Source organism: Mesorhizobium newzealandense, assembly GCF_042682145.1.
GTDB classification, from domain to species: domain Bacteria; phylum Pseudomonadota; class Alphaproteobacteria; order Rhizobiales; family Rhizobiaceae; genus Mesorhizobium; species Mesorhizobium newzealandense.
Map to the genome: position 1 here is coordinate 1 of NZ_JBHUGZ010000019.1, position 57,375 is coordinate 57,375.

Here is a 57,375-nt window from a genome sequence, read left to right on the forward strand (position 1 = left end):
CCCTTACCGCGTCAGCCTCTTGTAGGTCATGCGGTGCGGGTTGACGGCATCCGGCCCGAGGCGGCGGATCTTGTCCTGCTCGTAATCCTCGAAATTGCCCTCGAACCATTCGACATGGCTATCGCCCTCGAAGGCGAGGATATGCGTCGCCAGGCGGTCGAGGAACATACGATCGTGCGAGATGATGACCGCGCAGCCACCAAAATTTTCCAGCGCGTCTTCGAGCGCCGCCAGCGTTTCCGTATCGAGATCGTTGGTCGGCTCGTCAAGCAGCAGCACGTTGCCGCCGGTCTTCAGCATCTTGGCCAGGTGCACGCGGTTGCGCTGGCCCCCGGAGAGATTGCCGACCTTCTGCTGCTGGTCGCCGCCACGGAAGTTGAACGAGGCGCAATAGGCACGCGTGTTGGCCTCGAACTTGCCGAGCTTGACCACTTCGGCGCCGCCGGAAATCTCTTCCCAAACCGTCTTTGACGGATCGAGCGCATCGCGGCTCTGGTCGACATAGCCGAGCTTGACCGTTTCGCCGACGCGGACAGAGCCGGCATCCGGCTTTTCCTGGCCGGTGATCATGCGAAACAGCGTCGTCTTGCCGGCGCCGTTCGGACCGATGACGCCGACGATGCCGCCGGGCGGCAGCTTGAATTCCAGGCCGTCGATCAACAGCGTATCGCCAAAGCCCTTCGACAGGCCTTCGGCCTCGATCACCACATTGCCGAGCCGCTCGCCATGCGGAATGACGATCTGTGTGTCGCTCGGACGCCGCTTGTCGGCGGCATCCAGCAGATCCTGGAACGCCTGGATACGCGCCTTGGACTTGGTCTGGCGGGCTTTCGGGCTGGACTGGATCCACTCGCGCTCGCGGCCGATGGCGCGCTGGCGGGCGTCATCCTCTCGGCCTTCCTGCTTGAGCCGCTTGGCCTTGGCTTCGAGGTATTTGGTGTAGTTGCCCTCATAGGGAATGCCGCGGCCGCGGTCGAGTTCGAGGATCCAGCCGGTGACATTGTCGAGGAAGTAGCGATCGTGGGTGATGATCATCACGGCGCCCGGATAGGCGCGCAGATGCTTTTCCAGCCACGCCGTGGTTTCGGCGTCGAGATGGTTGGTCGGTTCGTCGAGCAGCAGCAGGTCAGGCTGGCGCAGCAGAAGCTGGCAAAGCGCCACGCGGCGGCGCTCGCCGCCGGACAGCTTGGTGACCTCGGCTTCCTTGGGCGGGCAGCCCAGCGCTTCCATCGCCATCTCGACCTGTTGTTCGAGATCCCACAGGTTCAGCCGGTCCATCTCGTCCTGGAGTTTGGCCGACTCGTCGGCCGTCTCGTCGGAATAGTTCATCATCAATTCGTTGTAGCGTTCGATGACGGCGGTCTTGGCGGCAACGCCTTCCATGATGTTCTCGAACACGGTCTTGGCCGGATCGAGCGCCGGCTCCTGTGCCAGGTAGCCGACGGTGGCGCCTTCGGCCAGCCACGCCTCGCCGTTCCACTCCTTGTCGAGCCCGGCCATGATCTTGAGGATCGTCGACTTGCCCGAGCCGTTGGGGCCGAGGATGCCGATCTTGGCATCCGGATAGAAGGACAGATGGATGTTCTCGAGCACCTTCTTGGTGCCATAGGCCTTGTTGAGGCCGGCCATGTGATAGATGAACTGGCGTGCCACGCGCGCTTTCCCTGAAAAACTGACTGGCCCAGAGAAACTGACTGGATTTGTCAAATTGAATGGAGGTTGGCCGCTATGTAGGCGATGCGGCGGCGAACGGCAATCGCTTTTGCCTCATCTAGCCGGCCACACGCGGAAGTGTCCGCCAACCGCTGAAGTTTTCCACCGGCCACGGGACGCGATGAAAGCTCCGTTAACCCTTCCGCGTCAAAACAGGTTCGAGGCGGACTCGCTGGTTTGTCGCGATTCCTAAGAGAAGAGATCGGATCGACGGCGTTGCTGAACAGTTTCCTGCTCCTTGCCGAGGCGGTCGTCTACTTCAGCGTCATGGTGACGCTCTTCCGGATCAGGAAGCGCACTGGCCTCGGCGTCTTCGTCTGCGCGCTCGGCGTCATGCACTTTCTCGAGACCTACCTCGCCAGCGTTTTCTACGTCGCCTTGCCGTTCGGCATGGTCTCGCCCGGCTCGGCGGTGCTGTTTTCGGGCAAGCTGGTGATGCTTTTGCTGCTCTACATGAAAGAGGATGCCGCCACCGTCCGCCAGCCGATCTATGGCCTGCTGCTCGGCAACGCGCTGATGATCGGACTGGTGCTGCTGTTGCGCCTGCATGCCATCGCCCCGCTTCCCGACGGCAGGCTCCCCGACATCGGCTTCATCGACCAGATGGGCTGGCTGATGGTGTGGGGCACGACACTGCTGTTCGTCGACGCCATCCTGATCATACTGCTCTATGAAAAGCTCGGGCGTCCTCTGCGCAAGGCACAGTTCGCGCGCGTCCTGATTTCGGTCGCCTGCGTGCTCACCTTCGACCAGGTGGGGTTCTTCACCGCGCTGCATTTCGTCGCCGGCGCGCCGATCGCGGTGTTCTTCGGCGGCTGGTTCGCCAAGATGGCCGCCGCGCTGATCTTCAGCACCATGCTGGTAGCCTATCTCAGATGGTTCGAGGAACGCCAGATCGCGGTGCCGCGCGGACTGACCGACATCTTCGACACGCTGACCTATCGCGAGCGCTACGAAGCGCTGGTCGAACATGTCGGCCGTGACGGCCTGACCGGTCTGCTGCACAGGGGTCGCTTCGACAGCGATGGAGAAGCCGCGGTTCAGGTCAGCCTGCGCACAGCCAGGCCGCTCAGCCTGCTGATCATCGATGTCGACCATTTCAAGTCGATCAATGACCGGTTCGGCCATGCCGAAGGCGACAAGGTGCTGAAAGCGGTTGCAACCCTGCTCGGCGATGCGGCAAGCGCCGAAGACCAGGTGTTCCGGATCGGCGGCGAGGAATTCGCCATTCTCAGTTCGCGCCCGCACTCGGTGGCCAGGCTGTTTGGCGAAAGCATCCGCCACGCCGTCAAGGCCTCCGCCAACACCAGCCGCTTCGAGCTGACCGTCAGCGCCGGCGTGTCCAGCGTCGGCGAAACGACGCGCTGCCTTGCCGATCTGTTCGCGCTTGCCGACCAGCGCCTCTACAAGGCGAAGTCGACCGGGCGCGACCGCGTCGTCGGCGAACCGGGCGGCCACGAAGCCGACACTCCCGTCGCATGGACCCAATCCGCTCAAATCTAGAGCACGATCCCGAAAGTGGAATCCGGTTTCGGATAGAATCGTGCTGCGCAAGCTATGTGCGCTTACGGCGACTTCTTCTGCCGCCGAATGCCGGCCACCGTGGAAACCGCCATCAGCGCGATCGACAGCCATTTCAGCGCGGTGATGATCGGCCCGGCGTCGACGTCGTAGGCGATGAACAGCAGGATGCCCGGCACCAGCAGGCCGCACATGATCAGCATGATGCGGTTGATCTGCCAGGACACTTTTGACGCCAACGCCTCGTCGCCGGGCGCGGAAACCAGCGCCCCCCGCACTGCCTTGCTGGCCACCAGCACAGCCGAAAGGCGCATCGAAACCGGCAGGCCAAGGCCGATGATGAGGAAGGCGTAAGCCGCCAGCAGCAGCGAAAACTTCAGCGCGCTGGTTTCTGCCGGCACCGGGAACAGCACTGCCGCCAGCGGCAGGAAGACGCCGAAAATGCCGAGCGCCGCGATGATGATGAAGATCACCGCATTGACGATCGTGAACATCTGGTAGGTGCCGGCGCCGATCGGTTCGGAGAGCGTTCGCATCCGCGCCCATTCGGCGTCGGTATAGGAAAAGCCCGGCCATTCCATGCGGCCGTCGCTGATCGCGACCATGCCCTTGGCCCAGAAAGCCAGCCGCGCCAGCGCGCTGCTCGTCATGCCATCCATTGCGACCCCCGCCCGAATGATGTGCAACGCAACATAGCACCACGATGCTGCAGAGCGACAGTCCGGTGTCTGCGTTCCGCCAGCGCTTACTGGAATCCGATCGCGTCGACGGTGCCGGTCGGGCAGCCGGCCTTGTTGGTCGGCACCGAAGCCAGCAGCAGGTCCTTGAGCGAGCTGTTGGGGCCGATCGGGCCGGCAAGGCCGAGCGTCAGTTCGCCGATCAGCCGCCTGCCGCTCGACGGATCGATGACGCAGGAGACGCGCACCCGGTCTCCTGCCCCGGCGCCAAAGGCGCCGTCGAAGGCGCCACGGATCTGGTCCGCCGTCAGTTTCCCACCAATGTTCTTGGCAAAGAGATCCCGCACCGGCGAGCCGTTCACCGCACGCATCAGATTGAGCGCGTCGGAGAAATAGTCTTGCTGGCTCTTGCCGTAGCAGGTGCCGTGCTTGATCCACTCATGCCGTTCGAGATGGGAGGCTGTCCCTGGCATCACCTGATCAAGTTCCGTGCGGGTATCGGCCTCCAGGGTGACCGGCGGCAGGTCTTTCCAGTGTGCCGGATTGTCGTTGGCCTTGTCGGCTGCAGTCGCCTGGCAATAGAAATTGCCGTTCGGCTGCGGCCACAGCCCGTGCAAGGTGAAATGCGTGGCGTCGAAATCGCCAGCGCTCTGTGCCTTGCATTCGGTCTTGCTCGACTTGGTCTCGCAGAAGGCCGGCTGCCAGCTCAGCGCGAAGACATATTCAGGCTTGCCCGACGCCGCCGGCTTGCCTTGCCCGCCAGGTGCTGCCGGCACTGTCGCGGCGCTGCTGCCGGAGACATGGCCGCAACTGACTTTCACCCAGCGGCGCTCCGGATCGGCGCCCGGCACCAGGATGAGATAATGCGTCGGCGCATCCTTGTTGCCGGCAAGCAGCTGGTAGCTCTGTCCGGCATCGGTCGAGACATTGCCGGGGTTCTTGCCGTTCTTGATGGCTTGCGTCGCCGGACAGGCCGCATCGGCAACGAAAGTCCCGCTCATCTTGACGTCGGCATGCGCAGCGTTGGCCAGCGACGCCGCCAGCATGGCCAATCCGAAAACAACAGCAATGCGCATAGGGAATCCCCGCTGAAGAAAGTGGCGACAGACTGAAGCTGTCTCCATGTCAGAATTGCGATATTTTGCTGGCCAAACGCAAGAAACATCGTCGCCGAAAATCTGCCGAAGCGGATTGACGCAAAACCGGCACCGGCGCAAACAAAGCTGGCGCCACGGTGGCGGCCAGAGCCTGGAGACCGAGCGCATGTCATTCAGCCAGCAGCGCGTGGTTGCCTCGCCGACCGGTGCCGATCTCAATCTTTTCGTCAGGCAGGCCGATGGCCGGCCACGTGCCGTCGTCCAGATCAACCACGGGCTGGCCGAGCACGCCGCGCGCTATGCCCGCTTTGCCGATTTTCTCGGGCCACGCGGCTTCCATGTCTATGTCCACGACCATCGCGGCCACGGCGCAACCAAGGCCCCCGATGCGCCGCTCGGCAGATTCGCCGACAGGGACGGCTCCGCCAAGGTGATCGCCGATGTCGACGCCATTCATGATCTCATTGCCCGCGAACAGCCGAACCTGCCGGTCATCCTTTTCGGCCATTCGATGGGCGCGTCCGTTGCGCTGAACTTCCTTTTGAGGCACTCGCCACGGGTTCATGGCGCGGCGATCTGGAACGGCAATTTCTCGCAAGGCCTGCTCGGCCAGCTTGCCTTGGGTATCCTTGGCTGGGAAAGGATGCGGCTGGGCTCGGATGTCCCCTCGCGCCTGCTGCCGAAACTTACCTTCCAGGCCTGGGGCAAGGCGGTGCCCAACCACCGCACGCTGTTCGACTGGCTGTCACGCGACGCGGCGGAAGTGGCGAAATACACCGCCGATCCGCTCTGCGGCTGGGATGCCTCGGTGTCGATGTGGCGCGACGTCGTCGGCATGGCGCTGAACGGCGGCAAGGATGCTGGCTTCGCCGGCATCAGGCGCGACCTCCCCGTCAGCATCGTCGGCGGCGAGAAAGACCCCGCATCGGATTGCGGCAAGGGGATCACCCACCTTGCCAATCGCATGCGCAAGATGGGCTTTTCGAATCTCGTTTCAAAGGTTTACGCCGACACCCGCCACGAAAGCCTGAACGAGGTGAACCGCGACATCATCATGGTCGATTTCGCGGCCTGGGCCGAAACCGTGCTGAAGCGATGAAGGCTTGGCCCAGCGCAAGGGCCGTGACAGCAGCGCAAGGTGTTGATAGTGCATGACGCCCCAAAGTGTGCAGCGGTTTTGGGACAACGACATGCACAACAGAAAATCCGCTGCGGTTCCGACCAATTCTGGTGATTTATGGCCGAACCCCCGCTGAAAGGCGTCCGCGTCGTCGAACTCGCCCGCATCCTTGCCGGGCCCTGGGCCGGGCAATTGCTTGCCGATCTCGGCGCCGACGTCATCAAGGTCGAAAGCCCCGATGGTGGCGACGACACCCGCAAATGGGGCCCGCCTTTCGTCATGGGCAAGGACGGCGAGAACCTGTCGGCCGCCTACTACCATTCCTGCAATCGCGGCAAGCGCTCCATCGCCATCGATTTCTCGACGCCGGAGGGCGCCGAGACCGTGCGCCGGCTGGTCGAGAGTTCGGATGTGCTGATCGAGAACTTCAAGCTCGGGGGCCTCAAGAAATACGGCCTCGATTTCGGCAGCCTGAAGAAAATCAACCCCCGCCTCGTCTATTGCTCGATCACCGGCTTCGGCCAGGATGGGCCCTACGCGCCACGCGCCGGCTATGATTTCATCATCCAGGCCATGGCCGGCATGATGTCGATCACCGGCGAGGTCGGACGTGAGCCGCAAAAGGCCGGCGTCGCTATCTCCGATATCTTCACCGGTCTTTATTCGGTCATCGCCATCCAGGCGGCGCTTCGCCATGCCGAACAGACCGGCGAAGGCCAGCACATCGACATGGCACTCTTCGACACCCAGATCTCGGCGCTCGGCAACCAGAACCTGAACTATCTCGTCTCCGGAAAATCGCCGGTGCAGATGGGCAATGCGCATATGAACATCGCGCCTTACGAGGTGGTGCCGGTCAGGGATGGCCACATCATCCTGGCCGTCGGCAATGACGGCCAGTTCGCCAAATTCTGTGCCGCAGTCGGATTGGACGATTTGCCTGCAAATCCCGACTTCGCCACCAATCCTGCCCGGGTCGCCAACCGGGTCAAGCTGCGCGAACACATGATCGAGGCCCTGAAGATTTTTGATCGTGATCCGCTGCTGGCAAGGCTGGAAGCGGCCAGCGTGCCGGCGAGCCCGATCAACACGATCGGCCAGATGTTTGCCGACCCGCAGACCATCGCCCGCGGCATGCGGCTCGACCTCGACGACGGCCATGGCAATCTTCTGCCGTCGGTGCGCGCGCCGATGGTCATGTCCGGCACGCCGCTCGTCTATGAGCGTCCCTCGCCGCGCCTGGGCGAGCACACGCAAGAAATCCTTGCCGAACTGGAGAAGTCTGGACAATGAAGACCGGCGGACAACTGATCGTCGACGCGCTCGAAGCCAACGGCACCGACCGCATCTATTGCGTGCCCGGCGAATCCTACCTGGCGGTGCTCGACGCGCTGCACGATTCAGCGATCCGCACCATCGTCTGCCGCCAGGAAGGTGGCGCCGCCATGATGGCCGATTGCCACGGCCGCCTGACCGGCAAGCCCGGCATCTGCTTCGTCACCCGCGGCCCCGGCGCCACCAACGCCTCGGCCGGCATCCACATCGCCATGCAGGATTCGATACCCGTGATCCTGTTCATCGGCCAGGTCGCCAGTCACGCCAAGGAGCGCGAGGCCTTCCAGGAGGTGGACTACAAGCGGTTTTTCGGCGACATCGCCAAATGGGTGGTCGAGATCGACGATGCCTCGCGCATCCCGGAATTCGTCACCCGCGCCTTCGCTGTGGCGACATCGGGCCGTCCCGGCCCGGTGGTCATCTCGCTGCCGGAAGACATGCTGACCAGTATCGTCGAAGCGCCCGCTGCCTTGCCGCACACAGCGGTTGAAACCCGGCCGGGCGAAGCCGAACTCGACGCGCTGCAGGAATTGCTGGCCAAGGCCAAGCGGCCGTTCGTCATTCTCGGCGGCACGCGCTGGGACGCCGGGGCCGTCGCGCGGATGCGCTCGATCGCCGAGGCGTGGTCGCTGCCGGTCGGCTGTTCCTTCCGCCGCCAGATGCTGTTCGACCACCTGCATCCGAACTATGCCGGCGACGTCGGCATCGGCATCAATCCGAAGCTGGCCACAGTGATCAAGCAGGCCGATCTCGTACTGCTGATCGGCGGCCGCATGGGCGAAATGCCATCGTCCGACTATACGCTCTTGAAAAGCCCCTACCCCAACCAGACGCTGGTCCATATCCACGCCGACGCCGGCGAGCTCGGCCGCGTCTACCGGCCGGCATTGGCGATCAACGCCTCGCCGGCTGCATTTGTCGAAGCTTTCGCCAAGCGCAAGCCGGCCTCAGCGCCGACCTGGGCAGCAGAGACGCCAAATCTGCATGCCGCCTATCTCGACTGGTCGACGCCGCCGGAAAGCGGCCCCGGCCCGGTCCAGATGGGGCTGATCATGAACTATCTCGAAAAGATGTTGCCCGACGACGCCATCCTCACCAACGGCGCCGGCAATTACGCCACCTGGGTGCACCGCTTCCACCGCTTCCGCCGCTTCGCCACGCAGGCAGCACCGACGTCAGGCTCGATGGGCTATGGCACCCCTGCCGCAGTCGCCGCGAAAGAACTCTTTCCGGAGCGCACCGTGGTCGCCTTCGCCGGCGACGGCTGCTTCCTGATGAATGGGCAGGAGTTCGCCACCGCCGTCCAGTATGACCTGCCGATCGTCGTCGTCGTCGTCAACAACGGCATCTACGGCACCATCCGCATGCATCAGGAGCGCGAATATCCTGGCCGCGTCGTCGCCACCGATCTCAAGAACCCCGACTTCGCGGCCTTGGCTCGCGCCTATGGCGGCCACGGCGAGACGGTCGAGAAGACGGCGGATTTCGCCGCGGCCTTCGAGCGTGCCCGCGCCAGCGGCAAGCCGGCGATCGTCGAAATCCGGCTCGACCCGGAAGCAATCACGCCGACCCGGACGATGACCCAGATACGCGACAAGGCATGATCGAACAAAAAAGGGGCGGTCGCCCGCCCCTTTTGTCCGATATGGCTTGCGCTATTTCGCGGTCTCGATCTGGCCGCGGATTTCGCCGTCCTTGTTGGCCGCCGTGTGCACGTTGACATAGTCCTTGCCAGCGATCAGGTCGGCGGCCTGCGCGTCGGTCAGGACAGCCGAACCCTTGATCGGGCTCTTCAACTTGCCTTTGAACGGGATCGCCACTCCGGCGTTTTCACCAATCGCGGCCGGGCCGTGAATGTGTCCGGCGGTGGCTGGCCCGCTCAGCCCGGAATATTTGACGTTCCAGCTGAGCTTCTTGGTAACCGTGTCGAAGGTGAGAGCGGCCGTGCCCTTGCCTTTCGTGGTGACCGGCGGGTTCTGCTGGGCCCCGTCGAGCGTCGCTTTCAGCTTCACCGTCTCGGCCAGGGCCGGCGATGCCATGAGGAAGGACGCCGAGATGGCCAGGGCCGAAAGCATTGGTGCCAAGGAATGGATACGCATGAGACTCTCCGTTTGCTGGATGACATCCTCCACGGCTCCCCGGCGCGCGGATGTATCGACAGAACGCTTACAGGCGTGGATGGCTCCGCGCGAGTAACGCTTCCGTGCAAACTGTCGGACCGCGATGTCCCGGACGTTCGAAGGGCGGCGTCAGACCGCCGCTAGCGCCTGCGTCAGGTCGGCGATCAGATCGTCCGGATGCTCGACACCGATCGACAGCCTGACCGTGGTCTCCAGCACACCGATGCGCTGGCGCACGTCGAAGGGAATGCCCGAATGGGTCATGGCCGCCGGATGGCTGGCCAGCGATTCCGTTCCGCCAAGGCTCACCGCCAGCTTGAAGATTTGCAGGCCGTTGAGAAAGGCGAAGGCCGCCTTCTCGCCACCCCGTATGTCGAAGGAGAATGTCGAGCCGGCGCCCGTGCATTGCGCCCGGTAGGCGCGGCCCCCCGGCGTGTCCTCGCCCAGGAACGGCAGATAATGCACCTTCTCGACCTTGGCATGATCGCGCAGGAATTCGGCGACCATGCGCGCATTGTCGTTGGCCCGCTCCATGCGGATCGACAGCGTCTCCAGCGAGCGGCCCAGCATCCAGCAGGAATGCGGGTCGAGCTGCGTGCCGATCGCGCCACGCAACGCCTTGATCGGCTTGGTGACCGCCTTGCTGCCCATGGCGGCGCCCGCGATCAGGTCGGAATGGCCGCCGACATACTTGGTCAGCGAATAGACGGACACATCGGCGCCATGTTCGATCGGCCTCTGGAATACCGGTCCGAGCAGCGTGTTGTCGCAGACGACAATCGGCGTCGACCCTTGGCCAGCGCCAATCTCGTCGGCGATCCTGCGCATCAGTGCGATGTCGACCAGGCTGTTTGTTGGATTTGACGGCGTCTCGATCAGGATGACCGAGACACGGCCCTTCGCGACTGCGGCGTCGGCTGCCGCGCGGACCGCGGTCTCGTCGACGCCATCCGCGAAGCCGACAGCACCGATGCCGAAGCCGGAAAGGGTGCGCGTCAAAAGCGTCTCGGTACCGCCATAGAGCGGCTGCGAATGCAGGATGACGTCGCCCGGCCGGGCATAGGCGAGCAGTGTCGTCGCGATCGCCGACATGCCGGATGAAAACAGGATGCAGGCATCCGTCCCCTCGTAGATCGCCAGCCGGTCCTCGACGATCTCGCTGTTGGGATGGTTGAAGCGCGAATAGACCAGACCTGACGCAGTGCCGCTCGGCGGCTCCTTGCGGCCGGACGTATAGTCGAAGAAGTCGCGTCCCTCTTCCGCCGACTTGAACACGAAGGTCGAGGTCAGGAACACAGGCGGCTTGACCGCGCCCTCCGAGAGCTGCGGATCAAAGCCATAGCTCAGCATCAGCGTCTCCGGGTGGAGCTTGTGGTTGCCGATATGGGTTTTCGACGGGCGCGGTGCGGGCATGGTTTTTTCCTGCTCTTCGAGGAGTGTTGCACGGCAATTTATGCGATCCTCTTCGGCCAGTCCTTGCTATTTTTGGGCTTGCATGGCTGCATCTTCGCAACAAATTGCCTGGAGTGGCCGAAAGTGCAGCAGAAGATAGCCGATGATTTCGACCGCAGGATTCTGCGTGAACTGCAGGCCGACGCCCGCATCACCAACAACGAGCTTGCCGAGCGCATCGGCCTGTCGCCGTCACCCTGCCTGCGGCGGGTGCGGCGGCTGGAGGAAACCGGCGTTATCAGAGGCTACACCACGCTGGTCGACCCTGCTGCCTTCGGCTGGAGCATGGTCGCCATCGCCACCGTCCGGCTCAGCCGTCAGAACGAGGACGAGATCGTCATGTTCGAGGACGCGATCCGCGGCTGGGAAGAGGTGCTGGAATGCCACCTCGTCACCGGTTCGCGCGACTATGTGCTGAAGGTGGTGACCGGCAGCCTCGAACTGTACGAGCGCTTCATAAAGGAAAAGATCGCGCGGCTGAAATGCGTCGCCTCGATCGAAACCAGCTTCGTCATGAACACCATAAAGGAACGGCGCCTTTGACACATGGCCAAAGGCGCCGCGCTTGAGATCAAGACGTCGCTGACTAGGCTTACTTGACCGCCTTGTCGGTGATGGCGGTGGTGTAGGCGCCGGTCGGCTCCTTGGTGATGATCTTCTGGTCGAGCAGCGCCTTGGCGGTACGCTCGTAGGTCGCCGGGTCGAGCTTGCCGTCGGCATTGTCGACCAGCTTGGCGACTTCGCTCATCATCCGCTTCTGGTGGTTCTCGTCCTGACCGCCACCGTCCATGACGATGCCTGCGGCTTCGTCATTGTTGTCGATGGCATACTTCCAGCCCTTCATCGAAGCGCGCACGAAACGCACCATCTTGTCCTCGAAGGCCGGATCCTTGAGCTTGTCTTCCGACGCATAGAGCCCGTCCTCGAGCAGGTCGTTGCCCATCGCCGAATAGTTGAACACGGTCAGCTGTTCCGGCTTGTAGCCGGCGTCGATCAGTTGCCAGTACTCATTGTAGGTCATGACCGAGATGCAATCCGCCTGCTTCTGGATCAGCGGCTGCACGTCGAAGCTCTGCTTGAGCACGGTGACGCCGTCCGCGCCGCCATCGGTCTTCAGGCCGAGCTTGTTCATCCAGGCGTAGAACGGATATTCGTTGCCGAAGAACCAGACGCCGAGCGTGTGGCCCTTGAAGTCAGCCTCGGTCTTGATCGGGCCGTCCTTCGGGCAGACCAGCTCCATGCCGGCCTTCTTGAACGGCTGGGCGATGTTGACCAGCGGAACGCCCTTTTCGCGGGCCGCCAGCGCGCCGCCCATCCAGTCGACGATGACATCGGCGCCACCGCCGGCGATCACCTGCTCAGGCGCAATGTCGGGACCGCCCGGCTTGATGTCTACGTCGAGACCCTCGGCCTCATAGAAACCCTTGGCCTTGGCGACATAGTAGCCGGCAAACTGGGCCTGCGTGACCCATTTCAGCTGCAACGTCACCTTGTCGGCGGCCATCGCCTGGAACGCGGCAAGCGACATCGCGCCGGCCAGAACAGGAATAACAAGTCTTTTCATCTTTTTACCCTCTGAAGTTAGTACCCTTAAACCCACCGCCCTATCCACCACGGACAGAGGGATGCCAAAACGTGACGGCTCTTTCGACAAGAGCGACCACGCCATAAAAGACCGAACCCGCAAGTGCTGCAACTGCGATTTCGGCCCAGACCATGTCGATGTTCATCCGCCCGACCTCGGTCGAGATGCGGAAGCCCATACCGACCACGGGCGTGCCGAAGAACTCGGCGACGATCGCGCCGATCAGCGCCAGCGTCGAGTTGATCTTCAGCGCGTTGAAGATGAACGGGGCGGCTGCCGGCAGCCGGAGCTTCAGCAGCGTCTGCCAGTAGCCCGACGCATAGGTACGCATCAGGTCGCGCTCCATATGGCCGGAGGCGGCGAGCCCGGCGACCGTGTTCACCAGCATCGGGAAGAAGGTCATGATGATGACGACGGCCGCCTTGGACTGCCAGTCGAAGCCGAACCACATCACCATGATCGGCGCCACGCCGATGATCGGCAGCGCCGAGACCATGTTGCCGATCGGCAGCAGGCCGCGGCGCAGGAACGGCACGCGATCGGCGAGCACGGCGGTGATGAAGCCGGCGCCGCTGCCCACCACATAGCCGAAGATCACCGCCTTGAAGATGGTCTGCCGGACATCGGCGCCGAGCACCGGCAGTGAGCTGGCGATGCGCACTCCGATGGCACTCGGCGGCGGCAAAAGGATGAAGGGAATGCCGGCGCCACGCGTCACCGCTTCCCAGATGATCAGGATCCAGGCGCCGAAGATTGCGGGGATGATCAGGCGCAACGCAGTCCGCGCCCAGCTTGCCATCGGGCGAAGACCTGACAGGACTGCGACGCAGCGCCAGCCGAGCAGCCATGCGGCGGTCAGCAGCAGGAAATATGGCGCCAGTGCCGTGCCTTCGAAGCCGGATATGCCCGATATCAGCAGCCAGGCGACGAGGTGGGCGCCGACAAACAGCACCGCCGCTTCCGCAAGGCGCGGAATCCTGGTCATCGAGACCAGCGCCGCCAGCACGACCAGGCCGAACATCAAGCCCTTCGTTCCGAGATAGGGGTAGTTGAAGCTCGCTGCCGGCTCGGCAAGCGCTGCCGCTTCCGGCTTCGACATCGCGCCGAGCGCCACCGCGATCAGGCACAGCAAGATGGCCAGCACCGCTTGCCAGGAGGGTTTCAGCCAGTTCATGCCGGCCTCCCGCCCATGGCGCGGTCGACGATGCGCCCGGCAATGCCGACCACCATGACCAGAAGTGCTGCCACCACCGAACCGGCGACCAGCGCCGACCAAATGTCGATCGACTGACTGTAATAGGCGCCTGCCAAAAGCTTGGCGCCGATGCCGGCGACCGCACCTGTCGGCAGTTCGCCGACGATGGCGCCGACGAGGCTTGCCGCCACCGCCACCTTCATCGAGGTGAACAGGAACGGCACCGAGGCCGGCACGCGCAATTTCCAGAAGGTTTGCGAGGCGCTGGCATTGTAGGTGTGCATCAGGTCGAGATGCATGATCTCGGGCGAGCGCAGGCCCTTCACCATGCCGACCGTCACCGGGAAGAACGACAGATAGGTCGAGATCATCGCCTTCGGGATCAGGCCGGTGATGCCGATTGCCGCCAGCACGACGATGATCATCGGCGCCACCGCCAGGATGGGAATGGTCTGCGAGGCGATGATCCACGGCATCAGGCTGCGGTCGAGCGTTGCCACATGCACGATGCCGACAGCGATGATGATGCCGAGCGTAGTGCCGAAAGCGAAGCCAAGCAGCGTCGATGACAGCGTCACCCAGGCGTTGTAGACCAGGCTGCGGTTCGAGGTGATGGGGCGCAGAAACGTGTTTTCGAAGAAGTTCACCGCCACCTGATGCGGCGCCGGCAGCGTCGGCTTCGGCTGCGACAGCGTCTTGCCGATGAATTCACTCAAAGCGGGCGTTTCCCCGGCGCGGCGGTCGAGATCGCGCTGGAACGGCGTGTTAAGGATGACGGCGAAAACATACCAGAGCACGACCACGCCGACGAGGATCGATGTCACCGGAACGAGCTTGTCGCGGAAGCTATCCATCTAGCGGCCCTCCTCTCCTCTCCCCGTCGGGGAGAGGAGGAAGCTCGTCTGCTCTTCCCTCAATCTTCATAGCTGTGCCCTGCGTGCAGACCATCGCGGACGCGCGCGGCGATCGCCAGGAATTCCGGCGTCTCGCGGATGTGGAGCGGCCGCTCCTTCGGCAGCGTCGATTCGATGACATCGCTGACGCGGCCCGGGCGCGGCGACATGACGACGATGCGCGTCGACAGATAGACGGCTTCGGGAATGGAGTGGGTGACGAAGCAGATGGTCTTGTTGGTGCGCCCCCACAGTTCCAGCAATTGCTTGTTGAGGTGGTCGCGCACGATCTCGTCCAGCGCGCCGAACGGCTCGTCCATCAACAGAAGGTCGGCGTCGAAGGCCAGCGCACGCGCAATCGAGGCGCGCTGCTGCATGCCGCCCGACAGCTGCCAGGGATATTTCTTCTCGAAGCCTGAGAGGTTGACGAGGTCGAGCGTGCGCTTGATGCGCTCATCCTGTTCCGCCCTGGACAGGCCCATGATCTCCAGCGGCAGCCCGACATTGCGCTCGATGGTGCGCCAAGGAAACAGCGCCGCGGCCTGGAAGACATAGCCATAGGCGCGTTTCTCGCGCGCCTGTTCGGGCGTCATGCCGTTGATCGAAATCGTCCCCGAGGTCGGCTTCTCCAGATCGGCGATGACGCGCAGCAAGGTGGTCTTGCCGCAGCCCGATGGCCCGATGAAGGAAACGAACTCCCCCTTGCCGATGGTGAGGTCGACATTGGACAGCGCCTGCACCGGCCCGTCATTGGTCTGGAACGTCAGTTCGAGTTTGCTTGCCGCGACGACGGCTGGCGAAATCCCTGTCATCGGCTGCAGCCTGCCCGTTCCCGCCACCGGGGCGCTGGCTGGAATCCGATTGCTTTTATCGCGATGTTGTTTTCCACTCGCCCTGTCCCACTGCCTTTGTCCCACTCAATCGACGCCCGGAGTTTCCCCGATGTCGCCCACTTGTCATCTTATCCGCCCTGAAACCACTTATGAAGGCAAGCAGGGATTGACCTATTTCGCCGGGATCGCCGCTGAAACCGTCGGCTCCTCCGGCATCTGCATGCATATGCTCACCATGCCGCCCGGCGCCCGCGCCAAGGCGCATATGCACGAGAGCCATGAAACGGCGATCTACGTACTCTCCGGCGAAGTCCATACCTGGTACGGCGACCGGCTGGAGCATCATATCGTCGTCAAGGCCGGCGACCTCTTCTATATTCCTGCCGGCGTGCCACATCTGCCGGCCAATCTCAGCGGCGCCCCGTCTTCCGCCGTCATTGCCCGCACCGATCCCAACGAACAGGAAAGCGTCGTCCTGCTGCCGGAACTGGACGCACTTGTCGCTTGAAGCCGACATCGAAGGAGGGGCCGTCACCGGCACCGTCAGGAACATGATTGCAGCGGCCCCATTTCCTCAAGGCCGGGAATGGTCACGAAGAAACCATCCTCCCCCTTGTTGGTGACCACAACGGTCTCGATTGTCGTCCCCGCCTCACCCTCGGCGGAACAGGTCGAAGTAAGCGATTGTGCACCCAGCACCGACGTCAATTGCTGCGCGAACCGGCAGCCGCTGCCATAGGTCTCGATGCCTTCGGCGGTCAGCACGATATAGGCGTCACTGTCCTGATAACCGGCCTTGACGCCGGCACAGCCGACATCATTGCCCCAGGAGCCGGCGAGCACGCCGCTCGCTGCTGCCGGACCAGCGACAACTGCCGCCAGGACCAGTGAAATGAACGCGGCCGAGCGCGCCAAGCTCAAACCCCGGTCGCCGGAATGCCGGTGCGCTCGACCTTGCGCGGCGCAGAAATTTCCTTCCACGTCGACAGGGCGCGGTTGACCGCCGCGTTCGGCTCGCGGCCGACGAACTCGCCATGGCCGGGATTGGCCTTGACGTCGGCCTCCTGGATCGACAATTCGCCACGCGAGAAGACGAAGCGCGGCAGGCCGGTCACCTCGAACCCTTCGAAGACGTTGTAGTCGATGACGGACTGCTGCTTCTTCGAGGAAATCTTCTTCTTGCGCTTCGGATCCCAGACGACGATGTCGGCGTCAGCACCTTCGACGATGGCGCCCTTCTTGGGATACATGTTGAGGATCTTGGCGATGTTCGTCGAGGTCACCGCGACGAACTCGTTCATCGTCAGCCGTCCGGTGTTGACGCCCGTCGTCCACAGCACCGGCATGCGGTCTTCCAGCCCACCAGTGCCGTTCGGGATCTTGGTGAAATCGCCGACGCCGTTGCGTTTCTGCTTGGTGGTGAAGGCGCAATGGTCGGTCGCCACCACCTGCAGCGATCCCGCCTGCAAGCCGGCCCACAGCGAATCCTGGTGCAGCTTGTTGCGGAAGGGCGGGCTCATCACGCGGCGCGCCGCATGGTCCCAGTCCTTGTCGAAATATTCGCTCTCGTCGAGCGTCAGGTGCTGGATCAACGGCTCGCCGAACACCCGCATGCCCTTCTGGCGGGCGCGGCGGATCGCCTCGTGGCTCTGCTCGCAGGAGACATGCACGACATAGAGCGGCACGCCCGCCATGTCGGCGATCATGATGGCGCGGTTGGTCGCCTCGCCTTCCACTTCCGGCGGCCGCGAATAGGCGTGGCCCTCCGGACCATTGTTGCCGGCGGCCAGAAGCTTCTGTGAAAGCGCCGCAACCACGTCGCCATTCTCGGCATGCACCAGCGGCAGCGCGCCAAGGTCGGCGCAGCGCTGGAACGACGCATACATCTCGTCGTCGTCGACCATCAGCGCGCCCTTGTAGGCCATGAAGTGCTTGAACGAGGTGATGCCCTTGTCGACGACGGTGGCCATCTCGTCGAACACCTGCTTGCCCCACCAGGTGATCGCCATGTGGAAGGAGTAGTCGCAGGACGCCTTCGAGGTCTTGTTGTCCCACATCTGCAAGGCTTCGAGCAGCGACTGCTGCGGCGCCGGCAGGCAGAAATCGACCACCATCGTGGTGCCGCCGGCGAGCGCCGCCCGCGTGCCGGATTCGAAATCATCGGCCGAATAGGTTCCCATGAACGGCATTTCGAGATGGGTGTGCGGATCGATGCCGCCCGGCATAACATAGCAGCCGGTGGCGTCGAACTCGTGGTCGCCATGCAGGTCCGAACCGATGGCGACGATCTTGCCGTGCTTGAACAGCACATCGGCCTTCCACGTGCGGTCGGCGGTGACGATGGTGCCGTTCTTGATGACTTTGGTCATTTTCGTGTTCCCTTGTTCTTGGTGGCGCGACTTCTTTTTGATCGCTGCCTTCACCCACTACATCGCCAGATAACAACCTACGGCGTCACCTCGAACACCAATCGACACGTAGCGATCTCCCGTTCGATAAACCAAAAGAAATTCGTGAGGTTGGTACGCCAAAAGGTACCCGTCTCGCTCGTCTGTCACCACTGCGCATCTTTCGACAACCGGTGTCTCGCTCTCCAGATCCGCAATCGTGTCACGTCGATCAACGTCGATCCAGTATGGCTCCACCAATGCTCCACGAAATCGAGCAAGGCCAGCAACGACGACATCTTCGGCTAACGGCACACCCACCAAGTCAGTTCGATCTTTCACGAGCGCGGAATAATCATACTCATCAATTTCCTTGCGGATGAGCGCGAGCAAGGCATCAAAATCGAGGACTTCCTGCTCACCCATCGCTCATCCTACGATCTCCGCCGTCTCCACCACAGCATGGAACAGCACGTCGGCGCCGGCCGACGCCCATTCCTTCGTGATGTCCTCGGCCTCGTTGTGGCTGAGGCCGTCGACGCAGGGGCACATCACCATGGCGGTGGGCGCAACGCGGTTGATCCAGCAGGCGTCATGACCGGCGCCGGAGACGATGTTGCGGTGGGAATAGCCGAGGCGTTCGGCGGCATCGCGGATCGCCTTGACGCAACCGGCGTCGAAGGTGACCGGGTCGAAGGCGCCGACCTGCTCGATCTTGTACTGGATATCGAGCGCCTCGCAGATCGTGTCTATGCCTTCACGGATGCGGCCGTCCATGGCATCCAGCACTTCCTTTTCGGGCGAACGGATGTCGATGGTGAAGATGGTGCGGCCGGCGATGATGTTGCGCGAGTTGGGAAACACCTCCATGTGGCCGACCGCGCCGACGGCGTCGGGCTGGTAGTCCATGGCGATCTCGTGAACCAGTTCGATCACCCTGGCCATGCCAAGCCCGGCATTGCGGCGCTTGGGCATCGGCGTCGAACCGGTGTGCGCCTCCTTGCCGGTCAGCGTCACCTGCAGCCACTTCAGCCCCTGGCCGTGGGTGACGACACCGATGTCGATGCCCTCGTCCTCGAGGATCGGTCCCTGCTCGATATGCAGTTCGAAGAAGGCATGGATCTTGCGCTCGCCGACCTTCTCGGAGCCTTTCCAGCCGATTCGCTCCAGCTCCTCGCCGAATTTCTTGCCTTGCTTGTCGACATGCGCGTAGACATCGGCCTGGTCGAGCACGCCGGCGAACACGCCGGACGCCATCATCGCCGGGGCAAAGCGCGCGCCTTCCTCGTTCGTCCAGTTGGTGACGACGATCGGATGCCTGGTCTTGATGCCGAGGTCGTTGAGCGAGCGCACCACTTCAAGCCCGCCCAGTACGCCGAGCACGCCGTCATACTTGCCGCCGGTCGGCTGCGTGTCGAGATGGCTGCCGACATAGACCGGCGGCAGGCTGGGGTCGGTGCCTTCGCGGCGGGCAAACATCGTGCCCATCTCGTCGAGGCCCATTTCGAGCCCGGCCGCATCGCACCAGCGCTTGAACAGACGCCGGCCCTCGCCGTCCTCGTCGGTCACGGTCTGGCGATTGTTGCCGCCGGCAATGCCGGGGCCGATCTTCGCCATCTCCATTATCGAATCCCACAAACGGTCTGAATTGATTCGCAGATTCTCGCCGGGTGCGGCCATTCCAAGTCCTCTCATTTCATGTCCTGGGCGGGCGGAGGTTCCCGTCGCCACCCGTCCAGGTCAAAGCAGATTTAGTCTATCGAGCGCAGAACATCCCGCACGTGGTCGATCAATTCGTTGATCTGGCCCTTGGTGATGATCAGCGGCGGCGACAGCGCGATGATGTCGCCGGTGGTGCGGATCAGCGCGCCGCGCTCGAACGCCTTGACGAAGGCCGAGAAGGCACGCTTGGTCGGCTGGCCGGCGATCGGCGCCAGCTCGATCGCGCCGATCAGGCCGATGTTGCGGATATCGATGACGTTCGGCTCGCCCTTCAGCGAATGCAGCGCGTCTTCCCAATAGGGCGCCAGTTCCTCTCCGCGGGTCAGCAAGCCTTCTTCCTTGTAGGTGTCGAGCGTGCCGAGTGCCGCGGCGCAGGCGATCGGATTGCCCGAATAGGTGTAGCCGTGGAAGAACTCGATCATATGCTCGGGGCCGGTCATGAAGGCGTCGTGGATTTCCTTCTTCACGAACACCGCGCCCATCGGGATGACGCCATTGGAGACGCCCTTGGCGGTGGTCATGATGTCGGGCGTGACACCGAAATAGTCGGCGGCGAACGGCGTGCCGAGACGGCCGAAACCGGTGATGACCTCGTCGAAGATCAAAAGGATGCCGTGCTTGGTGCAGATCTCGCGCAGCTTCTGCAGATAGCCCTTGGGCGGCAGGATGACGCCGGTGGAACCGGCGACCGGCTCGACGATGACGGCGGCGATGGTCGAGGCGTCATGCAGGGCGACGATGCGCTCCAGCTCGTTGGCGAGTTCCGCGCCATGCTCCGGCACGCCCTTGGTGAAGGCGTTCTTTTCCGGCAGATGCGTGTGCGGCATGTGGTCGACGCCGCCGAGCAGCGTGCCGAACATCTTGCGGTTGGTGACGATGCCGCCGACCGAGATGCCGCCGAAATTGACGCCGTGATAGCCGCGCTCGCGACCGATCAGACGGGTGCGCGAGCCCTCGCCCTTGGCGCGGTGATAGGCGATCGCCATCTTCAGCGCCGTCTCGACCGATTCCGAACCGGAATTGGTGAAGAACACATGGTCCATGCCCTTGGGCGCGAGGTCGACCAGCCGGTTGGCCAGTTCGAACACGATCGGATGGCCCATCTGGAACGCCGGCGCATAGTCGAGCTCGGCGGCCTGGTGTTGGATCGCCTCGGTGATCTTCGGCCGGCAGTGGCCGGCGTTGACGCACCAGAGACCCGCGGTGCCGTCCAGCACCTTGCGGCCGTCGCTGGTCGTGTAATGCATGTCCTTGGCGGACACCATCATGCGCGGCGCCTGCTTGAACTGTCGGTTTGCCGTGAACGGCATCCAGAATGCGCTGAGATCGTTCGGCGTGACTTTCAGCCGGTTGGACATGACCAAGACTTCCCCTTGTAACCTGTTTCGGTGCGCCCAACGCTTGGTCTTTGCCGCGTTTTCATGCTACGCAAATTTTTGACCGATTGGACAAACGTTAGCACCGCCCTGTCGGCGGTCAAGGGATTACTAGCGGAAATGCGGCACTTGAAGTGCGTTCCACAGGCCAAGGAAAAACTGGTCCAGAGAATTGGTCCAGATGACCGTCAACGCGAGGGCCCGCAACGGTGAACACCAGCACGGACGCCCCTCGCCGCACCCGCATCCAGCAGGAAAAGCGCGAACTCATTCTCGAGGCGGCGTTGGAGGTTTTCTCCACTAACGGTTTTCGCGGCTCGACCATCGACCAGATCGCCGAAGCCGCCGGCATGTCGAAGCCGAACCTGCTTTATTATTTCCGCCGCAAGGAGGACATCCACGAGACGCTGATGCAGCGCCTGCTCGACACATGGCTGGCGCCGCTGCGTGAACTGGACGACATCGGCGATCCCCTGACCGAATTGCGCAGCTACATCAGGCGCAAGCTGGAGATGGCGCGCGATTTTCCGCGCGAAAGCCGGCTGTTCGCCAACGAGATCCTGCAAGGCGCGCCGCGCATCATGCCATTGCTGGCCGGCGAACTGAAGACGCTGGTCGATGAGAAGGCCGCCGTCATCAAGGGCTGGATGCGCGACGGCAAGATCGCCAGGACCGACCCCTGGCACCTGATTTTCTCGATCTGGGCGACGACGCAGCATTACGCCGATTTCGACGTCCAGGTCCGCGCCGTGCTGGGAGCCGACCGCGGCGGCGATGGCCGCTTCGAAGACGCCGCACGCTTTCTGGAGCAATTGTTCCTCGACGGGCTGAAGCCGAAGGGCTGACGGACAGGCGCTTCAGGCGCTGCGCCGCTCGGCCGGCAGCGCGTCCAGCAATGTCTGCAGCTTGGCTATCGAGTTCTGCTCGGCAAGCGGCGTGTAGACGATCAGCTTCATGTCGGACCCGTCGCCGATCGACAAGCTCATATGCTCGAACGTCATGGCGCCAGCGCTAGGGTGCCTGACATGCTTCACCCCCGACAATCGGTGCGCGACGTCGCGCTGCGGCCACCAGGCGCGAAACTCGGGGCTCGAGCGCGTCATCAATTCGATCAGCCGCTCGAAATCCGGATCGCCGACATATCTGGCGCTCGCGGCCCGGAACGAGGCCAGCACGATGCGCGCCAGTTCCTCCCAGTCGACCAGCAGCCGCCGGTGGTGCGGATTGGTGAAGACCATGTGGACGATGTTGCGCGCGTCCCCCCTCCAGCAGGCCGTAGTTGCCGAACACCGCGACCGCCGCCGGGTTCCAGGCCAGCACATCCCAGCGCCGACCGACGACATAGGCCGGCTGCAGCACCAGGCTTTGCAGCATGTGCAGCAAGGGGCCGTCGACCTTTTCCGGAGCCACGGCGCGATGCTCCGGCTGCTGGCGGCCGGCGAGGATGAACAGATGCTGCTTTTCCGCGGCGTCGAGCCGCAGCGCCTCGCAGAGCGCCGTCAGCACCTCGACCGACGGCCTTACCTCCCGCCCCTGCTCCAGCCATGTGTACCAGGTCGTGCCGACGCCGGCGATCATCGCCACCTCCTCGCGGCGCAGGCCCGGCGTACGCCGCCTGAGACCAGTGGCAATGCCGGTTGCCGAGGGCGTCAGCCTTTCGCGGCGCGAGCGCAGGAAGGCGCCGAGCTCGCGCCGGCGGCTGTCTTCAGCGGAGTGTGTGGGAGCAGAACGGGGTTGGGATTCCATGAGCCTATTATAGCAGTATTGATACCAGGATAAAGTTTGAACTGTTTGGCGCGCGCGAGCTGTCCCATCTTTGGTTCGGAGCAACGAAACGGAGGCTCTGAACATGGAACTCAAAGACAAGACAATCCTCGTCACCGGGTCGACCGACGGCGTCGGCCGCGTCGTGGCGCAACGGCTCGGCGCCGGTGGCGCCCGCGTGCTGGTGCATGGCCGCGATGCGGCGCGCGGCAAGGCGACCGTCACTGAGATCGAAGCTGCCGGCGGCAAGGCCGAGCTGCTGGTCGCCGATCTCTCGTCGCTGGTCGAGGTGCGCCGCCTCGCCGAGGCCGTGCGCGCCAGGACGGACCGGCTCGACATCCTCATCAACAATGCCGGCATCGGCACGGCTGGCCAGGGCGCCAGAAGACAGGTCAGTGCCGACGGCTACGAACTGCGCTTCGCGGTCAACTATCTCGCCGGTTTCCTGCTGACATCGGAACTTCTGCCATTGCTGAAGGCAAGCCCGCCGGCACGCATCGTCAATGTCGCCTCGGCCGGACAGCAGGCGATCGACTTCGGCGATGTCATGCTGACCCACGGCTACGACGGCGTGCGCGCCTATTGCCAGAGCAAGCTGGCACAGATCCTGTTCACCATCGACCTAGCACAGGACCTGAAGGGCACAGGCGTCACTGTCAACGCGCTGCATCCGGCCAGCTACATGAACACCACCATGGTCCGCCAGGCAGGTGTCACGCCGTGGAGCTCGGTCGAAACCGGTGCCGACGCCATCCTCAACCTTGCGACTTCATCGGCGCTGGAGGGACGAAGCGGCCTCTATTTCGACGGCCTGCGGGAATCCCACGCCGACGCCCAGGCCTACGACGCCAGGGCAAGACAGCAATTGCGCAGCCTGAGCCTGGACCTCGTCGGCCTCGCCTCCCCAACATCGAAGGAACAGCATTCATGACCAAGACGATCGAACATGCCGTCATCATCGGCGGCTCGTCCGGCATCGGCCTGGCGACTGCGCGCAAACTGCTTGGTCCCGGCATGAAGGTGACCATCACCGGACGCAATCAGGACAGGCTCAACAGCGCATGGAAGAGCCTTGGCGGCGCTGTCGACAAGGCAGCGTTCGATGCCGCGAAGCCCGACGAGGTCAGCCAGTTCTTCGAACGCCTCGGCCCCTTTGACCATCTGGTCCTGGCGGCCAGCGGCGGCAAGGGCCTTGGCCCCTTCCAGACGCTCGACCTGACCGACATCGGCAGCGGTGTCGACGAGAAAGTAAGGCCGCAACTGTCCTGCCTGCAGGCCGCCCTGCCGACGCTCAGAAAGAGTGGATCGGTCACCTTCATCTCGGCGGTCTCGGCGCAGCTTGCCATGCCGGGCGTCGCCGGCATCGCCGCCATCAACGGCATGCTTCTGACCGTGGTGCCGATCCTGGCCGTGGAGCTGAAGCCGCTGCGCGTCAATGTCGTGGCGCCCGGCGTCATCGACACGCCCTGGTGGGATTTTCTGGCCGAGGAGCAGCGGCAGGCGATCTTTGCCGACTATGCCGGCAAGACGCCGGTTGGCCGCGTCGGCAAAGCCGAGGACGTCGCCGGCGCAATCGCCTTTCTTGTCTCCAACGGCTTCATGACCGGTCAGGTCCTGACCTGCGATGGCGGTCTACGATTTGCGGCGTAGAGACGAGCAAAAGGGCATCGGCATCAATGGTGCCGCACCTGTCAGAGTGGAAACAGCGCAAAACCAAGGATCGTAGCCATCATTGGCCGCCGCCAGGGTTCGGCTTCCTTGGAAGGCGCGGCAAATCCTTCACGCTTGCGGGCCTGTCGCCTGCCGGTCTTCTCGCATCTGAAACAGGCTGCTCCGGGATATGAGAATAATCAGGCGTATCAGCCCCATACATCTTGTTGTCGATCACGTCTTGCCAGCTGGCGTCAGCGGCGGATGGTGATGTGTCGGCGGCCACATGGCGGGCGGAGCGAGGATTGAGCCAAGCTGGCGTGATCTCACGAACCAAACGTGCAAAGCGTCCCATCGAACCATTCCTTTCCTGGCCGAAATATCCTTCCAAGATGCGCGAGCGCGGTTGCGCTCCTCGGCTGGACCCTAAAGTTGCCCCCTCAGCCAGGCGAGCGTTTCGGCAACGCCGGCAAGGCCGTAACGCGCGGTTGTAGGCGCGAATGGTTTGACCCGTATCGATATGCCGCCGGCATCGTTGACGGCCTCAAAACCGTTTTCGTCCGGCGTGTCGTCGCCCAGGAAGACCGGGCGGCGGCCTGTGAAGGGCGCGATGCCCATGAACCGGCGGATCGCAGCACCCTTGGCCGCCTCGAGCGGCAGCAGTTCCACGCCGGCATTGCCGGCAACCACCCGGTAGCCCTTTGGCAGGGTGGCCAGCGCCTGCTCGACAAGCTGCGTCGCGCGCGGAAGCAGATGCGGGGCAGCGCGCGTGTGGATGGCCAGCACACGCCCCTTGCGCTCGATATAGGCCTGCCCACGCCCGAGCTCGGCCTCGATCTCGTCGGCAAGAGCGGCAATATCCGCCGGCTCTCCCGCGACTTCGACGTCGTCGTCCGGCAGCAGCCTGTGTTCCAGGCCATACAGCCCGGCCGCGCGCAGCTTCAAAGGCTGAAACAGCTGGTCCACGGCCGCAACGGAGCGGCCTGTAATAACGGCCAATGCCCCGTTCAACTTGTGATCCAGGCCCTGCAGCAATGAGCGAAGCTCGTCGCTGACCGAGACAGCGTCCGGATGTTCAGCATGCTCCAGCAGGGTGCCGTCAATGTCGAGGAACAGCGCCCATTCGCCGGTCAGCACAGTCTGCGGCTTTTGCAGGGTCTGGCTCATGACATTGCCAGCCGTTTGCGCTCGAACATGGAGACGACATTGTCGACGCTTGGCGGCTGCCGGTCGCCAGTGCCCGTTGCCCGATCGACGTCGCCACGCTTGCGCAGGCGCGCCGCATCCAGAAGCATGCTGCCGGCCCAGCGATAGACATTGTTGTCGCGGACCATCTGCCGCATCGGCCGCATGCGCTCGCGCTGCTCGTCCGGCGTCATGGTCAGCGCCTGCAGCAGCGCCTCGCTCATCATGGCGGCGTCATAGGGGTTGACGATCAGCGCCTCCAGCAATTCGCGCGAGGCACCGGCGAATGTGCTGAGCATCAAGACGCCCTGTTCGTCGTCGCGCGCCGCAACGAATTCCTTGGCGACCAGGTTCATGCCGTCATGCAGGCTGGTGACCATGCATATGTCGGCGGCGCGATAGATCTCATAGACCTGTTCCTGCGTGTGATGTTCGGCCACCATGATCACCGGCTTGTAGCCGTCGCTGCCGTAACGCTCGTTGAGCTCTTCGGCATAGCGGTGACATTCGTCGTGGAGCAGCTTGTAAGCCGGGAGCGTGCCTCGGCTGGGTGCCGCAATCTGCAGAAAAACCAGCTTTCCGATCCATTCCGGGTATCGCTTGAACAATTCGTCCAGCGCCTGAAACCGATCCAGAATGCCCTTGGTGTAGTCGAGACGTTCGACACCGACGCCAAGTTTCACATCCGCTTTCAGCCCGAACCTGGTGCGCAGGCGGGCGCGGCAGTCATCGACATCAGGCAATCTTGCCAGAAGGTCCGCAGGCCATTCTATCGAGATGGGATAGGCGTGCACCAGCGTCGTCTGCCCACCATAGGAGATGGCCGCATCGGCCCGCTCGATGCGGCTTTCCAGGAAGCGATCAACGCTTTCGGTGAAATTGTTGGCGTGGAACTGGGTGTGGAAACCGATGATCGAGCTGCCGAGCAGCCCTTCGAGGATGCGCTCACGCCATGGGCAGATGCTGTACACTTCCGAGTTCGGCCATGGGATGTGCCAGAAGGTGATGACGATCGCCTCGGGCAGGCGTTCGCGGATCATCCGTGGCAGCAGCGCGAAATGATAGTCCTGGACCAGCACGATCGGCCGCTCGTTGCGCGCCTCGGCAACCACCGTATCGGCGAACTTCCGGTTGACGGCTTCATAGGCTTCCCAGTCCGACTCGCGAAAGATCGGCCGGGTGAAGGCGATATGGCAAAGCGGCCAGAGGCCTTCATTGGCGAAGCCGAGATAGTAGCCCTGATGTTCTTCCTCCGTCAGCCAGACCCGGCGCAGCGTGTAGGACGGATTGCCGGGCGGCACCTGCACGCGGTCGTCCTTGTCGACCATGAGGCGGTCTGCCGTTCCGCCGCCATAGGCAATCCAGGTGCCGGCGCAGGCGCGGGTGATCGGCTCCAGGGCCGAAACCAGCCCGCTGGCCGGCACAAGCAGTTCGACGCCATTGTCCCTGAGGTTGTGGATATACGGTTCGCGATTGGAGACCACGATCACCTGCGCATCGGGCAGATCGTCGGCCAGGATCTTGCGCAATGTTTCGGGCGACCATGTCACCAGGGCGGCATCGACCGATTGGCCGTTCTTTTCGAACTCCCGTATCACCTTGCGCGCCGCTTCCGCGGCCACATCCTCACCGGCCGGATGTACAACCGCCGGGGGATGGCTGCGGCGTTGCCGCGATATGGAGAAGAAAACGGCAAGAGCGGAAAGACCGAGGCTCGCGAGGATCAGAACCCAGAGCAGGTCCGCACCATAATCTGTCATTGGAATGCCAACACCTCCGGCCGTTCGGCGGCCGTTTTGTTTGTGTTTCCGATTTGAAATTGTCCGCCGGCGATCTGGTCGCCATTCGGACCTGTATTTTGCAACGCACAAAACCGGGATCGGTTCCAGCCAATCTGGCTCGGATCATGTTCTGACGATGAGCGGCACCAGGCCTTCATGCCGGTCGGCGAGAAAGGCGACGACCCGGTCGCCGACGCGTTGGAACGTCAGATCGACCACTCTTTCGCCGACGCCCAGATGTCGCAGCGTGAGTGTGTCGATGCCGATCGGCAGCCTCGGACGGGTGACGCGTATTTCGCCCTCCCAGCCATCGATTTCCAGGCCAAGGCAGGCCTGCATCAGCATGAAGGCGGAACCCGCCGACCATGCTTGCGGCAGGCAGGCGACGGGATAGGCGATCGGCGCTTCGCCTGGCGCACGGGTGAAACCGCAGAACAGTTCGGGCAACCGCATGTTGAAATGGACCGCCGATTCGAACGTGCCGCTCATCAGCCGGACCACGCTGTCACGCTCGCCATAGCGCGCCAGGCCGGCGCCGCACATGGCGGTGTCATGCGGCCAGATCGAGCCATTGTGGTACGACATCGGATTGAAGAACACGGCATCGTCGGCAAGCGTCCTCAACCCCCAGCCGGAATGAAAGGAGGCCGAAAGAAGCTGGTCGGCGACCATCTGCGCCCGCTCCGGCTCGGGAAGCCCGACAAGGAGAAGATGGCCCGCATTCGAGGTCCGCACCTTGCAGGGCTCGCCGGCACCATCGATCGCCAGGGCATAGAAGCCGAGATCGTCGAGCCAGAAATCGCGTTCGACCGCCACCCGCATGGCCTCGGCGCGGCTATCCCAGTGATCGGCTCTGTCGTCCTCGCCACGGCGACGTGCAAGCTTTGCCAGCCCCCGGAAGGCGGCAAAGACATAGCCCTGCACCTCGACGAGCGCGATCGGCCCCTTGGGGATGCGGCCATCGGCATGAAAAACGGAATCGAAGCTGTCCTTCCATCCCTGATTGGCGAGGCCGGACTCGGCAGCCCGCTGGTAGGTCACGAATCCGGTCTCGCGGCCCGCCTCCTCCGTCCATTCGGCCGCGGCGCACAGCGACGGCCACAGGCTGTCGATGAACGCCATGTCGCCGGTGCGGTCGGCATAGGCGCAGGCGAGATGGATGTAGAGGGGCGTCGTATCGACGCCGCCATAGTAGCGTCCGAAGGGAAGCTCCCGCAGCGCCGCCATTTCGCCCTTGCGCGTCTCGTGCATGATCTTGCCCGGCTGCGAATCGCTGAACGGCGACGTCTCCGTCGCCTGATGCTGGGCCAGGAAGGTCAGCACGCCCCGCGCCAGGCCTGGATTGAGCCAGAGCATCTGCAGCGCCGAGATGACGCCGTCACGACCGAACGCCGTCGAGAACCAGGGGATGCCCGCATAGGGATAGGGTCCGGTCGCAAGTTCGGTGGTCAGCAGCGCGACATCGGCGCGGGCGCGCTCGACCCAGTCGTTGAAGACGCGACCGGAACTGTGCACCGTCGCGCCATGGCGGCGCTTGGCCCGCATGCCAAAGCGGGCCCGGGCGGCAGCGGCGCGGAAACGGTCGCGATCGGGCGTATCGGTCACCTCGGGACCGACCTCGACATAGAGCACCTTGCTGCTGCGCTTGGTCACGGCGAGCAGGAAATCGGCGCGGTCGGCAGTCAGCTGGTCCGGTGCCTGCGAGAACGATATCGCCGAGGCACGCGCCAGCCCGTCCAACCCGTCGTAGCGCAGCAGTACGGATGCGGCATCCATCTCGGCCACATGGGCCATGCCGCGCCGCAGCCGTGTAGAGCCGCGCACTTCGAACATGTCGCGGAAATCGGCGGCAAAGTGCAGGGAAACGCCGATTGTCGAGGTTTCCCGGCTATAGTTGGAAAGCGTGATGCGTTCGAACAACCTGTCCAGCCACAGCAGCCTGACGCGTTCGACATGAATCGCACCCTGCGGAATGTCGCGACCGCTGGCGCTCTGCATCGGCAGATTGGTCAGGTTGGTGGTGAACAGCACATTGTCTTGGCTGAGCGAAGCGCCGAGCAACGATGTCTGTCTGCCGCCGACGGTCAGCCGGAATTCGGAGAGCACGCGTGTGTCGTCGCGGAAGAAACCGTCACCGGCGCCGCGTATGTCGCCATAGGCATCGGCAACCACAAAGCAGTCGCCCTGCTTGAGCGCAAACAGCCGGTGTGGCTCGCGAGGAGCGGTCGCGTCGAGCGATGCAAGGGCTACCGCGGGATCGAGCTGGCGCTCGTCGAGTTGGGCCATTCGTCACAAATCCCTGTCGTTTCGTTCCCGTCGCTCGAGCGCGTCGCCGTTCACGACGCCTTCGCTTCGGCCGGGACGCCGATCAGGCGCGCGTAGGCGGCCAAATAGTCGCCGGCCATTCTTCTGGCGGAAAACCGCTTTTCGAAAACGGCTCTCACCTTTCGCCTGTCGAGCCGCAGCAAGTCCGGCACCGCGGCGACCGCGCTATCCATCGAATCGGCAATAAAGCCGGTGACGCCTTGATCGATGATCTCGGGCAGCGCGCCGCAATTCCACCCGATCACCGGCGTGCCGCAGGCCATTGCCTCGATGGCGACAAGGCCGAAGGGCTCCGGCCAGTCGATCGGGAACAAGAGGCCGGCCGCGTTGCCGAGAAATTCCGCCTTCTGGTGCTCCTCGATCTCGCCGACATAGTCGATACGATCGCCGTCGATCAAAGGCTCGACCACCTCGTGGAAATAGGCGCGATCGTCGTCGCCGATCTTTGCCGCAAGCTTCAGCCTGAGCCCCGAGCGCAAGGCGATCTCGATGGCGCGATCCGGGCGCTTGTCGCGTGAAAACCGGCCGAGGAAGGCAAGATATGGTTCTTCGCGCGTCGTCTCGAAAGTTGGCTCGTAGATACCGGTCGGCAGGCCGTGGTGGATCGTCGCCAACCAGTTGGCCCTGGCAAGGCCTGCCTTCTGGCTGTGCGAAATGGAAATCATCGGAAAGCGCGGGAAATGCTCATAGGCGGGCGCCAAGTCGACATAGTCCAGCCTGCCATGCGGCGTCGTCACCGTCCGCTGCGCCATGTCCTCGAAGAACGAAAAGTGCAGGAAGTGGCTGAGGTGGAAGTGGATGACGTCAAACTCTCGCGCCCGCTTCCGCACCTCGGCAAGCATCGAAAGATGCGCTGCCGTCTCGGATTTGAGCGGGCGCGGATCGAGGCGAAGCGCGCATTCCCGGCCGGCTACCAGCTTTGCGGAAGTCTGGCTGTCGCCACTGGCAAACAGCGTCACCTCATGACCCAGATCGACCAGCGCTTCGGTCAGATACGAGACGATGCGTTCTGTGCCACCATAAAGTCTCGGCGGCACCGATTCATAAAGCGGCGCGACGTGGGCAATTTTCATATTTCATCCCGGGATGCTCGGCATACAGGGGCGAAATGCGTCAACGGCGCGATTGGTTCCGATTTAATGATCGATGCCGTCGGGGTTACAGTGCCACAGTTGCTGTGGAGCCGTCCTTCCCAGGAAATGGCAGCGGCCTCAAGGCCGCGGCCGGACTGTCAAACAGACTGCGCGATCAGCGTCAGAAATCCACCGCTCAATGCGACATTGCCGACGAAGCCGTTGATGCGCGACGCGCGGTCCGGGCCCTGATGGTCCCAGAAATTGTGGAACATCGGCGTGGCAGCGATCAGGAACACGACCAGCACCGCAGCGGCGATTGCCGTCCAGAGGCCTGCGATCACCAAGGCGCCGGCAACGATCTGCAGGACAATGCCGGCCCACAGCGCCAACCGCGCCTGCGGCACTCCGCGCGCGGCCATCAGCTGGGTCAGGAAGGCCGCGTTCTGGATGTTGCGCAGGCCGGCGAAAACGAAGCCGCCGCCGAGCAACAGGCGGCCGAGAAACAACAGGGTCGAAGGCAAATCGACAGGCATCAAACTCTCCCTTTAAAAACCGTTGGAGCGCCGCCTCCTCGGCGGCGCTCCAAGACACATCGGACAGTCAGGCAGCCTTGGCAGCCGGCATCGGATGGATGGCCTGGAATGGGATGCAAAGCCGGTTCCAGGTGTTGATCATGCCGAGCGCGACGGAGAGCTTGACGAGTTCCTCTTCCGAGAAATGCTCGAGCGTCTTTGCATAGAGCTCGTCCGATACGCCATTGTCGGCGATCAGGGTGACGGCCTCGGTCCAGGAAAAGGCGGCGCGTTCGCGCTCGGAAAACAGCGGCGATTCCTTCCACGCCGAAACCAGATAGAGCCTTTGCTCGGTCTCCCCGTCGCGCCTGGCCTCGCGGCTGTGCATCTCGACGCAGAACGAGCAACCATTGATCTGCGACGCCCTGAGCTTGATCAGGTGCAGCAGGCTCACCTCAAGTCCACATTCATCGACCGCCTTGTTGAGCGCCGACACGGCCTTCATGACCTCCGGCGCCTTGGCGAAGAACTGGAGCCTCTGTTTCATCCTCTTTCCTTTCACGTCTGCTTGGTTGAACTGGATTTCTGCGGCCGCTGATGGCGCGCCACGAAGGCGCAGCCGGCGGCGACCGAACGCGGATCGGCATCGGTCATGTATTCCGCCACGATGTCGGAGAGCTTCGCCTCGGCGAGAGCGGCGCGATAGGCGCGCTCGGCCTTCAGCATCGCGGCGTTGATGCCGCAGGGTTTGACGTAAGCCGAGACATCGAGTCTGGCCGGACCGTTGCGGCGGATCTCGCCGCAACGAAAGGCCGGCTCGCGTCCTTCGACGGCCAGCACGATATCAAGCAGCGTTATGCGTTCGGCCGGCCGCGCCAGCCGATAGCCGCCCGCCGGTCCCGAGACCGATTCCAGGATGCGCGCCGCGCTCAGCATGTTGAGATGCTTCAGGAGATAGCTCGGCGACAGGCCAAAGGCTTCCGCCATGGCGGCGCCGGGAATGGTGGCTTCGCCCTCCACCCCTGCCAGCATGGCGGCGCAGTGGATGGCTGCTTCAACGCCTTCGCCCAGCTTCATGGTGTCGATCTCTTATTCATGGATAGTTTTTATCATGGATACGTTATATCTGCAATAGGAAAATGAAAAACGGCGCCCGAAGGCGCCGCTTTTTCGTCGAAGGGCTGGCTCCCCTACTCCGCCGCCACCTTGGCCATCGGGTTGTTCGGGTGCGTCGTCCAGTTGGCGTAGATCGGCGACACCGGCTTGCCGGTGCGCTGGTCCATCACGCCTGCCGCCAGCGGTTCCATGGTGATGCAATTCTCGACGGGGCAGACATTGACGCACAGATTGCAGCCGACGCATTCGGCCTCGATCACCTCGAAATGCCTCTTACCATCGACCATGCTGGTGATTGCCTGGTGAGAAGTGTCCTCGCAGGCGATATGGCAGCGGCCGCATTTGATGCAGGCGTCCTGGTCGATACGTGCCTTGGCGATGTAGTTGAGGTTGAGATACTGCCAGTCGGTGACGTTGGGCGTGGCGCGGCCGACAATGTCGTCGAGCGAGGCATGGCCCTTCTCGTCCATCCAGTTTTCGAGACCGGCGATCATCTCCTGCACGATCTTGAAGCCGTAGGTCATCGCCGCCGTGCACACCTGCACATTGCCCGCGCCGAGCGCCATGAACTCGGCCGCGTCACGCCAGGTGGTGATGCCGCCAATGCCGGAGATCGGCAGGCCGTGGGTTTCGGGGTCACGCGCGATCTCGGCCACCATGTTCATGGCGATCGGCTTCACCGCCGGGCCGCAATAGCCGCCATGCGAGCCCTTGCCGTCGATGGTCGGCTGCGGCGCGAAACTGTCGAGGTCGACGCCGGTGATCGAGTTGATGGTGTTGATCAGCGACACCGCGTCGGTGCCGCCGGCAAGGGCGGCGCGCGCCGGCTTGCGCACATCGGTGATGTTGGGCGTCAGCTTGGTGATGACCGGCATCCGGGTGTTCTGCTTGCACCAGCGCACCACCATTTCGATATATTCCGGCACCTGGCCGACGGCGGCACCCATGCCGCGCTCCGACATGCCGTGCGGGCAGCCGAAATTGAGCTCGATGCCGTCGGCCTCAGTCTCCTCGACCACCGGCAGGATCGCCTTCCAGCTCTCCTCGACGCACGGCACCATCAGCGAGACGACAATGGCGCGGTCGGGCCAGTCCTTCTTGACCTGCTTGATCTCGCGCAGATTGACCTGCAGGTCGCGGTCGGTGATCAGCTCGATGTTGTTGAGGCCGAGCAGTCGCCGGTCGGCGCCCCAGATCGCGCCGTAGCGCGGGCCGTTGACGTTGACCACCGGCGGGCCTTCCTCACCCAGCGTCTTCCACACCACACCGCCCCAGCCGGCCTTGAAGGCGCGGATGACGTTATAGGCCTTGTCGGTCGGCGGCGCCGAGGCCAGCCAGAACGGATTGGGCGATTTGATGCCGACGAAATTGTTGCGGATGTCTGCCATGACAGGTCCCTTTCAACCGAGACGAAGGAGCAGTTCGACGGGTGCTAGAATGCCGCCTTCAAGCGCGGCGGTGAGATTGGCGATCTTGGTGCGGGCGTCCTCGCCCATGATGAGGCCGACGCCGAGCGGCGGCTTGTCGCCTTCCGCCTGCGCGGCCGCCATACGCGCAAGCATCGTCGCGAAGAACTCGATGGCAAAAGCGCCGCGCGGCCGCTCGGCGGTCACAGAAAACCCTGCGGCGACCGCCGCCGAGCGATAGTCGTCGGGCGTAGCGACGAACGACATGGTTTGGTCCGAGGCCCATGGCAGCGGATAGGTCAGCGCGCCATCCTTCAGCCGCATCACATCATAGACGGCGAAAACACCGCCCGGCCGCAGCACGCGGGCAGCCTCACTCATCAGTCTGGCCTTGTCGGGAAGGTTCATGCCGACATGCAAGATCATAGCGGCATCGAAACTGGCGTCTGCAAATGGCATGTCCAGCGCGCTGCCTTGCACGAACCGCGTCTTGTCCGCCATCCGGGTTCGCTTCGACAGGCTGGTCGCGATATCGACATAGCTTTGCGTGAGATCAATGCCGGTAACGTCGGCGCCAACGCTGTTTGCAACAAACCGGGCCGGACCGCCGACACCAGACCCGATGTCGAGAAGCTTCGCCGCCGGTTTCAGCCCCATCTGCTCGACAAGTGCCTTGGTAGCGGCCACGCCGCCAATGTGGAATTCGTCGACCGCTTCGAGATCGCTTGCACTCAGATTGGCAACGTCCACGCCCCTATCGGCGAGCGCGGCAATGATCCGCTCCTCCAGACCCGATATGTCGTAGTGACGGGCGATGCCCGGTTCCACCGTGGCCATGATCCTATCCCTGAGCGAGGCTCCTGTGGATGCTCTCCGCCGCGTCGCGGCCTTGCGCCACCGCCGAGACGGTGAGGTCGTCGCCGCCAAAGATGCAGTCGCCGCCGGCCCAGACCTTGGCAAGCGACGTGCGGCCTTCGGCATCGACCTTGATGCGGCCGGCTTCGAGCTCGATTGCAGCACCGCTGCCATTGAGCGCTGCCGGGACAAAACTCTGGCCGATGGCCTTGAACACCTGGTCGGCGATGAGCGTCAGCGTCTCGCCGGTGCCGGCAAGTTTGTCGCCGTTCATGGCGGTGTACTCGACTTCGATTGCCGACACCTTGCCGCCTTCGGCAATCACCCGCTTCGGCTGCAGCCAATGGCGGATGCTGACGCCGTTGGCGGCCGCCAGATCTTGCTCGAACTCGGAAGCGTTCATGTGTTCCTGGCCGCGCCGGTAGCAGATCGTCACCTCCTCGGCGCCGAGCAGCTTCGACTGCACGGCCGCGTCGATCGCCGTCATGCCGCCGCCGATGACGACGACGCGACGGCCGACCGGCAGGCTTGCGAGATCGCTGGCCTGACGCAGCTCGGCAATGAACTCGACCGCATTGGTGACGCCGTCGGCATCCTCGCCATCGGCGCGCAGCGCATTGACGCCGCCAAGCCCCATGCCGAGAAACACCGCGTCATAGTTGCGGATCAGGTCGGACAGCTGATAGTCGCGGCCAAGCGCCTTGCCGTTCTGGATGTCGATACCGCCGATGGCGGTGACGTAGTCGACTTCGGCCTGGGCGAAATTGTCGACGCTCTTGTAGGCGGCGATGCCGTATTCGTTGAGGCCGCCAGCCTTCGGACGCGCCTCCAGGATGGTGACGTCATGGCCATGGCGGGCGAGCCGGTGCGCAGCGGCAAGGCCGGCCGGGCCTGCCCCGACCACGGCGACCGTCTTGCCGGTCGGAGTTGCGCGCGGATAGAACTGCTTGTTCTCGGCCATTGCGACATCGGTGGCGTAGCGCTGCAGGCGGCCGATCTGCACCGGCTTGCCTTCCGCCACCTCGCGCACGCAGACCTCCTCGCACAGCGTCTCGGTCGGGCAGACGCGGGCGCACATGCCGCCCAGAATGTTCTGGTCGAAGATGGTCTTGGCCGAGCCGATCGGATTGCCAGTGGAGATCTGGCGGATGAACAGCGGAATGTCGATCGAGGTCGGGCATGCATTCATGCACGGCGCTTCGTAGCAGAAGTAGCAGCGGTCGGATTCGACCAATGCCTCGTGATGATCGAGCGGCGGGTGCAGGTCGGAAAAATTATCCGCATACTGGTCGGCCTCAAGCCGGCCGCCGGCAATACCTTCCTTGAACTGGCCTTCTGGCATCGTCAGTTCCCCATGTTTTGTTTTGGGGAAGGCTAGCACGTTTTATTTTTTTATCAATTGGTCAATTTTCGGGGCAAGTGCTGAAAAGGCTGGATAAAACATGATGTTTTTACTCATGTTATGGCGTTTGCAGTGCGAGCGAATGGCCAGGCTCGAGTCCACGGTCATGAATAGCCCGGACCTCGTCCGCGACCAGTTGCTGCAGCCGCCACAGATTGCGGTCGTGGATGCCGAACGCTTCGAGATGACTGACCGTGTTGTAGAGATATTCGGCACCGGACCCGACATGCCCGCAGGCTCTGGCCAGCGTTTGCGCCACCTTGTCCAGCGGCTGCCCAAGCGACGTTCCCCTGCCTGTCACGCCGACCCAGAAGCCCAGCGCCCGCACCGGCCCTTGAGCCGTGCGCACCGGAACCCATCTGACTGAGTTGACACTTTCGTGGTCGTCGATCTCGCGCCGCAGCAGTCTTTCGATCTGCAGCGGTTTCTCGCCTTCGGGCAGACGGTAGATCACGCCATCGCATCGCCCGCCCCGTTCGAGCGCCATCATCAGCCCCGGCTGTGCGGCATTGCCGCGCCAACGCACCATGTCGAGGCAGAAGGAGCGGTGCCAGCCGAAGGCGGTGGCCCGCTGTCGTTCGACGGACTCGAAAGCCGGCTTCCAGATCAGCGAGCCATAGGCGAACACCCATAGCGGCCCCGCGTCGGCTTCATCGGACAACCGCAAGGCAAGGCTCCGGAAATCCTCGTCGTCCAACTGTGTCCAGCTCGGATCCGGGCCAGGATCGGCCTCTTCCCGATGGCACAATGCGACAAGCTCTGGCGTGAGCGACATCCGGCGCATGAAACGACACCCCCTCTCCATCGCAGAGAAATCGAAAACCGCCGGGCGCGCAACCCGGGAACTCTTGTCATGGACCGATCTTTTTGTTTGGGCGTCGTCGGATTTCCGTCGTGAAGATCGTCCTAGGATGGATCGACCGACGATCGATGCATAACCGGTGAGGAGACCGACCATGCCAAAATCCCCGATGCCCTTCTTCTGGTACGAATTGATGACCACCGATCTCGACGCCGCCGAGGCGTTCTACACTAAGGTGGTCGGCTGGACGGCACAGCCTTTCGAGACGACCCCTGGCATGCCGCGCTATATCGTCATGAATGTCGGCGAGCGTGGCGTCGGCGGGCTGATGACGATCCCCGAGGACGCCGCCAAGATGGGCATGCCGCCCGCCTGGCTCGGCTACATCCTTACAAAAGATGTTGATGCCGCGACGGTATCGCTGGAGAAAGCCGGCGGTGCGGTTCACCGCCAACCCGACGACATTCCCGGCGTTGGCCGCTTTGCCGTCGTCGCCGATCCACAGGGCGCCACCTTCATGTTCCTGCAGCCTAACGGCCCGGACCAGCCCATCGTACCGGCCAGCACACCGGGCCATATCGGCTGGCACGAGCTTTACACATCGGATTGGAAGGCCGCGTTCGATTTCTATTCCGACCAGTTCGGCTGGGCCAACGCCGGCGATTTCGACATGGGCCCGATGGGCACCTACCAGACCTTTACGGCTGGCCCCGAATCCGGCGGCGGCATCATGAACAAGCCGCAGCAGATCCCGGTGCCGGTCTGGCAGTTCTACTTCAATGTACCGGCCATCGACGCGGCGGCCAAACGGGTGGCCGACAATGGAGGCAAGGTCCTGATGGGCCCGATGGAGGTCCCCGGCGGCAGCTGGATCGTCCAGTGCCAGGACCCGCAAGGCGCCCATTTCGCCTTGATGGCGCCGGTGCGCTGACACGTTCAACACAGCCACAAAGAGTCGGCCTTTCATCGCACCGCATCACCGATGGAAGGCCGTATTCCTAGGTTTTGACGCCAACCTATTCCGGCGTCAGCACCGCGACCTTCAGCTCAGCCTTTTTCGCGCCGCTGAACTGGACGGTGGCCGGGCCGGCTGCAAGCTTGAAGCGCACGCTCTTGCGGATGCCAGGGCAGGTTTTCACGCCGCTATAGCCCACCGACTTGATGGCGTGGCCGTCCTGAATGACATCGATCCAGGCCTCGCCTGACAGACTTATCTGAATGGCCCCCTCGGTCGGCACCTCCACGCTGGCGACGGCACCGAACGTGCCTGATGCTGGGGCGCGTTCGGGCGGCAGCGTAAAACCGGCTTTTTCCGCCGGCACCAGTGCCAGATCCGCAGCAGCACCCACCGCGAGCGTCGCTCCAGACGGCGTTGCAGGCGCTGCGGCAAACAGCGCCTGTTCCCGCGCCACCGGCCATCTGAAGGCCTCGCAGCCGGCATCCTCGGCCATGGCGAAGCTGGTCCCTGCAAGGATTGCGAATAGGCTGATGACGACTTTTTTCATAACAAGGGAACCCACATGTTTGGAATGTCCATACTAATACAACCATAGCGATAGGAATGCAACCCTTACGAGAACAATATGAAAGGTCAAACTGGGGAACATTTCCAATCACCGATTGTTGATGGCATGCCATGGGGACGTGAATGGTCCATCGCCGGGCGATAATCTATGGCCGGTCCGGAAGCTAAATCTAAATGGAGTCATTTATGAAGCTTTTCGAGAGCCTTGCCAGATACCAGCCGCAGGCCCTGGGCGTGCTGCGCATCATGACGGCGCTGCAGTTCATCGAACACGGCAGCCAGAAACTGTTCAATTTTCCCGTTAGCGACCAACCCCATGCGCTCACCGGGCTGACACTCGCTGCCGGCATCCTCGAATTCGCCGGCGGCATCCTGCTGGCGCTGGGCCTGTTCACTCGCCCGGTCGCCTTCCTTCTGGCCGGCGAGATGGCGATCGCCTATTTCATGGCGCACATGCCGCGCGGCTTCTTCCCGGTCAACAACGGCGGCGATTTGGCAATCTCGTTCTGCTTCATCTTCCTCTATCTGGTGTTTGCCGGCGCCGGTGCTTTTGCGCTGGACAACCGCCGCGGCGCCTGACGCCCTGAGAGGGATGTGTGCTCAGGCGCGCATCCGCTCGAAATTGGCATCGAACAGCGGCGCCGCCTGCATGCGCGCCGCATGACGCTTGCCCAAGAGCTCGATCTCGAAGCCGTCGCTCTCGTCGGCGATCTCCTTCGGCACATAGCCGAGAGCGACGGACTTCTTCGAGTGATGCGCGTAGCCGCCCGAAGTCACCCAGCCGCGCACCGCGCCGTCGAACCAGATCGGCTCGTCGCCAATGACATCGGCGTCGTCGGCATCGACGATGAAGGCGCGCAGGCGCAGCTTGCCGCCCTGCTTGCGCTCGGCGAGTGCCGCGGCCTTGCCGATGAAATCCGCATCCTTGCCGTAAGCAACGAAGCGGTCGAGGCCGGCTTCCAGCGGTCCGTAGATCGGCCGATACTCGCGCGCCCATGAGCCGTAATTCTTTTCCAGCCGCAGCGCGTTGAGCGCGCGGGAGCCGAACAGGCCGATGCCGAATTCCTCGCCGGCCGCCATCAGGGCCTGGAATGCGGCGCGTTGATACTCCGGCGCTACCCATATTTCGTAGCCGAGATCGCCGGTGTAGCTGACGCGGCCGACCAGGCACGGCGCCATGCCGATATCCATCCTGCCTATGGCCATGAACGGAACCGCGGCATTGGACACATCCGCGCGCGTGGCCTTTGCCAGCACATCGCGCGCCTTGGGCCCGGCAACCGACAGGCCGGTCAGCTTGGCGCCCAGTGCCTCGATACGGACCGAACCGTCTTCACGCAGGTGCTTTTCGAACCAGCGCATATGATACTGCTCGGCGATGCCGGAGCCGGCGAGGAACCAGCCTTCGCTGTCGAGATTGGCGAGCGTGAAGTCGCCGATCAGCTTGCCGTCTTCCTTCAGCATCGGCGCCAGCGTCATGCGGCCGGGCTTCGGCAGTTTGCAGGCGAGCATCCGGTCGAGCCAGGCGGCCGCGCCCTCGCCCGTCACCTTGTATTTGGCGAAGCTCGAAATCTCCGACAGGCCGACACCGTCGCGAACGGTCGCGACCTCCCTGGCGACCTGGGTGAAATCGCTCGAGCGGCGCCACGAGAACTCGTCCTTCACGCCTTCCGGCGCATACCACAGCGGCACCTCCAGCCCATAGGCGACGCCCCATTGCGCGCCCTTTGCCGACAGCAGATCATACACCGGCGTCGTCTTCAGCGGCCGTCCGGCGGGCAGTTCCTCATTGGGGAAGCGGATCGAAAAGCGCTTGGAATAGTTCTCGCGCACCTTGGCGTTGGTGTAGGCCATCGTCGCCCAGTCGCCATAGCGCGCGACATCCATCGCCCAGATGTCGGCACCGGGATCACCCTCGATCATCCAGTTGGACAGCGCCAGCCCGACGCCGCCGCCTTGGCTGAAGCCGGCCATGACGCCGCAGGCGACCCAGAAGCCCGGCAGGCCGCGCACCGGCCCGACAAGCGGGTTGCCGTCGGGCGCGAAGGTGAAGGGTCCGTTGATGATCTGCTTGATGCCGGTGTTCTGGAAGGCGGGGAAATGCCGGAACCCGACCTCCAGCGACGGCGCGATGCGGTCGATGTCCGGCGCCAGCAATTCATGGCCAAAATTCCACGGCGTCTGGAACTCGGACCACGGCTTGTTGGCCTTCTCATAGGTGCCCATCAGCATGCCGCCGCGCTCCTGGCGCAGATAGAGCTCGCCGTCGAAATCGACCGCGTGGATGATCTCGGTGCCGGTCTTGGCGTTCCAGGCGGCGACCTCCGGCATGTCCTCGGTGATCAGGTACATGTGCTCCATGGCCAGCACCGGCAGCTCGAGGCCAACCATGCGGCCGACCTCGCGCGCCCACAGGCCGCCGGCATTGACGACATGCTCGGCGACCACCTCGCCCTTGTTGGTGATGACGCGCCACATCCCGTCGGCGCGCCGCACGATGTCCTCCACCTTGGTGAAGCGCTCGACCTCCGCGCCCAGCTTTCGCGCCGCCTTTGCATAGGCGTGGGTGACGCCGGAGGGATCGAGATGGCCATCCTCCTTGTTTCTGACAGCGCCGACGAACTGCTTGGGATCGAGCAGCGGCATCAGTTCGGCCGCCTCTTTTGGGGAGATCTCCTCAAGCTCGATGCCGAGATAGCGGCCCTTGGCGACGACGCCGCGCAGCCAGTCCAGCCGCGCCTCGGTCGCAGCCAGAAGCACGCCGCCGGTCAGGTGAACGCCGGTCGCCTGGCCGGAAAGCTCCTCGATCTCCTTGTAGAGGTTGATCGTGTATTTCTGCAGCTTGGCGACGTTGGGATCTCCATTGATCGTGTGCATGCCACCGGCCGCGTGCCAGGTAGAGCCCGACGTCAGCTCGTCGCGCTCCAAAAGCACGACGTCGGTCCAGCCATGGCGGGCCAGATGGAACAGCACCGAGCACCCGACGACACCGCCGCCAATGACCACGACCTTTGCATGCGATTTCATGGATTTTTCTCTGATATCAGTGAGTTGGATGGGTGAGTGGAATCAGGATGGGGGGCATCACGGCTCGCCCTGCCCGATCGCTTCCTTGCGCCTGGTCATGTAAGCCTCGAGTTCTTCGCGCACGGCGATGTCCATCACCGGCTCGACGTAATCCTCCAGCGCCTTCTTCCACAGCCGCGTTGCGCGCGCCGTGGCGTCGAGCCCGCCGGCCTCCTGCCAGGCCTCGTAATTCTGCCAGTTGGACAGCATTGGCTGGTAGAAGGCGGTGGCGTAGCGCTCCAGCGTATGCGGCTCGCCGAAGAAATGGCCGCCCGTCGGCACCGCGCCTAAAGCCTCGACGGCAAGCTCGGCCTCGTCGACCACGATCGGGCGCAGGAACTCCATCATGTGCTGGATCATCTCGACATCGATGATGAGCTTCTCGAACGATGCCGTCAGCCCACCCTCCTGCCAGCCGGCGGCGTGGTAGACGAGATTGCCATGGCCGAGCACCGCACCCCACAGCGCCATCAGTGTCTCATACGCGCCCTGCGCATCGGCGGCGTTGGAGGCCGAGCCCGGCGTCGTGCGGTAGGGCAGTCCGTAGCGCCGCGCCAATTGCCCGGAAGCGATGTTGGCCTTGGTGTTCTCCGGCGTGCCGAAGGCCGGTGCGCCCGACTTCATGTCGACATTGGAAGTGAAGGCGCCATACATCACCGGCGCGCCCGGTCGCACGAGCTGCGTCAACACCACGCCGAACAGCGCCTCGGCATTCTGCTGCGCCAGCGCGCCGGCCAGCGTCACCGGGCTCATCGCCCCCATCAGCGTGAACGGTGTCACCGCCACCGACTGGCCGAATTCGGCCATGGCCATCAGCCCCTCGGCCATCATCTCGTCGAAGCGGCGCGGCGAGTTGACCGAGATGATGGTGGTGATGCCGGGATCATCGCGCATCTGGTCCAGTGTCAATCCACGCGCGATGGCCATCATCTCGATGCCGTCCAGCGCCCTGCCCCGGCCGATCGCCGAGACATGGAAACTCTTGTCGGTCAGCGTCAGATTGGTGAAGTAGGTGTCGAGATGGCGGGAGTTCGCCGGCAGCTCCACCGGCGCGCAGACCTGGTTGCCGAGCATATGGATGCAGTTGAAATGCTGCGCCAGCCGGGTGAGGTCCGAGTAGTCGCGCAGATTGCCGGCGCGGCGGCCGCGCTCCATGTCGTGCACGTTGGGCGGCCCGGCAACGAGCGTGAAGTTGATGGTGTTGCCGCCAAGTTGAACGGCGTTGGCCGGGTTGCGCGGCGTCAGCGTATAATTGGACTGCGTGGTCTTCAGTGCCTCGGCGACCATGCCGCGATCGATGCGGACATTCGCCGAGGCATGATCGACTTTGGCCCCTGCCTTCTCGAACAGCGACAGCGCGCGCGGGCTCATCACCTCGATGCCGAAATTCTCCAAAATGTGCATCGACGCCTGGTGGATCTGCTCGATCTGCTCGGGCGAGAGCATTGCCATCGGCGGATAGGGATTGGTCACCCGCCTGAGCGGCAATTGCGGGATGGCCGACGGCCCCCTGTTGCTGGTGCGCTCGGCGCCGCGTTTGCGTCTTGGTTCGTTCATGCCTGATATCAAAGCCCCGGCGAACCAGGCAAGCTGTCAGAAATACGCCGTTTGCGGGCGTGATTTTAGCCACGGCGGCATTTCTGCAATATCTATTTAGGAAAAGCGACGAAATATGTCGGATTATTAATACGGTATTTTCTGAGATGGATGCGCCGACCAAGCGTTAACGAACGCAGCAAGATTCCTTTTATGTTTTCGGCCTATTGCTCCTCCAATGCGTAGCTCGAGTTTTAGTAAAATTGGTGCGGTTTGCGTGCTGCTGGCCCTTTCGGCCTGCGCGACGGCGCCCAGTCATATCAACAATGTCTGCGCCGTCTTCGATCAGAATGACGGCTGGTTCGACAACTGGCAGTCTGCCGCCGAGCGCACGCAGCAGAAATACGGCGTGCCGGTTCCCGTGCTGATGGCGACGGTGCGCAAGGAGTCCGGCTTCAAGAGCAACGCCCGGCCGCCGCGCACCAAGCTGCTCGGCTTCATTCCGTGGAAACACGTCTCGTCGGCCACCGGCTTTTCGCAGGCGCTGGACGGCACCTGGTCGCAATATCAGAGGGAGACCGGCAACTGGGCGGCGCGGCGGACAAAGTTTGCCGACGCTGTCGATTTCGTCGGCTGGTATCACTCCAAGACGGCAGACACATATGGCGTCGCCCGCAACGACACCTACAATCTCTATCTCGCCTACTATCTCGGCTGGACCGCCTATGGCCGCGGCAACCGCGGCGATGCCGGCGTCCAGGGCTATGCCCGGGCCACCGAAAAGATGGCGCGGGATTATGCACAGCAGTTGAGCCAGTGCGGCAACTGATCACGCCGCTGCGCTGACTGCGCCTCCGCCGTCAGTTCGGCTTCTTGCCGCGTGGAGGCTTGGGCGTTGCAGTGGACGCCCCCGGAACAGGCGGCGCGTCTTCCGGCACGCCCTCATGCGCGGCATGCTCCTTGTCGAACTTGATCACCGGCTCCATCTTGGCCAGCACGTCGTCGGCCAGCCAGCACAGGCTCATATGGCCGTTGCCGAGATGCTTGACCGGCGGCACCTTGGTCTCGCACAGATTGTCCGGCACCAGTTTCTTGTAGCCGCAGCGGGTCTGGAACGGACAGCCCGACGGCGGATTCATCGCCGATGGAATATCGCCCTCCAGCACTATGTGCCGCTTGACCACACTGGTGTCGGCGATCGGGATCGCCGACAGCAGCGCCTCGGTATAGGGGTGATAGGGCGGCGCGAAGATCTGGTCGGTCGTGCCCTGCTCGACGATATAGCCGAGATACATGACGACGACGCGGTCGGCGATGTAGCGCACGACGGACAGATCGTGGCTGATGAACAGCATCGTCGTCTTGTTCTTGCGCTGGATGTCCATCAGCAGTTCGGTCACCGCCGCCTGTACCGACACGTCGAGTGCCGAGACCGGCTCGTCGGCCACCACCACCTTGGCGTCGCCGGCAAAAGCGCGCGCCACGCCGATGCGCTGCTTCTGGCCGCCTGACAGCTGGCGCGGCTTGCGGGTCTCGAACGCCCGCGGCAGCTTCACCAGGTCGAGCAGTTCCAGCATGCGCTTGCGGCGGTCGGCGACCGTCTTGCCGACATTGAATTTCTCCAGCGTGCGGATGATCTGCGACCCGACCGAATGGCTGGGGTTGAGCGTGTCGAACGGGTTCTGGAACACCATCTGGATCGACGATACGGTTTCGACGCTGCGGCTCTCGATGCCGGTCGACTGGATTTCCTTGTTGCCCAGCGTCACAGTGCCGGCACTTGCCGTCTCCAGCCCGAGCAGCACCTTGGCCAGCGTCGACTTTCCGCAGCCGGATTCGCCGACGATGGCGACCGTCTCGGATTCGCGCGCCATGAACGAGATCGTCTCGTTGGCCTTGACGACGCGGCCTTCGCTCGAGCCGAACACCTCGCTGCCGCCGACCTTGTAGTATTTTCTCAGATCCTCGACCTTGAGCACCGGCGCGCCGGGCACGACGCGTTCATTGACTTTCTTGGCGCCGGGCGGCAGCGCCTCCCAGTCGATCTCGTTGAAGCGCACGCAACGCGAGAAATGGCCTTCGTGACCCGCGACCTCGATCATCGGGATTTCGGCGGCGTTGCAGACGCCCTCGACGAAATGGTGGCAGCGCGGACCGAAATTGCAGCCCTTCGGCCGCTCGTGCGGCAGCGGCAATTGCCCGGGGATGGAGATCAGCGGCCGTGAATTCTTGTCGGCGCCGGGCAGCGGGATCGAGCGGAACAGCCCTTGCGTATAGGGATGCCGCATCCGATCGAACACGTCCTTGATCTTGCCGGTCTCCACCGCCTCGCCCGAATACATCACCGTGATGCGGTCGCAGGTTTCCAGGATCAGGCCGAGATTGTGCGAGACGAAGATCATCGACGTGCCGAACTTCTCGCCGAGCCCCTTGACCAGGTCGACGATGCCCGCCTCCACCGTCACGTCGAGCGCCGTCGTCGGCTCGTCGAGCAGAAGCAGCGCCGGCTTCGACAGCAGCGCCATGGCAATGACGATGCGCTGCTGCTGGCCGCCCGAAAGCTGGTGCGGATACGAGCGCATCATGCGCTCGGGGTCGGGCAGCTTGACCGAGCGCACCATGTCGAGCGCGCGTTTGTAGGCCTCTTCCTTCGACACCTTGTCGTGGATCAGCGGCACTTCCATCAACTGCTGGCCGACCTTCATCGCCGGATTGAGGCTCGCCATCGGCTCCTGGTAGATCATGGCGATCTTGTTGCCGCGGATGGCGCGCAGCTCCTCGTCGGAGAGCTCGCCCATGTCCTTGCCCTGGAACTTGATCTTGCCGCCGACGATCTTTCCGATGTTGGAGAGGTCGCGCATGATGCCCAGCGACACGGTCGACTTGCCGCAGCCGGATTCGCCGACGATGCCCATCGCCTCGCCTGGCATGACCATGCAGGAAAAATCCATGACGGCCGGGATCTCGCCCTTGCGGGTGAAGAAGGAGATCGACAGGTTCTCGATCTCGATGATCGGCCCAGGGGTCGGCTTGCCGGGATTTCGAACTGCCTCATTCATGGGTCGCTCCAATCCTTGGTTTTTCAGGCACGTGCTGTTCGCGTCGGGTCGAAACCCCAGATCAGTCTTTCATCGATTGTTCGCGCAACGAGTCGGCGAGCAAATTGAGCCCCAGCACGAACGACATCAGTGCGATCGTCGGCGGCAGCGCCGGGTGGATGAAGGAGCGCAGCAGGCGGCTGGCGTCCTTGATCGCGGTGCCCCAGTCCGGGCTTTCCGGCGCCAGGCCGAGTCCGAAATAGCCGAGCGTGCCGAGCAGGATTGTGGTGTAACCGATGCGCAGGCAGGCATCGACGATCAGCGGCCCGCGCGCATTGGGCAGGATCTCCCACAGCATGATGTACCAGGGCGATTCACCGCGCGTCTGCGCCGCCGCCACATAGTCGCGCGTCTTGATGTCCATCACCAGGCCGCGCACGATGCGGAACACGCCGGGGCTGGAGGCGAACACCACCGCCACGAAGATGTTGAGCTGGTTGGGATCGATATGCACGATCTTCAACGGATCGGCGTCGAACACGAGGCCAAGGTAAATCCAGCCGCCGAGGATCAGGGTGATGCCGAGCAGGATATAGAGCCGGTCGGGCCGGTTCTTGTAACGTGTCCAGAACAGCACGCTGAAGAAGATGATCGGAAACAGGAAGAACACGCCGGCCATGGCGTAGGGGATCGGCGTGTCCATGATGCCCGGCGTCACCAGCAGGTAGAACAGCAGGATCACCGGGAAGGCCAGCACCAGATTGGCGAGGAACGACAGCACGGTGTCGATCTTGCCGCCATAGTAGCCGGCGGGCAGGCCGAGCGTGATGCCGACCATCAGCGCGAACCCCGTCGCGGCAGGTGCGATGATCAGCACGATCTGGCTGCCATAGACCATGCGCGAAAACACGTCCCGGGCCAGCTTGTCGCCGCCGAAGTAGTAGACGAGCTTCGACGCCGGCTCGATCGCGCCCGGCAGCGTGTCCTTCATGATCGGGATCTGGGCAAGCGGATCGAAGGGCGAGATGGTCGACGCGAAGATCGCCGTGAACAGCCAGAACAGGCAGATGCCGACGCCGACGATGCCGACACCACTGTCGAAGAGTTGGCCGTAGAGGCCAAGCTTCTTCTTGTAGGTGAAGCTTGCACCCATCACCAGGACGAGAGCGATCCAGACCGGCCAGAAACGCGCAAGCACGCCTAGCACGACATTGAAGGCGCCGATATATTCGACCTGCATCCGCCCGTTCTCCTACTGAACTCTGATACGCGGATTGAGAAACGCGTAGCCGACATCGGAAATAAGCTGGGTGATCAGGACGATGAACACCGAGACCAGCGAACAGCCGAGCAAAAGGTCGATGTCGTTGTTGCCGGCAGCCTCAACCAGCGTGTAGCCGAACCCTTGGTAGCGGAACATCACCTCGACGATGACGACGCCGGTGAGCAGCCAGGGAAATTGCAGCATGATGACCGTGAAAGGCGCGATCAGCGCATTGCGCAATGCGTGCTTGACCACGACGTTGCCAAAGGAAAGCCCCTTTAGCCGGGCGGTTCGGATATATTGCTGCGTCATCACCTCGACCATCGAGGCGCGGGTCATGCGGGCGATGTAGCCGATGCCATAGATCGCCAATGTCATGACCGGCAAAGTGAAATTGTAAAAGGTAATGCCCTGGCTGGCCGAAGCCGCCGAGCCGTTCAGCCAGCCGAGCCATGAGGCGAAGATGACGGTGAAGATGACGCCCGACACGTATTCGGGTGTCGCCGTCGACGCAATCGAGGCGACCGATAGCACCCGGTCGGTTCGTGACCCTTCGCGCATACCGGCAAGGATACCGATCAACAGCGAGACCGGCACCATAACCAGCAGGACGCAGAGCATCAGGATGCCGGTGGCGCTAAGTGCCGGAAACAGCTTCGACGCCACAGTGGTCTTGAACTTGGTCGAGCAGCCGAAATCGCCCTGCAGAATGCCGGAGAACGTCGGCACGAGCGGATCGTTGCAGAAGGAAAAACGCTGCGCCGGCTTGCCCGTCGCGGGATCGGTCACCGGCTGCTTGGGCATAAGGCCGAGCCATTGACCGTATCTGACAAAGAAATTCTGGCGATAGCCATGTTCGGCCAGCCAGCTTTCCAGCTGCTCGGCTGAGGTATGCATTTCGGTCTGGCTGATCGCCAGCTTCTTCAGGTTCGGATCGAGATTGATCAGGAAGAAGACGACCATCGTCAGGCACAGCATCGTCAATGCCATGGTGCCGAGACGCCTGATAACGAAAGAAAGCATGGCGGTCCCCTGCCGGTCTGGTTGGGGTTGAAGCCTGCTGGAAACCACCTCCGCCGCCACGGCAGAACTGGCTGTCAAACAGGCCCTCGAATGCGATCAACTCTGTTTTATTGCACGACCATGTCCGAAGAGTCCGCAACATTTTTTGCTGCGCCGACTTCCGATTTTGGAACCATGCAAGAGCGCAGGGAAAGGGGCAGATCGCCCCTTTCCCTGATCGCCCCGATCAGGCCTGGTCGAGCCAGATCTTGCCGTAGTCGCGCTCGAACGTCGGATGCATCTTGTAGTTCTTAACAGCGGCAACCGAGTGGCTGTAGAGCTTGCGCCAGTAGGGCTGGATGATGATGCCGGAATCCTGCAGGATCTGCTCGATATCCTTCATCATCTCCTTGCGCTTGGCCGCGTCGGCAACCGAAAGCGCGGCGTTGAGCTTGGCGTCCCAGTCAGGGTTCGACCATGCACATTCGTTCCAGGCTTCACCGGTGCGGTAGGCTAGCGCCAGAACCTGGACGCCGAGCGGCCGCATGTTCCAGTTGGTCATCGACAGCGGATACTTCAGCCAGTCGTTCCAGAATGTCGAGCCCGGCAGCACCGTGCGCTTCACCTTGATGCCGGCGTCGCGCAACTGCGCGGCGATGGAATCGCCGGTGTTCTTGTGCCAGTCCTCGTCGACCGTGATCAAATCGTGTTCGAAGTCGGCCTGGCCGGCTTCCGCCATCAAGGCTTTCGCCTTGGCCGGATCGCGGGTGAGCTTCGGCAGCTCGTAATATTCCGGATGGATCTGGCAGACATGGTGGTTCTCGGCGACCGAGCCGGCATTGCCGTAACCGAGCTGGAGGACGACATTGTTGTCGACGCCGAGCTGCAGTGCCTTGCGCACCTTCTCGTTGTCGTAAGGCTTGTTGTTGACGTTGGTGCGGCAGACGATGGTTGAGGCGGTGACGACTTCGGACTTGACCAGGTTCATGCCGTCGAGGATCGACACGTAGTCGGCCGAGGTCTCGAAATTGGTATGCACTTCGCCGGCCTCGAAGGCGCTGACCATGGCGGCCGGATCGGTGCCGTAGTCGATGAACTCGATACCGTCGAGATAGACGTCACCGTCCCACCATTTGTTGTCGGCGCGGCGCTTGTAGACCACCTTTTGGCCGACGTCGTAGGAGACGAGCTCGAACGGACCGGTGCCGATCGGGCAGGCTTTGAAATCGCCGCCCTTTTCATCGAAGGTCTTGTGGACGACGAGAGCGACATAGTCGCAAATGCCGGGGATGATCGAGATGTCGGGCTTGGTCAGCGACAGCTTGACGGTCATGTCGTCGACCTTGGTGACCGCGCCTTCACGCAGCTTGCCCGCCTTGTCGTCGAACAGCGTGCCGAGACGGCCGGGCATCGAATTGCCTTCGGCACCCTTCTCGCCCCAGCGGTTGAAGTTGTGCACCACGTCGTCGGCGGTGAATGCATCGCCGTTGTGCCAGGTAACGCCCTTACGCACATGCAGCACGTATTCGGTGGCATCGTCATTGACGTCCCAGGACTCGAGCAGATAGGGGCGGAACGTATATTCGGTGGTGTATTTGACCAGCGGCTCGAGCGCCTGACGCTCGGCATTGGCGATTTCCGACCAGTCGGACTTGCGCGGATCCTTTGGATCCTTGATCCACTGGGCGACCTTCAGAATGCCACCCTTCTTGGGGGCATCTTCGGCTCTCGCCTCGATCGGCACGGCAAGACCGAGCATGCCGTAGGCCATCGCCGTCGAGGCGCCGAAGACGCTGGCCAGCGCCAGGAATTCGCGGCGATCCACCTTGCCGGCCTTGGCTTCCTCAGCCATCGCCAGGATGTGGTCGGGAACGCGATCGCCGTTACTCTTGTAAATTGTCATGACTTAACTCCCATTGTTGGCTTTCCGCCTTTTAACATTCCGCATCCGGGCCATGATGTCAAAGACGGCATGGATTGGGAACATGTACAGGAATGTGCAACTTTGGAGGGGGAGCGGTTCGCGTGATAACGACAGTCTTGGCGCAAAATTGCTACTGCCCGACGGATTCCTCTGGAATCTCGATAGTCCATTAAACTGAGACATTTACTGAAGGCCGGACAGCGCCAGCCTGGAGCCTTCATGGGGCCAAAAGCCCCCATCGAACTATCAATATTCCTTCTCGTAGAATATGCCGCCCTTGGCTTCACCGGCATCGTTGGCCTCGCCGCGCAATTTGACGCCGCGCCCGACATTGAGGTCGATGGTCGCCTTGCCAGATCCTGGCTTGTCGCCCTTCTGGATCGTCACATAGGTGCGGTCGTTGAGATACTTGCCGGCCGAAACCGCCGTGCCGCCCTTGTCGTCCGTGGTGACATCCAGATCGTCGACGCCGATGGCGCTGCGCAGGTTTTCAAGCAGCGACGTCGAACCGCCGACGCCGGCCAGTTGCCCGGCCGCTTCGGCGAGCTGGGCGATCTGCAGCGGCGACAGGTTCGACATCGAGCGGCCGAAGATCAGCTGCGCCAGCACCTCGTCCTCGGGCAGCGCCGGAACCGAGGAGAAGGTGAATTTCGGATTGGTCGCCTCGCCCGACACCACGATGGTGACGGTTGTGCTGGTCGTCGTCGTTGTCGCCGTCAAATTGAGGTAGGGCACCAGCGAGCCGGAGAAGCCGACCGTGCCTTCGGTGAAGGTCAGCCGCTTGCCAAGGATCGACAGCCGTCCGCGCTGCAGTGTGAAGGTGCCGACCGCGTGCGGCGACGATGCCGGCCCGGTCAGCCTGAGCGAGCCGCCGAGTTCGGCATCGACGCCCCTACCCTGGATGAAGATCTGGTTCGGCGCATTGACCGTGACATCGAGGCTGAGGCCGCTGCCGCCGCCACCGCCGCTGGTCGTCGGCGGACGCAGCGCCTTGTCCTGCGCCCGCACGGCGCCTGGCGCATTCTTGTGCTTGACGTCGAGCGCCGAAAGCGAGCCTGGCAGCTTGTCAGGAACCGTGATCACCGTCTTGGCGAGATTGACGGTGCCGGCAATCACCGGTGCCGATGTCAGTGGCCCCTTGATCGTCAGGTCGCCGCCGAGATTGGCGGTCACCACCCGGCCGTCCGTATAGCGGCCGTCAACGAGCTTGATCGACAGATCGGCCGGAAACCCTTGCGCCGGGTTGATGCCGACGGTGCCGCTGGCCGACAGGCTGCCGCGCGTCGACAGCGTGCCGGTCAGCCGGTCGATCCTGGCAACGCCGCCGCTGATCGAAACGTCGACGGCGAGATCGTTGACCGCAAGGCCCGAGCGGGCGTCGACCAACCGCGCTCCCGAGGCGCTGACGCTGCCGCCGATGACAGGCGATGTCGCGGGACCCCGAACCTGCACGTTGACATTGGCGGTTCCAGACAGCGACAGCCCTTGCGCGGCGAGCTTCTGGCTGAGTAGCCCGAAGGGCACGGCGCCATTGAAGTCGAGCACCAGCGCCGGCGTCCCTGCCGTCGTCACGGTGCCGCCGCCCTTGACGCCAAGGCCGGCTCCATCGCTGACATTGGCGTTGAAGGTCAGCTTGTTGGCGGCGAAGGTGCCGGAAGAAGAAACACCCACCGCGCCGATACCGGCGCCGCGGGTCTGCGACGTCTGCACGCCGGCGGCGTCGATGTTGAAGGCAATAGCGGGGCTAGCCGGCGCACCCGTCACCTTCACCGTGCCCGAGATTGAACCGGCGGCATCGAGCCCTGGCGAGAAACTGTTGGCCAGCGACATCGGCAGCCGCGCCAGTGTCGCGTTGATGTCGAGTGCCTTGCCCACCTTGCCGGTCACCGTCGCCGTGCCGCCGCCGAGGTTGAGCACCAGACGGTCCAGCGTCGTCGTGCCATTGGCAATGCTGACGGTCGAGGCCTGGGCGATGGCTGCCTTGATGCCCTGGACCGTCGCCTGGCCTGACGCGAGCTCGATGGTGGTCGTGCCATTGGCCATTTTCACCCGGCCCGTGGCCTTGGCCGGGATGCCCTTGACGGTGGCGCCGCCGGAGAAGCCGGTCCAGTCGCCGTCGCGCTTCAGGTCGACATCGATGCCGCTGATCACGGTGCCGCCGGAGATGACCGTGTCGGCGCGGATCTTTCCGGAGATCACCGGTGCCGCGAGATAGTTGGCGATCAGCGCATCGATAGAAACGGCCTTTGCCTGGAGGTCGCCGCGCGAGATCGATGCCGTCGCCGCCTTGATCGCCACTTGCGGTGCGGTGCCATTCTTCGAGAAAGCAATGGTGCCGCGCACATCGCCCTCGGCCTTTTCCAGCGCAAGCGCCGCGAGCGGACCGATGTCTGGCAGGTCGAGCGCGACGGTGCCGACCGGCACGAACTTCTCGTCCAACGCCAGGTCGCCGGAAATCCTGTTCTTGCCGAGCGACAGCAGCAGACCATTAATGGCGCTCTTGCCGTCAGCCGTCGCCAGCACCGCACTGCCTTGCAGTGCCTGGCCGGCGACGTTGCCGGTCAGCTGCACATTCGCCGCCGGATTGGCGGCATCGGCCTTGCCGGTGGCGGTGAGCTTCAGCCCGGTGATCTCGCGCGCCGCCACCAGCAGCCGGTCACTGTCGACCGTCAGCGACAGATCGGGCGCAGTGGCCGGCCCCTGCGCATTCAGGGCGAAAGCAATGGCGCCCTTGGCGTCCTTCGACAGCAGGGAAATATCGCTCAGAGCGCCCTTAATGTCGGCGGCGACCTTGTTGTCGGCGAGGCTGGCTTGGCCCTCGGCGGTCAGCGCGCCCGAGGTCAGCTTCAATCCGTCGACATTGACATTGCCGGCAGCATCGCGCTTCAGCACAGCGCTCAGTTCCGCGCGTTCGGCAAGCACGCCGCGCACCGCGGCCGGCAGTGCCGCGGAAGCCGCGTCGGCTTTCAGATTGAGGTCGATGGCGCCGTCGGCCAGCGATACCCGACCGCTAAAACCGCTGTTCAGCGCATCGCTCGTCACCGAGCCGCTGTCGATGGTGACGGCGTCCGTGGCGAGGCTGCCGGCAACCTTGGCCGTCACCTTGCCGGCAATCAGCGGCGCGACGGTTGGATTGTCGAGGCCGATCCTGTCGGCCGACACGGTGCCGGAAATCGGTCCCGTCCGGGTCTTCAGATCGAAGGCATCGGAATGCAAAGCGACCGCGACGCCTTCGACCTTGGTCAGATTGGTTGCGACCGAGGGCAGCGTCGCCGAAATATCGAGCCGCGGCTGCATGCCCTGCCCGGCAGCTTTCACCGAAAGCGCCTGCAGTTCGAGCTTGATCGGGCTTTCAGCACTGCCCAGCGTCAGCGGCAGGCTCGGACCGGAGGATGTGAGATCGAGGACGAAATCGCTGGCGCCATTCGGATTGAGGGTGCCCGTCGCCTTGCCGGAAATCTTGTCGCCCGTAAGCGTCGCATGGTCGAGAGCGACGCCGCCGGCCATGGTGTAGCTGCCGGCCGCGTCAACAGCCATCGGCCCGAGCCCAGCCTGGCGGGTCTGGCTGGTTTCGACGCCAGCCAGTTGCGCGTTGAACCGAACCTCGGGCACAGATGGCGACCCGGTCACTCGCGCAGTACCGCCCAGCGTGCCCACGGCATCGAGACCGGGTGAAAAATCATTGGCAAGGGCCGCCGGCAGTGCCGAGAATTCCGCTGCCAGGTCGAGCACCTGACCCGCGGTGCCGGACAGCGTCACCGAACCGCCGCCGACATCGAGCGCCAGTTTTTCGATGCTGGTCGTGCCATTGGCGATGGAAACAGTAGAGGGTGCCGCGATCGCGGCCTTGATGCCGCGAACCGTGGCTTCGCCAGAAGCAATCTCGACGCTGGTCGTGCCGTCAGCGATCTTCACGCGGCCGGCAGCTGTTGCGGGGATGCCCGCTATGGTGGCGCCGCCGGTAAAATTGGTCCAGTCGCCGTCGCGCTTCAGGTCGACGCCGATGCCGCCGATTTCGGTGGTTCCGGAGGTGACGCTGTCGGCCTTGATCGAGCCGGAGATCGCCGGCGCCTTGAGATAGTTGGCAATCAGCGCATCGACGGTGATGGCCTTGGCCGTCACTTCGCCGCGCGCAATCGACGTGCTCTTCGCGTCGATGGCGACCGAGGGCGCGTCGCCATCCCTGGCGAAGCGGATGGTGCCGTCGATATCGCCCGTCACCGCCTGGCCGGCGAGCGCGGCCAATTGGTCGATAGCGGGCGCGTCGAGCGTCAGCGTGCCCAAGGGCATGAATTTGTCATCCAGCGCGAGGTCGCCCGAGACCTTGTTGTCGCCCAGCGAGACCAGGAAGCCATTGATCGAACGCTTGCCCTCGCTCGTCACCAGCGCCGCCTTGATGTCGAGCGGCTGGTCGTTGACGGAGCCGGTCAGCGAGACATTGGCGGCGGGGCTGGCGATGTCGGCCTTGCCGCTTGCCGTCAGCTTGATGGTCTTCACGGTGCGGCCCGAGGCCGTCAGGCTGTCGCTGTCGGCGGAGACGGTGAAATCCGGCGCCGTCCTGGCACCGCTTGCCGACAGCGCGAAATCAATGCCGCCGGCAACCGGCACGCCGACCATCGGCGACAGCACTGAGACGTCGCCCAGCCTGCCCTTGATGTCGGCTTGGATGTCGCTGCCTTGCGCGCTGGCGGTTCCGCTGGCGCTCAGCGTGCCGGAGGTAAATGAGATCGAGTTGGCGGCGAAAGATCCCTGCGGATCGCGGGTCGCGGCGGCCGAGAACTTCACCCGGGCGCCGAGCACCGAGGCGATCTGCGGCGGCAAGGCCGTCGCCACCGCATCGGCATTCATCTTGAGCTGCATCGACAGATCGGCAAGCGCCACCGTCGCCGTCAGCGAGGCGTTGACCGCATCGGATCGCAGCGTGCCCTGGTCGATGGCAATGGCGTCCTTGCTGATCGATCCGGCCAGATCGACGTCGACCTTGCCGGTGATCAGCGGCGCCAGTGTTGCCACGTCGGTTTTGAGGCCGCCCGCCTCCAGCTTGACGGTAACCGGCCCGGCGCGGTTCTGGATGTCGAAGCCGTCGGAATGGATCTGCGCCGCCAGATCGTCCAGCCGCGTACCGCCAGCCACGATCGAAACGAAGGAGGCGCCGATGTCGATGATCGGCGTCTTGCCGTCACCGAACGCACGGGCGGTGGCGCCCTTGATCGCCAGCGTGATCGGCTGCGCCGTGCTGCCGACGCTGATCACCACAGGCGCGCCTTTGGCGGCGAGTTCAACCGACAGATCGCTGCCACCTTTCGGATCGACCATGCCGGCGGCCGTTCCGTGCATTGCATCGCTGTCGATGCTGGCATGCTCGATATCGACGCCGCCGGCGGCAATCGCCGTGCCCGCCACATCGAAGCTGGTCTTGCCGGCAAACAGCGGCTTCAGATTTTCGGGCAGGAAGCGCTCGAACTCACCGTCGCCCTTGGCCTCTACATGGCTGCCCTTGTCGGTCGACTGGTGGCGGCCCGTCAGTTGAGTGACGATCTTGCCGTCGACTGTGAACGTGCCGATGCCGTTCCAGTTGGCGAGCGGTCCCGTGCCCGAGACGGTTATGTCGACCGGCGGCGTATCGGGCAGCTTGAGCAGATTGGCGATGATGCCGCCTGCCGGCTCCGAGGCCTTGAGGTCAAGGTCGAGCCTGTTGTCTGCTGGCGCAAAGTGGATGTTGGCGTCGACATTGCCTTGCTTGCCGTCATGGCGGGTGATGTTGAGCGTCGTCTCGATCGCCAGCGGCGCGGCGTCGGCCTTGAGCATCCCCTTGGCGGCAAGTTCGGCAATGCCGCTGCCGGCCAGGTCCTGGCCGAGTGCGATTTCGGGCAGGTCGATCTGCTTGATGTCAAGCGAGACCGGCAGCGTCGTCGTGCCGCCGCTCTGCGCTGGTGGCGTGCTGGCCACCGGCAGCCGTGCCAGTTCGATGCGCTCGGCCGCGATGCGCTCGGCGCTGAAGCTTTTCGACAGCAGCGCCAGCGGCGACCAGTCGACGGCGACCTTGCGCGCCACCAGCCAGGCGCCTTCGCGGTCCTCCAGCACGACATGGTCGACGCTGAGCGCGCCTGACCAGATGCCGTCGATGCCGCTGACGGTGATCTTGCTGTCATCGCTCGATGCCAGCCGCGAAATGATACCGGCGAGATTGTCGCGCCCACGCTCGGTCTTGGTCAGCACCACCAGCGCGCCGATCGCTCCGGCGATCACGATGAGTAACGTGTAGAGGACGATGCGAAGGATGCGCCTGAATGTCTTCATGGCTTAGAACGCCTGTCCGATGCCGGCATAGATGCCGAAATGCGGATCTCCGGGGTCGCGGTTGAGCGGCACGGCGGCGTCGATGCGCAGCGGCCCGAAGGGCGTGACATAGCGCAGGCCGACACCGGCGCCGACCTTGACGTCGGAGAAGTTGGGAACCGACCTGGTCGACACCGTGCCGGCATCGATAAATGGCACGATGCCGATCGTGTCGGTGATGCCAATGCGCATTTCGACCGAGGTTTCGAAGAAGGACAGGCCGCCGATCGGCTGGCCGGTAGGATCCTTGGGACCGATGCCCTGATAGGCGTAGCCGCGCACCGAGCCGCCGCCGCCGGAATAGAAGCGCCGGTCGGCCGGCACATTCTGAAGACCGGTGCCGACGATCGAGCCAACCGCGACGCGTTCGGCCAGCACGAACTTCGAGGCCGAATCGAGCGACTGATAGGCCGATCCCTCGCCTTTCAGCTTTAGGAATGCCGCGCCATTCAGAATGTCGTAGCTGGGCTCGGCATAGGCGAGCACCCGGAAGCCGCTGGTCGGGTTCAGCCGGTTGTCCCTGTTGTCGTAGACATACTGCAGCGGGATGCTGGCGATCAGGTATTTGTGCTTGCCGAAGGCATCGTGGATCCGCGAATAGTCGAGCGAGACTTCCGCCGACACCGTCTGCGTCTTGGTCAGTTCGTATGACAGGCCAGTGCTGCCCTTGATCGAGAAATGATCGTAGGCGTCCGGATGCTCGAGCACGGTCTTGAGGCTGGCGAAGAATTTCGATGCCGGTCCGATCACGCCGGGCTTTTCGAACATGATGCCGGCATTG

Annotated in this window: 47 protein-coding genes and 1 pseudogene (1 of these 48 only partly in view); 12 read left to right on the forward strand and 36 right to left on the reverse strand. The window is 63.4% G+C overall.

Annotated features, from left to right (window positions below; genetic code table 11):
- Positions 1–3: 3 nt before the first annotated feature.
- Positions 4–1,653: an energy-dependent translational throttle protein EttA gene (gene ettA, locus ACFSOZ_RS28450; protein ID WP_379103499.1), complete on the reverse strand. Its 1,650-nt coding sequence runs from the start codon at positions 1,651–1,653 to the stop codon at positions 4–6.
- Between the two features lie 276 nt (positions 1,654–1,929).
- Here ettA and ACFSOZ_RS28455 point away from each other — a divergent pair, with 276 nt between their 5' ends.
- A complete protein-coding gene (locus ACFSOZ_RS28455; protein ID WP_379103502.1) occupies positions 1,930–3,216 on the forward strand; it encodes a GGDEF domain-containing protein in 1,287 nt (428 codons plus the stop codon).
- A gap of 62 nt (positions 3,217–3,278) precedes the next feature.
- Here the strand turns inward: ACFSOZ_RS28455 and ACFSOZ_RS28460 are convergent, their stop codons facing one another.
- Complete coding sequence (locus tag ACFSOZ_RS28460; RefSeq protein ID WP_379103504.1) at positions 3,279–3,884, reverse strand: hypothetical protein; 606 nt, start codon at positions 3,882–3,884, stop codon at positions 3,279–3,281.
- Positions 3,885–3,979: 95 nt separating this feature from the next.
- Positions 3,980–4,987, reverse strand: a complete 1,008-nt coding sequence (locus ACFSOZ_RS28465) for a ribonuclease T2 family protein (protein ID WP_379103506.1) — start codon at positions 4,985–4,987, stop codon at positions 3,980–3,982.
- 187 nt (positions 4,988–5,174) lie between these two features.
- Here ACFSOZ_RS28465 and ACFSOZ_RS28470 point away from each other — a divergent pair, with 187 nt between their 5' ends.
- From ACFSOZ_RS28470 to ACFSOZ_RS28480, 3 genes are all read left to right on the forward strand, one after another.
- On the forward strand, positions 5,175–6,107 hold the full coding sequence (locus tag ACFSOZ_RS28470) for an alpha/beta fold hydrolase (RefSeq protein WP_379103508.1): 933 nt from the start codon (positions 5,175–5,177) through the stop codon (positions 6,105–6,107).
- A gap of 138 nt (positions 6,108–6,245) precedes the next feature.
- Positions 6,246–7,421, forward strand: a complete 1,176-nt coding sequence (locus ACFSOZ_RS28475) for a CaiB/BaiF CoA transferase family protein (protein ID WP_379103511.1) — start codon at positions 6,246–6,248, stop codon at positions 7,419–7,421.
- Positions 7,418–9,067, forward strand: a complete 1,650-nt coding sequence (locus tag ACFSOZ_RS28480; protein ID WP_379103513.1) for a thiamine pyrophosphate-binding protein — start codon at positions 7,418–7,420, stop codon at positions 9,065–9,067. The genes ACFSOZ_RS28475 and ACFSOZ_RS28480 overlap by 4 nt, the downstream gene beginning before the upstream one ends.
- A 51-nt stretch (positions 9,068–9,118) precedes the next feature.
- Here ACFSOZ_RS28480 and ACFSOZ_RS28485 read toward each other — a convergent pair whose 3' ends face one another.
- Together ACFSOZ_RS28485 and ACFSOZ_RS28490 are read right to left on the reverse strand one after the other, a co-directional pair.
- Entirely contained in the window at positions 9,119–9,562 is a 444-nt protein-coding gene (locus tag ACFSOZ_RS28485; RefSeq protein ID WP_379103515.1) for a CHRD domain-containing protein, read from the reverse strand.
- Positions 9,563–9,712: 150 nt separating this feature from the next.
- The gene (locus tag ACFSOZ_RS28490) at positions 9,713–10,996 is read right to left on the reverse strand and encodes a cystathionine gamma-synthase family protein (RefSeq protein WP_379103517.1); all 1,284 of its coding nucleotides are present in this window, start codon (positions 10,994–10,996) and stop codon (positions 9,713–9,715) included.
- A gap of 123 nt (positions 10,997–11,119) precedes the next feature.
- Here ACFSOZ_RS28490 and ACFSOZ_RS28495 point away from each other — a divergent pair, with 123 nt between their 5' ends.
- Positions 11,120–11,578, forward strand: coding sequence for an Lrp/AsnC family transcriptional regulator (locus ACFSOZ_RS28495; RefSeq protein WP_379103519.1), 459 nt, complete (start codon positions 11,120–11,122; stop codon positions 11,576–11,578).
- A 49-nt stretch (positions 11,579–11,627) separates the two neighbouring features.
- On the opposite strand, the gene ACFSOZ_RS28500 is transcribed toward ACFSOZ_RS28495, so the two are convergent.
- Genes ACFSOZ_RS28500 through ACFSOZ_RS28515 form a run of 4 tightly spaced genes read right to left on the reverse strand, consistent with a single transcriptional unit; the run spans position 11,628 to position 15,520 of the window.
- Positions 11,628–12,599, reverse strand: a complete 972-nt coding sequence (locus ACFSOZ_RS28500) for an ABC transporter substrate-binding protein (RefSeq protein WP_027045953.1) — start codon at positions 12,597–12,599, stop codon at positions 11,628–11,630.
- Between the two features lie 40 nt (positions 12,600–12,639).
- A complete protein-coding gene (locus ACFSOZ_RS28505; RefSeq protein ID WP_379103521.1) occupies positions 12,640–13,794 on the reverse strand; it encodes an ABC transporter permease in 1,155 nt (384 codons plus the stop codon).
- Positions 13,791–14,669, reverse strand: coding sequence for an ABC transporter permease (locus ACFSOZ_RS28510; RefSeq protein ID WP_379103523.1), 879 nt, complete (start codon positions 14,667–14,669; stop codon positions 13,791–13,793). Before ACFSOZ_RS28510 ends, ACFSOZ_RS28505 begins: the two co-directional genes overlap by 4 nt.
- A gap of 59 nt (positions 14,670–14,728) precedes the next feature.
- The gene (locus ACFSOZ_RS28515; RefSeq protein ID WP_379103525.1) at positions 14,729–15,520 is read right to left on the reverse strand and encodes an ABC transporter ATP-binding protein; all 792 of its coding nucleotides are present in this window, start codon (positions 15,518–15,520) and stop codon (positions 14,729–14,731) included.
- Positions 15,521–15,650: 130 nt separating this feature from the next.
- Between ACFSOZ_RS28515 and ACFSOZ_RS28520 the strand changes: the two genes are divergently transcribed.
- Complete coding sequence (locus ACFSOZ_RS28520; RefSeq protein WP_184874971.1) at positions 15,651–16,049, forward strand: cupin domain-containing protein; 399 nt, start codon at positions 15,651–15,653, stop codon at positions 16,047–16,049.
- A 35-nt stretch (positions 16,050–16,084) separates the two neighbouring features.
- On the opposite strand, the gene ACFSOZ_RS28525 is transcribed toward ACFSOZ_RS28520, so the two are convergent.
- The 5 genes from ACFSOZ_RS28525 to aptA form a co-directional block, all read right to left on the reverse strand.
- Positions 16,085–16,456, reverse strand: a complete 372-nt coding sequence (locus tag ACFSOZ_RS28525; protein ID WP_379103527.1) for a hypothetical protein — start codon at positions 16,454–16,456, stop codon at positions 16,085–16,087.
- A 2-nt stretch (positions 16,457–16,458) separates the two neighbouring features.
- Positions 16,459–17,910, reverse strand: coding sequence for a dihydropyrimidinase (gene hydA, locus ACFSOZ_RS28530; protein ID WP_379103529.1), 1,452 nt, complete (start codon positions 17,908–17,910; stop codon positions 16,459–16,461).
- Between the two features lie 57 nt (positions 17,911–17,967).
- Entirely contained in the window at positions 17,968–18,354 is a 387-nt protein-coding gene (locus tag ACFSOZ_RS28535; protein WP_379103530.1) for a hypothetical protein, read from the reverse strand.
- A gap of 3 nt (positions 18,355–18,357) precedes the next feature.
- Positions 18,358–19,608: a Zn-dependent hydrolase gene (locus ACFSOZ_RS28540; protein ID WP_379103857.1), complete on the reverse strand. Its 1,251-nt coding sequence runs from the start codon at positions 19,606–19,608 to the stop codon at positions 18,358–18,360.
- A 71-nt stretch (positions 19,609–19,679) separates the two neighbouring features.
- Positions 19,680–21,008, reverse strand: a complete 1,329-nt coding sequence (aptA, locus tag ACFSOZ_RS28545; protein ID WP_379103532.1) for an omega-aminotransferase AptA — start codon at positions 21,006–21,008, stop codon at positions 19,680–19,682.
- A 227-nt stretch (positions 21,009–21,235) separates the two neighbouring features.
- Between aptA and ACFSOZ_RS28550 the strand changes: the two genes are divergently transcribed.
- The gene (locus ACFSOZ_RS28550; RefSeq protein WP_379103534.1) at positions 21,236–21,871 is read left to right on the forward strand and encodes a TetR family transcriptional regulator C-terminal domain-containing protein; all 636 of its coding nucleotides are present in this window, start codon (positions 21,236–21,238) and stop codon (positions 21,869–21,871) included.
- Positions 21,872–21,883: 12 nt separating this feature from the next.
- Here ACFSOZ_RS28550 and ACFSOZ_RS28555 read toward each other — a convergent pair.
- Positions 21,884–22,772 (reverse strand): annotated as a pseudogene (locus tag ACFSOZ_RS28555) (helix-turn-helix transcriptional regulator).
- 103 nt (positions 22,773–22,875) lie between these two features.
- On the opposite strand from ACFSOZ_RS28555, the gene ACFSOZ_RS28560 reads away from it, so the two are divergent.
- Together ACFSOZ_RS28560 and ACFSOZ_RS28565 are read left to right on the forward strand one after the other, a co-directional pair.
- The gene (locus ACFSOZ_RS28560) at positions 22,876–23,721 is read left to right on the forward strand and encodes an SDR family NAD(P)-dependent oxidoreductase (protein WP_379103536.1); all 846 of its coding nucleotides are present in this window, start codon (positions 22,876–22,878) and stop codon (positions 23,719–23,721) included.
- Positions 23,718–24,440: an SDR family oxidoreductase gene (locus ACFSOZ_RS28565; RefSeq protein ID WP_379103538.1), complete on the forward strand. Its 723-nt coding sequence runs from the start codon at positions 23,718–23,720 to the stop codon at positions 24,438–24,440. The genes ACFSOZ_RS28560 and ACFSOZ_RS28565 overlap by 4 nt, the downstream gene beginning before the upstream one ends.
- Before the next feature lie 79 nt (positions 24,441–24,519).
- Here ACFSOZ_RS28565 and ACFSOZ_RS28570 read toward each other — a convergent pair whose 3' ends face one another.
- The 12 genes from ACFSOZ_RS28570 to ACFSOZ_RS28625 all read right to left on the reverse strand — a co-directional run bounded on the left by ACFSOZ_RS28570 (position 24,520) and on the right by ACFSOZ_RS28625 (position 36,882).
- The gene (locus ACFSOZ_RS28570) at positions 24,520–24,795 is read right to left on the reverse strand and encodes a hypothetical protein (protein ID WP_379103540.1); all 276 of its coding nucleotides are present in this window, start codon (positions 24,793–24,795) and stop codon (positions 24,520–24,522) included.
- A 71-nt stretch (positions 24,796–24,866) separates the two neighbouring features.
- Positions 24,867–25,607 carry a trehalose-phosphatase gene (otsB, locus tag ACFSOZ_RS28575; protein WP_379103542.1) on the reverse strand — a complete coding sequence of 247 codons (741 nt, stop codon included), beginning with the start codon at positions 25,605–25,607 and terminating at the stop codon, positions 24,867–24,869.
- Positions 25,604–27,385 carry an alpha,alpha-trehalose-phosphate synthase (UDP-forming) gene (locus ACFSOZ_RS28580; RefSeq protein WP_379103544.1) on the reverse strand — a complete coding sequence of 594 codons (1,782 nt, stop codon included), beginning with the start codon at positions 27,383–27,385 and terminating at the stop codon, positions 25,604–25,606. The genes otsB and ACFSOZ_RS28580 overlap by 4 nt, the downstream gene beginning before the upstream one ends.
- Positions 27,386–27,529: 144 nt before the next feature.
- On the reverse strand, positions 27,530–29,692 hold the full coding sequence (locus ACFSOZ_RS28585; protein ID WP_379103546.1) for an amylo-alpha-1,6-glucosidase: 2,163 nt from the start codon (positions 29,690–29,692) through the stop codon (positions 27,530–27,532).
- A gap of 50 nt (positions 29,693–29,742) precedes the next feature.
- The gene (locus ACFSOZ_RS28590) at positions 29,743–30,804 is read right to left on the reverse strand and encodes a glycosyltransferase family 4 protein (protein WP_379103549.1); all 1,062 of its coding nucleotides are present in this window, start codon (positions 30,802–30,804) and stop codon (positions 29,743–29,745) included.
- A gap of 158 nt (positions 30,805–30,962) precedes the next feature.
- Entirely contained in the window at positions 30,963–31,340 is a 378-nt protein-coding gene (locus ACFSOZ_RS28595; protein ID WP_379103550.1) for a DoxX family protein, read from the reverse strand.
- Between the two features lie 67 nt (positions 31,341–31,407).
- Entirely contained in the window at positions 31,408–31,866 is a 459-nt protein-coding gene (locus ACFSOZ_RS28600) for a carboxymuconolactone decarboxylase family protein (RefSeq protein ID WP_379103552.1), read from the reverse strand.
- Between the two features lie 11 nt (positions 31,867–31,877).
- On the reverse strand, positions 31,878–32,396 hold the full coding sequence (locus ACFSOZ_RS28605; RefSeq protein ID WP_379103554.1) for an RrF2 family transcriptional regulator: 519 nt from the start codon (positions 32,394–32,396) through the stop codon (positions 31,878–31,880).
- A gap of 113 nt (positions 32,397–32,509) precedes the next feature.
- Complete coding sequence (gene preA / locus ACFSOZ_RS28610) at positions 32,510–33,823, reverse strand: NAD-dependent dihydropyrimidine dehydrogenase subunit PreA (protein WP_379103556.1); 1,314 nt, start codon at positions 33,821–33,823, stop codon at positions 32,510–32,512.
- A 12-nt stretch (positions 33,824–33,835) separates the two neighbouring features.
- Complete coding sequence (locus ACFSOZ_RS28615) at positions 33,836–34,678, reverse strand: class I SAM-dependent methyltransferase (protein WP_379103558.1); 843 nt, start codon at positions 34,676–34,678, stop codon at positions 33,836–33,838.
- Positions 34,679–34,682: 4 nt separating this feature from the next.
- Positions 34,683–36,038 carry an NAD(P)-dependent oxidoreductase gene (locus ACFSOZ_RS28620; protein WP_379103560.1) on the reverse strand — a complete coding sequence of 452 codons (1,356 nt, stop codon included), beginning with the start codon at positions 36,036–36,038 and terminating at the stop codon, positions 34,683–34,685.
- A gap of 118 nt (positions 36,039–36,156) precedes the next feature.
- A complete protein-coding gene (locus tag ACFSOZ_RS28625; protein WP_379103562.1) occupies positions 36,157–36,882 on the reverse strand; it encodes a gamma-glutamylcyclotransferase in 726 nt (241 codons plus the stop codon).
- Between the two features lie 172 nt (positions 36,883–37,054).
- Between ACFSOZ_RS28625 and ACFSOZ_RS28630 the strand changes: the two genes are divergently transcribed.
- Positions 37,055–37,831 (forward strand): VOC family protein, encoded by a 777-nt coding sequence (locus tag ACFSOZ_RS28630; RefSeq protein WP_379103564.1) that lies wholly within the window; start codon positions 37,055–37,057, stop codon positions 37,829–37,831.
- A gap of 85 nt (positions 37,832–37,916) precedes the next feature.
- Here the strand turns inward: ACFSOZ_RS28630 and ACFSOZ_RS28635 are convergent, their stop codons facing one another.
- Positions 37,917–38,405: a hypothetical protein gene (locus tag ACFSOZ_RS28635; protein ID WP_379103566.1), complete on the reverse strand. Its 489-nt coding sequence runs from the start codon at positions 38,403–38,405 to the stop codon at positions 37,917–37,919.
- Positions 38,406–38,611: 206 nt separating this feature from the next.
- On the opposite strand from ACFSOZ_RS28635, the gene ACFSOZ_RS28640 reads away from it, so the two are divergent.
- Positions 38,612–39,004 (forward strand): DoxX family protein, encoded by a 393-nt coding sequence (locus ACFSOZ_RS28640; protein ID WP_379103568.1) that lies wholly within the window; start codon positions 38,612–38,614, stop codon positions 39,002–39,004.
- 21 nt (positions 39,005–39,025) lie between these two features.
- Here ACFSOZ_RS28640 and ACFSOZ_RS28645 read toward each other — a convergent pair whose 3' ends face one another.
- Together ACFSOZ_RS28645 and ACFSOZ_RS28650 are read right to left on the reverse strand one after the other, a co-directional pair.
- Positions 39,026–41,452 carry a GcvT family protein gene (locus ACFSOZ_RS28645; protein ID WP_379103570.1) on the reverse strand — a complete coding sequence of 809 codons (2,427 nt, stop codon included), beginning with the start codon at positions 41,450–41,452 and terminating at the stop codon, positions 39,026–39,028.
- Between the two features lie 57 nt (positions 41,453–41,509).
- The gene (locus ACFSOZ_RS28650; RefSeq protein ID WP_379103571.1) at positions 41,510–43,048 is read right to left on the reverse strand and encodes a trimethylamine methyltransferase family protein; all 1,539 of its coding nucleotides are present in this window, start codon (positions 43,046–43,048) and stop codon (positions 41,510–41,512) included.
- Between the two features lie 217 nt (positions 43,049–43,265).
- Between ACFSOZ_RS28650 and ACFSOZ_RS28655 the strand changes: the two genes are divergently transcribed.
- On the forward strand, positions 43,266–43,856 hold the full coding sequence (locus tag ACFSOZ_RS28655; protein WP_379103573.1) for a transglycosylase SLT domain-containing protein: 591 nt from the start codon (positions 43,266–43,268) through the stop codon (positions 43,854–43,856).
- A 31-nt stretch (positions 43,857–43,887) separates the two neighbouring features.
- On the opposite strand, the gene ACFSOZ_RS28660 is transcribed toward ACFSOZ_RS28655, so the two are convergent.
- The 6 genes from ACFSOZ_RS28660 to ACFSOZ_RS28685 form a co-directional block, all read right to left on the reverse strand.
- Positions 43,888–46,086 (reverse strand): dipeptide ABC transporter ATP-binding protein, encoded by a 2,199-nt coding sequence (locus tag ACFSOZ_RS28660; RefSeq protein WP_379103575.1) that lies wholly within the window; start codon positions 46,084–46,086, stop codon positions 43,888–43,890.
- A gap of 61 nt (positions 46,087–46,147) precedes the next feature.
- Positions 46,148–47,305, reverse strand: a complete 1,158-nt coding sequence (locus ACFSOZ_RS28665) for an ABC transporter permease (protein ID WP_379103577.1) — start codon at positions 47,303–47,305, stop codon at positions 46,148–46,150.
- Between the two features lie 12 nt (positions 47,306–47,317).
- Complete coding sequence (locus ACFSOZ_RS28670) at positions 47,318–48,352, reverse strand: ABC transporter permease (RefSeq protein WP_379103579.1); 1,035 nt, start codon at positions 48,350–48,352, stop codon at positions 47,318–47,320.
- A gap of 226 nt (positions 48,353–48,578) precedes the next feature.
- Positions 48,579–50,234: an ABC transporter substrate-binding protein gene (locus ACFSOZ_RS28675; protein WP_379103581.1), complete on the reverse strand. Its 1,656-nt coding sequence runs from the start codon at positions 50,232–50,234 to the stop codon at positions 48,579–48,581.
- 267 nt (positions 50,235–50,501) lie between these two features.
- A complete protein-coding gene (locus ACFSOZ_RS28680) occupies positions 50,502–56,555 on the reverse strand; it encodes a translocation/assembly module TamB domain-containing protein (RefSeq protein ID WP_379103583.1) in 6,054 nt (2,017 codons plus the stop codon).
- A gap of 3 nt (positions 56,556–56,558) precedes the next feature.
- A protein-coding gene (locus ACFSOZ_RS28685) for an autotransporter assembly complex protein TamA (protein ID WP_379103585.1) crosses the window boundary here: on the reverse strand, positions 56,559–57,375 show its end. 1,112 nt of this gene lie beyond the right edge of the window; only the last 817 of its 1,929 coding nucleotides appear in the window; the start codon falls outside the window, past its right edge; it ends in the stop codon at positions 56,559–56,561.

What these genes read in the sequence shown, in the direction of transcription:
- ACFSOZ_RS28460 (WP_379103504.1), bottom strand. Translation starts at nt 3,884, where the DNA reads ATGACGAGCAGCGCGCTGGCGCGGCTGGCTTTCTGGGCCAAGGGCATG.
- ACFSOZ_RS28465 (WP_379103506.1), bottom strand. Translation starts at nt 4,987, where the DNA reads ATGCGCATTGCTGTTGTTTTCGGATTGGCCATGCTGGCGGCGTCGCTG.
- ACFSOZ_RS28470 (WP_379103508.1), top strand. Translation starts at nt 5,175, where the DNA reads ATGTCATTCAGCCAGCAGCGCGTGGTTGCCTCGCCGACCGGTGCCGAT.
- ACFSOZ_RS28475 (WP_379103511.1), top strand. Translation starts at nt 6,246, where the DNA reads ATGGCCGAACCCCCGCTGAAAGGCGTCCGCGTCGTCGAACTCGCCCGC.
- ACFSOZ_RS28480 (WP_379103513.1), top strand. Translation starts at nt 7,418, where the DNA reads ATGAAGACCGGCGGACAACTGATCGTCGACGCGCTCGAAGCCAACGGC.
- ACFSOZ_RS28485 (WP_379103515.1), bottom strand. Translation starts at nt 9,562, where the DNA reads ATGCGTATCCATTCCTTGGCACCAATGCTTTCGGCCCTGGCCATCTCG.
- ACFSOZ_RS28490 (WP_379103517.1), bottom strand. Translation starts at nt 10,996, where the DNA reads ATGCCCGCACCGCGCCCGTCGAAAACCCATATCGGCAACCACAAGCTC.
- ACFSOZ_RS28500 (WP_027045953.1), bottom strand. Translation starts at nt 12,599, where the DNA reads ATGAAAAGACTTGTTATTCCTGTTCTGGCCGGCGCGATGTCGCTTGCC.
- ACFSOZ_RS28505 (WP_379103521.1), bottom strand. Translation starts at nt 13,794, where the DNA reads ATGAACTGGCTGAAACCCTCCTGGCAAGCGGTGCTGGCCATCTTGCTG.
- ACFSOZ_RS28510 (WP_379103523.1), bottom strand. Translation starts at nt 14,669, where the DNA reads ATGGATAGCTTCCGCGACAAGCTCGTTCCGGTGACATCGATCCTCGTC.
- ACFSOZ_RS28515 (WP_379103525.1), bottom strand. Translation starts at nt 15,520, where the DNA reads ATGACAGGGATTTCGCCAGCCGTCGTCGCGGCAAGCAAACTCGAACTG.
- ACFSOZ_RS28520 (WP_184874971.1), top strand. Translation starts at nt 15,651, where the DNA reads ATGTCGCCCACTTGTCATCTTATCCGCCCTGAAACCACTTATGAAGGC.
- hydA (WP_379103529.1), bottom strand. Translation starts at nt 17,910, where the DNA reads ATGACCAAAGTCATCAAGAACGGCACCATCGTCACCGCCGACCGCACG.
- ACFSOZ_RS28535 (WP_379103530.1), bottom strand. Translation starts at nt 18,354, where the DNA reads ATGGGTGAGCAGGAAGTCCTCGATTTTGATGCCTTGCTCGCGCTCATC.
- ACFSOZ_RS28540 (WP_379103857.1), bottom strand. Translation starts at nt 19,608, where the DNA reads ATGGCCGCACCCGGCGAGAATCTGCGAATCAATTCAGACCGTTTGTGG.
- aptA (WP_379103532.1), bottom strand. Translation starts at nt 21,008, where the DNA reads ATGTCCAACCGGCTGAAAGTCACGCCGAACGATCTCAGCGCATTCTGG.
- ACFSOZ_RS28560 (WP_379103536.1), top strand. Translation starts at nt 22,876, where the DNA reads ATGGAACTCAAAGACAAGACAATCCTCGTCACCGGGTCGACCGACGGC.
- ACFSOZ_RS28565 (WP_379103538.1), top strand. Translation starts at nt 23,718, where the DNA reads ATGACCAAGACGATCGAACATGCCGTCATCATCGGCGGCTCGTCCGGC.
- ACFSOZ_RS28570 (WP_379103540.1), bottom strand. Translation starts at nt 24,795, where the DNA reads ATGGGACGCTTTGCACGTTTGGTTCGTGAGATCACGCCAGCTTGGCTC.
- otsB (WP_379103542.1), bottom strand. Translation starts at nt 25,607, where the DNA reads ATGAGCCAGACCCTGCAAAAGCCGCAGACTGTGCTGACCGGCGAATGG.
- ACFSOZ_RS28580 (WP_379103544.1), bottom strand. Translation starts at nt 27,385, where the DNA reads ATGACAGATTATGGTGCGGACCTGCTCTGGGTTCTGATCCTCGCGAGC.
- ACFSOZ_RS28585 (WP_379103546.1), bottom strand. Translation starts at nt 29,692, where the DNA reads ATGGCCCAACTCGACGAGCGCCAGCTCGATCCCGCGGTAGCCCTTGCA.
- ACFSOZ_RS28590 (WP_379103549.1), bottom strand. Translation starts at nt 30,804, where the DNA reads ATGAAAATTGCCCACGTCGCGCCGCTTTATGAATCGGTGCCGCCGAGA.
- ACFSOZ_RS28595 (WP_379103550.1), bottom strand. Translation starts at nt 31,340, where the DNA reads ATGCCTGTCGATTTGCCTTCGACCCTGTTGTTTCTCGGCCGCCTGTTG.
- ACFSOZ_RS28600 (WP_379103552.1), bottom strand. Translation starts at nt 31,866, where the DNA reads ATGAAACAGAGGCTCCAGTTCTTCGCCAAGGCGCCGGAGGTCATGAAG.
- ACFSOZ_RS28605 (WP_379103554.1), bottom strand. Translation starts at nt 32,396, where the DNA reads ATGAAGCTGGGCGAAGGCGTTGAAGCAGCCATCCACTGCGCCGCCATG.
- preA (WP_379103556.1), bottom strand. Translation starts at nt 33,823, where the DNA reads ATGGCAGACATCCGCAACAATTTCGTCGGCATCAAATCGCCCAATCCG.
- ACFSOZ_RS28615 (WP_379103558.1), bottom strand. Translation starts at nt 34,678, where the DNA reads ATGGCCACGGTGGAACCGGGCATCGCCCGTCACTACGACATATCGGGT.
- ACFSOZ_RS28620 (WP_379103560.1), bottom strand. Translation starts at nt 36,038, where the DNA reads ATGCCAGAAGGCCAGTTCAAGGAAGGTATTGCCGGCGGCCGGCTTGAG.
- ACFSOZ_RS28625 (WP_379103562.1), bottom strand. Translation starts at nt 36,882, where the DNA reads ATGCGCCGGATGTCGCTCACGCCAGAGCTTGTCGCATTGTGCCATCGG.
- ACFSOZ_RS28630 (WP_379103564.1), top strand. Translation starts at nt 37,055, where the DNA reads ATGCCAAAATCCCCGATGCCCTTCTTCTGGTACGAATTGATGACCACC.
- ACFSOZ_RS28635 (WP_379103566.1), bottom strand. Translation starts at nt 38,405, where the DNA reads ATGAAAAAAGTCGTCATCAGCCTATTCGCAATCCTTGCAGGGACCAGC.
- ACFSOZ_RS28640 (WP_379103568.1), top strand. Translation starts at nt 38,612, where the DNA reads ATGAAGCTTTTCGAGAGCCTTGCCAGATACCAGCCGCAGGCCCTGGGC.
- ACFSOZ_RS28645 (WP_379103570.1), bottom strand. Translation starts at nt 41,452, where the DNA reads ATGAAATCGCATGCAAAGGTCGTGGTCATTGGCGGCGGTGTCGTCGGG.
- ACFSOZ_RS28650 (WP_379103571.1), bottom strand. Translation starts at nt 43,048, where the DNA reads ATGAACGAACCAAGACGCAAACGCGGCGCCGAGCGCACCAGCAACAGG.
- ACFSOZ_RS28655 (WP_379103573.1), top strand. Translation starts at nt 43,266, where the DNA reads ATGCGTAGCTCGAGTTTTAGTAAAATTGGTGCGGTTTGCGTGCTGCTG.
- ACFSOZ_RS28660 (WP_379103575.1), bottom strand. Translation starts at nt 46,086, where the DNA reads ATGAATGAGGCAGTTCGAAATCCCGGCAAGCCGACCCCTGGGCCGATC.
- ACFSOZ_RS28665 (WP_379103577.1), bottom strand. Translation starts at nt 47,305, where the DNA reads ATGCAGGTCGAATATATCGGCGCCTTCAATGTCGTGCTAGGCGTGCTT.
- ACFSOZ_RS28670 (WP_379103579.1), bottom strand. Translation starts at nt 48,352, where the DNA reads ATGCTTTCTTTCGTTATCAGGCGTCTCGGCACCATGGCATTGACGATG.
- ACFSOZ_RS28675 (WP_379103581.1), bottom strand. Translation starts at nt 50,234, where the DNA reads ATGACAATTTACAAGAGTAACGGCGATCGCGTTCCCGACCACATCCTG.
- ACFSOZ_RS28680 (WP_379103583.1), bottom strand. Translation starts at nt 56,555, where the DNA reads ATGAAGACATTCAGGCGCATCCTTCGCATCGTCCTCTACACGTTACTC.